This is a genomic window from Lysinibacillus sp. GW247-5R2A, from assembly GCF_059424475.1.
This window is the reverse complement of record NZ_JBWKZL010000001.1, coordinates 173015-230685: the sequence shown is the minus strand read 5'-3', so window position 1 is coordinate 230685 and position 57671 is coordinate 173015. Positions and strand designations below refer to the sequence as shown.

The following is a 57671-nucleotide window of genomic DNA, read 5'->3' as shown; positions in this document are numbered from 1 at the left end:
TTATTTTTTGGTGTCAGTTATTTAGTAGCCAAGCGTACAGATTTGGATTTTGCAACGGCATTGACATGCTGTGTACCTGGTGGCATGGCACAGGTTGTTGCTTTTGCTGAGGAGCAAGGCGATATGGATATGGTGGTCATTACGTTCTTTCAAATCCTCCGTGTTCTTTTAATCGTCGGCTTTGTACCGCTAATGTTGACAGATGTTGGTGGAAACAGCACTATGAACAACGGAATGTATACATGGGGCCTTGTCGGCATACTAATCGTTTGTGGCTTAGCAGGGTGGATTGCTCAAAAGCTTAAAATTCCAACAGGTTATATGCTTGGCCCCGTATTTTTATTGATGGGAATTAATATGGTGGGGATAGAAGTGCCTAGAATCCCCGTATCTCTTCTACATATTGCTCAATTGATGGTTGGAATCCATATCGGGTTATTGTTGAAAAAAGAAGATCTACATTTATCAAAGAGGCATATTTTTTATGCATTTGTATCAGCTGGCATTTATATAGGGGCAGCGTATGGCTTAACATTTTTAATGAAAAGTTTATACAGTCTCGACTTTAGGACAGGCTTTTTAAGTATTGTGCCTGGGGGACTTGATCAAATGGGGATTATTGCGGCTTCTGTACATGCCAATGTGACAATCGTCACAGCTTTTCAACTCTTCCGAATCCTAGTGATTTCAATTTTCCTTGTGCCTGTCGTCAAAATGTTTGTAAAAAAAGTGAAAACATGAGGGATAGTGATCAACTAATCCCTCATGTTTTTTTTGCTGGTCGTTTTAATATTTAAATTGATGGATTAAATCTTGCAATGTTTCGGCATTCGCTGTTAGCTGTGACGCTGCCTGATTAATATCATCCATTGATAGAAGATTTGTTTCAGCAATTTGTGTGACAATTTTTGATTGCTCACGTGCATCCATAGCAATTTCAGCCATAATTTGTGTTGAAGCATTCGCCTGTTCAATTCTTGCATACAGCTCTTCGGCAATGCCTGACACCTCTTGAATTTTGATTGTTACAAGAGACACCTTTGTAGTAATGTCTGCAAAAGCCCTGCTAGTTGTATAGACTACCTCTGCACTTGTAGTGGCCTCTTGCTTACTTTGCTGCATATACACCCGTGCTTCCTTAGACAATTGTTGCATCGTGTGAATCGTCTCTGTAATTTCAGCTGCGGAGGTTTTGGATTGTTCGGCAAGCTTCCGAACCTCTTCTGCAACAACTGCGAAGCCCTTGCCATGTTCACCTGCGCGAGCCGCCTCGATCGATGCATTGAGGGCTAATAAATTCGTTTGATCAGCGATGGCATGAATAACCTCCACAATCTCATCTATTTTATTAGCATGTGTATCCAGTGCTGCAATGGCCTCTGCACTTTCCTGAACGGCATTGGTCATAGCAAGCATTTGAAGTTGCATATTATGTGCGGCTTCTTCACCATCCTTAGCTGTATCGAATGCCTCCGACGCATAGGAAGATACCTCACTATTAGTTTCTGTAACTAGTTGAATTCCACCTGCAATATCTTCCATCGCTTCGGCATTCTCATGAGCACTATGCTTTTGAGTACTTGCACCACTTGCAAGCTCCTGCATATTGGCTGTTAATTGCTCCGTTGTTGTCGTGGTAGAACCTGCCGTTGCAGATAATTCCAGTGAGGATGCAGACACTTGATTGGCTGTTGCATCTACTTGTTGCATCATACTACGTAAAGTTGCCAGCATGGCATTAAACGACTCTGCCACATGACCGATTTCATCCTTTGATTGTACTAGTAGCTGCTGTGTCAAATCACCTTTACCAGCAGAGATCGTTTCTAGCTGGATGTTTAATTGCTTTAAAGGTCTGACAATGCCACGAATAAAGAGCATGCCTGCAATGACTGCAATAAGGGCTGAGATGACAGCGATAATCCCAGTCTTTAATAACATCTTTTGTGCGACTACATCAATATCAGCGGAAGGTACCCCAGCAAAGAACATACCAATCGTTTCGCCGTTGTTATTTTTTAGGGGCTCGTATTTTGTAAAATAGGGGTTGCCTAGCACTTCGGCAGTACCAGTGTACGTTTTCCCTTGCTGTAAAACAGTGTCAGCTACTTTTGGGTCGACCGTTGTTCCAATAGCACGTTGTCCATCTACGACAATATTTGTATTAATTCTCGTTTCTCCAGCGAAAATTGTAATGGCAGCCTGTGATAATTCTCCTAAAGTATCAATCAATGCCGTTTCATTGGCTATTTTTACATTGCCTTTATAAAGCTCGCCATTTTTTAATTGCCATTCACCAGGTAATGTTTGGTCGAGGTTAAGTATACTTAAATCTAAAATTTGATGGAGCCTTGTATTGTACTCATCTCGTAATGTTTTTTTCATTTCGGTTGTGTTCATAAGACCTATAGCAATAAGTACAAATCCAATAATAACCACAATTAATAAGCTCATTTTCTTTTGAATACTTAGCTTTTTCATGAAATGTCCCTCCACATTCTCCGTCAAAAACCCTATTACCAATCACCTAAATATTGATATAATTTGGGAAAAAATTTCTATTTATTATTAGTATATAACTAGCGTGCGAGTTTGTATATTTATAAAATAAAATGATTGTTCATTTATCCCCTTTTCAAATAATCTGAAAAATGGTATTATATGTTTAACTATATTGAACGGAGGTGAAAAAGAATGAATAAAAACGCTACGGACACATGTGTAAAAGTGGATACAGCTATGTATTTTGCACGTGTCATTACTTTCGATTTTGCGAACAACGGGATAGGTCTGTCCATTTTTAAGCAAAATCAAATAACAAACGTAGCGAATTAACCATTCTTTTTCACACATTTTAATGAGAAAAGGACTGCTTGTTAATGAGCAGTCTTTTTTGTGTTGTCAGGATGTTTTCGCGCGTTTCATTGGAGGAAAAAACGATGCAAATGAAAGCTGAGCAAATACAAAAAATTATGGGTGGCAATATATTATTTGAGAATTTACAACTGGAGGTAAATAGTGGGGAGCATGTTGCTATAGTTGGTGTAAATGGCAGTGGTAAAACAACTTTATTGCAGCTTCTATCGGGTGTAGATTTTCCCGATCGGGGACGTATCATAAAAAGTAAAGATGCAACAGTCGGATATTTACATCAAATACCAAATTATCCAGATCATTCAGTGAAGAAAGTGCTAGAAGAGGCATTTGCTGATATTTATGCATTAAGGGCTAGAATGACGATACTTGAGCAAGAGATGCAGTCAAACGTAACGGATAAAATTTTATGGCAATATGGGCAAGTACAGGAGCAATTCATGCTACAGGGGGGCTATGAGGTGGAAGCCCAATTGGCGATGATTGCAAATGGGCTAGGCATTATGGAAATGTTGGCACAGCCATTTAGTAGTTTAAGTGGTGGAGAGAAGACGAAAGTAATGCTTGGGCAAATTTTATTGAGCCAGCCAGCTATTTTATTGTTAGATGAACCAACGAACCATCTTGATATGCAGGCAATCGAATGGCTTGAAAATTACGTAAGTAGCTTTGAGGGTATTGTCATTGTCGTCTCTCATGACCGTCATTTTATGAATCAGATTGCACATAAAGTCATTGAAATTGAAGATGGAGAGGCCTTTACGTATACAGGTAATTACGATGCTTTTATAGCACAAAAAGAGGCAAAGATTGAACAACAATTTGCTGATTATGAAGAGCAGCAGAAGAAAATTAAGAAAATGCAAGAAACGATTAAACGATTAAAACAATGGGCTAATGAAGCAAATCCACCAAATGCTTCTATGCACAGACGTGCGAAAAGTATGGAAAAAGCATTAGCACGTATCGAACGGGTAAAGAAGCCTATATCAAAAAAGAAAATGAATCTCGCTTTAACGATGGCTGAACGCAGCGGCAAAGAGGTCGTGCAATTACAAGACATTTTCCACGGCTATGAGAAGCCTTTATTGATAGACAGTAACTTAGCTGTCTACTTTGGAGAAAGACTAGCGATTGTTGGGAACAACGGTAGTGGTAAATCAACATTATTAAAAATGATGTTAGGGGAAATCATTCCTAATCGCGGTGTTTGTCATGTAGGTAGTAATGTGAAAATTGGTTATCTATCACAGCAATTGGAACATAAAAATCCAGCTATCCGATTGATTGATGCGTTTCGTGAAAATGTAGCGGTGTCTGAGGCTGAAGCACGCCATATTCTCGCACGATTTTTGTTCTATGGCTATGATGTCTTTAAAAAAGTGAAGAATTTAAGCGGTGGAGAAAAAATGCGCCTTCGATTAGCTCAATTAATGCATGAGGATATTAATGTGCTCATTTTGGACGAACCCACGAACCATTTAGATATTGAGGCAAGAGAGGTATTGGAGGATACGCTAGAAACCTTTGAGGGAACCATTATTGGTGTGTCCCATGACCGCTACTTCTTACAAAAAATATTTACCAAAACAGCATGGTTAAAGGATCAAACTATTCATGTTTTTGAAGGAGACTATGAGTGGGCTAGACAAAAACTTGAGGAAATCTCGAAAAAAATAGTAGTTGAAAATGAAGCGGCACCTAAAATACAATCTGTCAAAAAAGAGCTATCGATTGAGCAACAAATTGAAAAACTAGAGGCAAAACTAGAGGAACCTTCACTTGCTAAAGAGCAACGGCAAAAGCTTAAACAGCAGATAGAGGAATTATATGAAAATTGGATGGAAGAGGGAACGGAACATGCTTAATTTAGAACGCATTATGCAGCTTGATATAGATTATGTAAATAGTTTTAGTGAAATGGAGGCATGTAAAGAAGGCATTTTATTCTATAATAAAGCAATTCCAACCTATTATGATGCTAATCATGCACATGTTTGGCGACAGATTGAAAAACCTGCTCAATTTTTAGAAGAGATAAAAACGTTCTACCAAACTAAGTCGCTTATCCCACGGCTGTATTTATATAATCTTGAGGATAATCAAGCGTGTATAGAGGCTTTAGAGATGCATGGCTTTCAATATGAGCAGTTTGTCAATGAAATTCAGTGCTGGAATGGTGAGTTTCGTCAACTCTCATCACATCCAGCGATCCAAATTGAACGGGTAACAGATGCAAATATGAACGAAGCCTTGGCAGTGGAAATGAGCATTTCTGCTTTTGGAGATCCTGAATTAATTAAAATGGCCTTTGAGCAAGCGTATTATTCGCCAAGCTTTACGTACTATTTATTAAAACTTGATGGGGTGCCATGCTGCTCTGCTAGTATATTTATGTCAGGAAATCAAGGAAGGATTGAGAGTGTAGCAACCATTGAAAGCCATCGAGGTCGTGGTTTAATCGGCTATATGTTGCAGCATATCCAGCAGCAGTCAGTAAATCAGAAGCTTGAGCAGCTTTGGATATGGCCAATTAACGATCAAGTTGCTAAAGTCTATGATAGAGCTAATTTTAAATCGGTTGGTTCCATTTCCTCCATTCATGCATTTACAGAAGGTAAAAGCATTCAAGATATACGACAAAATTCTTAATCTAACATTTATAAAAACCCGCCAAATTCCTGTGAAATTTAGAATTTGGCGGGTTTTTTAGTATTGTACTTGCCAATTATGATTACATGTTGCTTGGACCCTAGGCTGCTTTAACAGATAATCGGCAATTAGCTCGGTCATATCAATCTGAATTTCTTTCACAACAGGGCGATTTCTTAAAAAGTCAAAATTTCCTGCTCCAGTCGCACGATAGCTACTCATTACGACATCGAACTCTTCCTCCCTATTTATAGCTGCGCCATGATACAACAGTTTGGTAACACGTTCACCAATAGGCTTTGAAATATCTAAGATATACTCAATACCTTCCCACATATCATAATTATAAGGTTGCGCCTTTGGGAAAAGGAAGGAATCTGCTACATGTAATTGACCTGCTGTTACCGTAAAATAGCTAGCGGATTGTTCAAGGGCAAGTAAAATGTCCTGTCCTGAGAGTCGAAGTACTTTTAATGTATTAGCGTAAATATAGTTTGTCACAATGTCACGCATTGTAACGGCTTGTTTGAAGCCACCTGGTTCATCATGAAAAAGAGCTGTACAGGAAATAGATGCCCCCGACACAGCCATTTGAATGCGGTTAATAAATTCAATATAAGGATGTTCCTGAATGCGGGCAAGAAATGGATCTTCAATTTGTAAATCTCCTTGGATCATGCCAATTGTTTCATCTAACCATGCTTCGGTTTTTTCAAAGGTTGGTGAAATAATCTGACAAACAGCATCATGAGGTTGCGTATGCTCTGAACTATAAATGAGCGATGGAGTATGACAAATCGATTGGATTTTATGCTGATGATCCAAGTCAATTTCTAGCTCTATTTTAGCAATACAAATGCCCTTCGTACCAGGTTGAACGACTGATTTCCCCATAATGGTTGTGCTAATTTCACGATGCTGGTGGCCGGAAATAATAATGTCTACTTCTTCTATTTCAGCACACATACGGTATCCTTGATTTTCGCCATCCTCAGCTTCAAGTAGTTCTCCTGTTTCAAGATCTCTCTCAAATCCACCGTGATAACATAAAACTAAAACGTCAATTTGTTCATTAGCACGAATCCATTTTGCCCAGTAGCTAGCACTTGAAAAGGCATCTTCAAAATGAAGCCCTTCAATGTGAAGAGGTTCCTCCCACTTAGTGACAAAATGTGTTGTCACACCTAAAAAGGCTATTTTAATGCCATCTATTTCTTTCGTGATATACGGCTTTGTAAATGGTCTCCCATCCTTGGTCACGATATTGGCGCCTAGCCAAGGGGAATGTGATTGGTGAATCACCGATAGTAGCGTCTGAAGTCCATAATTAAATTCATGATTACCGAATACGATGGCATCATATTGAAGCTCATTGGCCACCTGAATCAAAGGATTCCGTTCCTGCGTTTGAAATTTTTGATGATAAAAGGTCATGGGACTACCCTGAATAAAGTCACCATTATCAATTAAGATGGTTGGCATTTCAAGCCTTTTTTCTTCAATAATTGTAGCAAGCTTGGCTAACCCAAGCGCTTCATTTCGATCATGTCGAAAGGTTGTGGGCATGATATAGCCATGAATATCACTAGTTGCAAGTATTTGTATCGTTTTCGTAGACATAATAGATCCTCCGATCATTAGTATATCCATAGTATATAAAGTAATTTCGTAAGAAGTTAGCTTATTTACACTATCAAAATATTATTTTACCAAGTAGATACATTAATTTACGCGCTATTAACACTAGGGAAATATTTACTGTATATACTGAAAAAGCATTTCAAAAAGGGAGGATAACATTTTGAAGAAACTATTATTTTTCACGTTAACATGCATGCTGGCTGTGTTCCTAATGGCATGTGGAAATGAAGCTTCGGACACATCAAAAGATAATAAAACGATAGATGTGGATGCAGAGGCAAGTGGCAATGAGTCTATAGATAAATTATCGATTGGCTTTGTACCTTCTCGTAATCCGGATGAAATTATTACGGCAACGGAACCTTTAAAAGGTTTGTTAAAGGATGAGCTTGCGAAACAAGGTTTTGATGTAGGTGAAATTGATATTACCGTTGGAACTAATTTTGAAGCAGTAGGGGAAGCTTTGTCTGCTGGTACTACAGATATTGGCTTAATTCCTGGAGGAACTTATGTGTTATATGATGATGGCGCAGAAGTGATTTTAACTGCAACGCGTGCTGGATTAAATAATGATTCTGATAACCCAGTGGAGTGGAATAACAATAAACCAACAGCACCAACGACAACACAGGCTACATCATATAGGGCTATTTTAGTGGCAGGTCCATCTGAAAAAGGTAAAGCATTAGCAGCGAAAGTAAATAATGGTGAGAAATTAACGTTTGAAGATTTAAATAATGTCACGTGGAATGTTATGTCCTCTTCTTCACCAGCAGGCTATATTTACCCTACATTATGGTTACATGAGAATTTCGATAAAACCATCCCTGATTTAGCAAAAGTTGTTCAAGCGGATTCTTATGGGAATGCCTTTGGACGTTTAGCTGCTGGACAAACAGATGTCTTAGTCACTTATGCAGATGCACGTCGTGATTATGAGGAAAGCTGGCAAGGAGATTTCGGACGTACTGCTTCCATTTGGGATGAGACGGATTTAATCGGGGTAATGCCTGCCATTTATAACGACACAATTAGTGTAAGTAAAAATTCCAAGGTCATGACTGACGACCTGAAGAAGGCAGTTCAGCAGGCCTTCATGAATATTGGTAACACAGAGCAAGGTAAGGAAGTAATTGCTATCTATAGTCATGAAGGCTATCAGGAGGCAAAAGACAGCGACTATGACAACGAGCGTAAGGCACAGGAATTAGTGCAAAACCTCGGTTCGAAATAAGGGAATGAAGAATCTGCGTGGCCTGCGGTTTACTCGCAGAAAGCAGATTCTTCTTTTATATTTTCTAGATAGGGAGCGGTTCAATGATTGAATTTAAAGAGGTAGAAAAACGTTATCCGAATGGCTTTCTTGCCCTAAATCACATTAATCTACAAATTGAGCAGGGCGAATTCGTGGCCATCATCGGTTTGTCGGGTGCTGGAAAATCAACATTATTACGCTGTATTAATAAAATGCACGACATTACTGAAGGTACATTGCGTGTCAATGAAGTCAATGTGCAGCAACTGAAAGGCAAGGGCATCCGTCGTTTACGTAGAAATATTGGCATGATTTTTCAATCTTTTAATCTTGTGGCACGTGTGTCGGTCTTGAAAAATGTGCTCGTATCCTTTGTGCCGAATATGCCAGTTTGGCGAAAAGTTTTAGGCATATTTACGCAAGAAGAAAAGCGACAAGCATTAATGGCACTCGATCAAGTCGGTATTTTGGATAAGGCGTATGTCCGTGTCGACCAATTATCGGGGGGGCAGCAACAGCGTGTGGCATTAGCTCGTACACTAGCACAAAATCCACAAATTATTTTGGCGGACGAGCCTGTTGCGTCACTTGACCCTGTAACAGCTAAACAAGTGATGGACGATTTTAAACGAATTAATCAACAGTTCAACATGACCATTATTATTAATATTCACCATGTCGACTTGGCATTAGCCTATGCGACACGCGTTATTGGTGTGCGCAGCGGCGAAATTGTCTTTGATGGGCAGGCAAGTGAAATAACGGAGGAAACGCTTGCCTTCATTTATAACACTACGAACCAAGGGAGAGGCGAAACAGAACATGCCATGGAAGATGCGATCACCGAAAAAAATAGTTTTGCCTAACGGAAAGGAAGTGCTGGAGAAACGCTCCATTTTGCCTGTGTTATGGCTATTAATGCTTGTACTATTTTTTCTTTCTATTCGTATTACGGGCTTTAGCTTAGAGGTGCTTGTCCATCGAATTCAAGAGTTCTTTGTCATCCTGCAGCAGATGATTCCACCTAATTGGGACTACGTATCAAAGCTATGGCAGCCGCTATTTGATACGATTAAAATGTCCTTATTTGGCTCTGTAGCAGGTGCTATAGTTGCGTTACCTTTTGCCATGCTTGCTGCCAATACTATTACGAAAAATAAAGGAATCGTCATGTTAGCTAAATTTATGTTAAGTCTACTACGGACGTTGCCGACCTTGATTGTTGCCTTAATTGCGACATTTATTTTTGGGCTCGGAACGATGGCTGGTACAGTGGCGATTTTTTTATTTACTATAGCGTATGTAGGGAAACTATTATATGAACAAATAGAAAATGCCAATATGGGTGCGTATGAGGCAATGCATTCTATCGGTCTCACGACAATTCAAGCATTTCGTTATGCGATTATGCCGCAAATTTTACCCAATTATCTCTCCACCTCGTTATTTTGCTTTGAGGGAAATGTTCGTTATGCGTCAATTTTAGGGTATGTAGGTGCAGGTGGAATTGGGTTGCTTCTGAATGAAAGTTTGGGGTGGCGAAGCTATGAGAATGTGGGGATGATCCTTCTCATGCTGGTTTGTACGGTTTTTCTAATTGAAACAACGAGCGAATATTTCCGCAAAAAATTCATGTAGAGGTGATGTAATGAATGCTATCGACAAGCAATTACAACTACAACCAAATCGACGCATGTCATACATCATGACAATGATCATACTTAGTTTATTATTTATTTGGTCTATAACCGCCATTCATTTCGAAAATGTTTCGGCAAGTGGTACGAAAATTGCTAAAAATATCTTTGTAGGCTTGCTGAATCCTGATTGGTCATTAATAATGAATGTGACAACTGAGGGTATACCGTATTTATTAATCGAAACAATGGCCATAGCGTTTTTAGGTACAATTGTAGGGGCATTGCTAGCAATCCCTTTAGCCTTTTTATCCGCTTCTACTATTGTGCCTAAGCCAATTGCATTTATTGTTCGCTTTCTATTAATTATGATTAGAACCATACCGGCCATCGTCTATGGACTAATGTTCATTCGCGTAACAGGTCCTGGACCATTTGCAGGTGTATTGACTATGTCTTTAACGTCTATCGGAATGCTGTCAAAGCTATATGTGGATGTTATTGAGGACTTAGATAAAAATATACTAGAGTCGATGGAGGCTATAGGTTGTACGTTAATGGAGAAAATTCGTTTTGGTATATGGCCACAGCTAACGGCGTTATTTACATCTATTGTCATTTATCGCTTTGATATGAATTTGCGAGATGCAACTGTACTCGGTTTAGTGGGAGCAGGAGGCATCGGTGCACCCCTTATTTTCGCTATGAATTCGTACAAATGGTCAGAGGTAGGTGCCATCTTATTAGGGCTAGTTGTTCTTATTTTACTAGTGGAGTATATTTCAAATCGTGCACGAACTAAACTGGTTAAAGGATAAAATTTTTAGAAGGTAATAGTTAGTAAAATTCCTGAATAGTATCGACTATTCAGGAATTTTGATTTATTCTTATAAAAGAGGAATTTTCATTGATTATAAGTTTTTTACTTGAAAAAATACCGTATTCGATTTATTGTCTTTAGAGATACTTGTTTATGGACTTGGAGGATATGGAATGCACGGAATTTATATACGCTATAATGTCTCAAAAGAAACTTCAGCAGCAAAATGGCCCCAAAAAATGGATGCATTTGCTTATGTTCAACGAGAAAAACCACAACAAGATAATGACAACTTGCTGTCACCAGAAGAGCTAAAAAACCATGCAATTCGTTATATTAAAAGCTTAAAAGACAATGCAAGTGAACATTTAGTAGAGCAACGCAACGGAGAAATAGAGCATTTTGATCGCCGCTATTTGGAATCCTTAAAATTAAAGGAAAGCATTGATTCACAGCTGATTAATCTAGAAGAAATCCGTTTATTGTTGCAACTAATGAATGTTTTAAATTTATCGCATGCCTTCGGAGAAAATGCTGGAAAGCTCCTACGTCAAATTACACCCTATGCAAAAGAGGTAGAGCATCCAACATTCCAAACTACTCGTGTTGAGCGCCATTTTTATTCAGAATTAATCGAACCAATAGAAGTTATTTACACACGCATTATGCGTCAGCACAACCCATCAACAACAGAAATGCAACATTCAGAGAAGCTCTGGACAACAGTCTGTGAGCAAGCGATAGAAAAGGTAGAAACCCGCATTGAACGCTTATCTTCTATCAAATTAAAACATGAAAACAATTTATTAGAGTTTAATCATTTAAAACAACAAAATATCGAGGCAAAGGAACGCCTAGATTTAGCCGTTCATGAATTGGATGAGATTTTAAATGTACTAGAATCTTAAAAAAGCATGTCTACCGATTGAAATTTCAGTCGGTGACATGCTTTTTATAGTATAGACAGATAATAATGAGGGCACTCTTTATTTTTTCTCAGGCTGATCGCGTTTAGATTGGCGCGAAATACGTAATAAATCCAGCCCAAGCAATACAATAATGATATAGAACAGTGGGCTAGTAAACGATAAACCAATTTGTGACTGACCACCCAGCAATGTTAGTACAATCCATAATCCAACTGTATACAGAGTCAAACCAACATAGGCCTTCTTAGACATTTTTTTAAATTGACCTTTATCTAAGGCTAGCTGTATGATCACTAGCACGACTAATATGAGAAGAATTATCTTTTTAGTCAAGATCGATGCAATTGTAGTGTCAGGGAAGAAATCATTTACAAATAATAATGTGAAAAATACTAGAATAAAGAAATTTAAGATCGTCGAGAGCTTCATGCTATATCTCCTTAGTTGCCAGAATCCATTCTATTGTAACATGGTTCTATTAGATGGGAATGAATTTATGTTATATTAGCGGGAAAATTATAAATTGAGTAAAAATATGAAAAGATAAACCTCGATAATTTCTTGAGTCTGCGTGTAAGGGCAAAATAATATAAAAGGCTAAATGAATCTGGACCTCTTGGTCAGGAAAGATGCTTCCTTGATACCTTCCTCAATCTAAACTTTTATGACTTTTATCCTCAATCACTATAAACATGTAAAAAATAGGAAAGTATAAAAAGTTTGAAAATTTTTGAAACTTTTCCTGAGTGACATCCGTATAGTAGGTAATATGATGAAAAGGGGTGAGCAACTTGACGCTATTTGGCTATTCACTCGAGCAAATCTTTTTGGTGGTTTTGATTTTTGCCGGTCTTGCCACAATACTAGTTATGTTTTTTGGTGATGCAGTCGAAGGTATTGGGGAAGGACTGCCCATTTTTAATCCGAGTGTCATTCTTTCTTTCATTACGTTGATGTCTGCAGCAGGATTTATTTTAGAAAAACTAGCCTGGTTCTCTAGCGTTTGGAACATTATTGCTGCATGTATCATCGGCGCTATTTTAAGTACATTATTTTATTTATTTGTTCTCGTTCCACTACGGTCAGCGGATGTTTCATTAGCTTATACGGAAGAATCACTAGGTGGGCAATTGGGCAAAGTCATTGTACCAATTCCTGTAGATGGCTTTGGAGAAGTTGTTATCGAAACAACAAGTGGTATGATTTCGAAACGGGCAACAGGTTACGATAATGAAGCCATTGACTATGATGAAACTGTCCTTATCGTGGACGTGAAGGAAGGTACACTTTTTGTTAGAGTATATGAGAAAAAATTTGTCTAAAGGGGAGATAAGTCTATGTCTATCGATATACTAATTGTTTTAGGAATTGTAGCATTTGTCTTAATTGCACTAGTAGGTTTATATGTAACAAAATATAAAACAGCAGGTCCGGATGAAGCACTGATTGTGACGGGTAGCTATCTCGGCTCTAAAAATGTACATAAAGACGAGTCGGGCAATCGCATTAAAATTATTCGCGGTGGCGGTACATTTGTATTCCCTATTTTCCAGCAAGCAAAGCCATTAAGCTTACTATCTAGCAAACTAGAAGTAACAACGCCTGAAGTGTATACGGAGCAAGGTGTTCCTGTCATGGCTGATGGTACAGCCATAATTAAAATTGGTGGTTCTATTTCAGAAGTTGCGACTGCAGCAGAGCAGTTTTTAGGAAAGCAAAAGGCAGAGCGTGAAGGGGAAGCACGTGAAGTGTTAGAAGGTCATTTACGTTCAATTTTAGGCTCCATGACGGTTGAGGAAATTTATAAAAACCGTGATAAATTCTCACAGGAGGTTCAACGTGTAGCTTCTCAGGATTTAGCTAAAATGGGTCTGATCATTGTTTCCTTTACGATCAAGGATGTACGTGATAAAAATGGCTATTTAGATTCACTCGGTAAACCGAGAATTGCGCAGGTAAAACGAGATGCTGATATTGCGACAGCGGATGCGGAAAAAGAAACACGTATTAAACGTGCAGAAGCATCGAAGGAAGCGCAAAAGGCAGAGCTAGAGCGTGCGACAGAAATTGCAGAAGCGGAAAAGGAAAATCAATTAAAGGTTGCTGAATTCCGCCGTGAGCAAGATATTGCCAAAGCGCGTGCTGACCAAGCCTATGAGCTCGAAACAGCTCGAGCTAAACAGGAAGTGACGGAGCAAGAAATGCAAATTCGCATTATTGAACGTCAAAAGCAAATTGAATTAGAAGAAAAAGAGATTTTACGTCGTGAGAAGCAATATGATTCTGAGGTAAAGAAAAAGGCTGACGCTGATCGTTATGCGGTGGAACAAAACGCTGCTGCCGAAAAAATGCGAGAGCTTGCACAAGCAGATGCAGAAAAATACCGTATTGAATCTTTAGCAAAAGCGGAAGCGGAAAAAATCAGATTAGATGGTCTTGCCAAAGCGGATGCAGAACGAGCACAAGGGGAGACAGAGGCAGATATTATTCGCCTTCGTGGTCTTGCGGAAGCTGAAGCTAAACGTAAAATTGCCGAAGCCTTTGAATATTATGGTCAAGCAGCTGTACTGGATATGGTTGTGCGCATGATGCCGGAATATGCAAAAGAGCTAGCGAGCCCACTTGGTAATATCGATAAGATTACAGTCGTTGATACTGGTGGTGGGGAAGGTAGTGGCGCGAATAAAGTAACGTCCTATGCTACTAATTTAATGTCTACGCTACAAGAGACATTGAAAGAAACTTCTGGTATTGATGTGAAGGAACTGATTGAAAGCTATGCTGGTAAGCATACATTGCGTCCGGAATTAGAGCAAATTGCTCTTGGGCTTGAAAAAAAACAAGCAGCGGTTGAAGCTGAGGAAACGAAAGAAACCGTGGAACAACCATAAGTAAAAGCGACCTGATGATTCATGCATCAGGTCGCTTTGTTATTTTTGTTGCTGCCACTCACTTAGAAGCATGCCATATACAACATGATCTACATAATGATCATACAGCCATTCTGCTGCTCGCAGGGTGCCCTCTTTTATGAAGCCGAGGCGCTCTGGAATAGCGCTGCTTTTTTCATTGCCAACAGCCACTCGAATTTCTACTTTGTGAAGGTGTAATGTTTCAAAGGCATATTGTAATAGAGCTTTTACAGTTTTGGTCATAATGCCATGCCCCTGTGCACCTTCACTAAGCCAGTAGCCAATCGTACCGATTTTATTAGTAGGATGAATAGTATTAAAACCAGCGATGCCGACAATTTCATTTTTAAAGAGAATGACAAGAGAAAGGCTATTATTAGCTTCATGCCCTTTGATACAGCCTTCAATATAGGCGATTGTATCTGCTACTTCCTTTGTATAATCCAACCATGGTAGCCATTCCTTTAAATGCTTTCTTGAAGCATCGGTACATGCAAAAACTGCCTCTGCATCCTCTAGGGTAATTGTACGTAAAGATAAATCATCGTTAATGTAAATATCCATCTCATCACCTCATTATTATTTTAGGGCATCGTGCATGAAGCCTTTCATCTCTCGGCTTAGCACTGTCAGCTCTTCGATAATTTCGCTAAAATCCTGTACGAGCTGTGCTTGCTCATTCGTTGCATCATTGATTTGACCCATATTTTGTTTTAAATTTTCAAGATTTCTATTAATATTTCGTAAGGAAGCTTCGATATTTTCGGTTGCGCTAGACGTCTCAAAGGACAATTTTCGAACCTCCTGTGCCACGATATTAAAGCCAGCACCATGTTGCCCAGCTCGAGCCGCCTCAATGGAAGCATTTAAACCGAGTAAATTGGTTTGGCGAGAAATACTTTTAATTAGATCCGTTACGTCATTTGTTTTTTCCGAATCCTCTAATGCATGCTGTGCTTGCTTATTAATTTCCTCACTCGTAGCCGCTAATTCCTCTGAATGTGAAGCGATTGTATGTACTTTATCTTGAAGATTGTTAACAATATTGTCCATTGTACTCATATAATCTTCGAGTTTTAGTTCATTATCAATAGGTAGTCCGAAAGCCAATGCTCCCACGACTTGACCGTTTTCACGAATGGGGAAAGAAAAAGCATTGATGGCTACGCCGTATACATCCTTAGGAATGACCACATCTGCATTTTGTCCAGTAAAGGCAATGTAAACATTTTGATCATTAGCATTTACTTTTTGTCCATCCTGGTAGCCTGAATCCACACGTTTACCTGCTAAATATTTGATAACTGTTTCACTTTCCTTTTCAATGACAGCAACAATAGCTTCTTGTTTTAATGCTAGATGAATATAAGGTGCTGAAAGGGCTAAAGCTTCAATAATTTTCATAAAATTTCCTCCAAGTCTAGGCAATGAAAAATGGTTGGCTCATCTGTTTTCAATATGACAATGGTGCTAGATGATTACTTTTAATGTAGCACAATATTTGCCAAGTCAAAATAGCAAATTCTATTTTTATTTTTGGTGAAACTAGAAAATGTCTCTTTTTTATTGTCAATGAAAATTAGTCATTTAGTGGAAAAAGGTAGGGAGAGTTTGTCCATTTTTTGACGAAGGGGTGTGTTTTTTATGGAATATTGTATTAGAATAATAGACGTGTAGTAATGAAGGAGAGATTTTTATGGAATATATACAAAAGGGGACGAAGTCGTTTCATAAAGCTAATTGGGCTTTGTTTTTAGCAGGCTTTATTACGTTTGCAAATTTATATAGTACGCAACCCTTATTGCCAACCCTCGCGGAAGTGTTTAAAGTATCACCAGCCGTTGCTAGTTTATCTCTTTCAGTAACGACCTTTGCTTTAGCGGTGAGTTTAGTCATTGTTGGTTCATTATCAGAGGCATGGGGAAGGAAATCGTTAATGACTATTTCGATTTTTGCTGCTTCTATCTTTACGCTTGCGCTAGCATTTTCTCCTAATTTTGAAACAATAATTGTGCTACGAGTACTGCAGGGTATTGTTTTTGCGGGATTACCTGCCATCGCTATGGCTTATTTGGGAGAGGAAATGGAGCCAGCAAGTTTAGGGGTTGCCATGGGTTTATATATTAGTGGAAATTCAGTAGGCGGTCTTAGTGGCCGAATAATTATCGGTACAATAACGGACCACTATAATTGGCATATCGGGATGTTTATACTAGGGGGAATTAGTTTACTTGTGAGTGTGTTGTTCGTCTGGATATTACCAGGCTCCAAACATTTCAGCCCCCGTCCCTTACAAATAACGGCATTATCCAAAACTCTTTTTCAGCATTTGAAGGACCCTTCGATGCTTTGTCTATATGGAATTAGCTTTGTTTTAATGGGGAGCTTTGTCACTCTTTATAACTATATAGGCTTTAAATTAATGGCACCCCCCTATCATCTAAGCGCCACAATTGTTGGCTGGATATTTGTTATATACTTAGTCGGCACATTCAGCTCAGCATGGTTTGGCAGTTTAGCTGACCGTTATGGGCGACAACGCATGCTATTACTAGCGATTGCCATCATGTTAGCAGGTGCCATCGTGACGCTACATAGTTTTCTAGCTTTAAAAATATTAGGGATCACCGTTTTTACCTTTGGCTTTTTTGCAGCCCATTCAATTGCTAGTGGCTGGGTAAGTAAACGGGCATCTCATGATAAAGCACAGGCGTCCTCCCTCTATTTGTTTTTTTATTACTTTGGCTCTAGTGTTGGAGGGACTGTAGGTGGGCTATTTTGGATGAAATACGGTTGGGTAGGTGTCATAGCAATGATTGCCGTATTTTTAATGATTGCTTGTGGCCTATCATTTTTATTAAAAACTATTATTACTAGACAAAGAATTACAACGACTTAATGATGTGAGGTGTTGTTTTGCTGGAATTAACGTTTTATTTTTTTATTATTTTAACCGCTGCCATTTTGCAAACAAGCACAGGATTCGGCTTCTCTATTATGGCTACACCATTTTTACTGTTGCTTTTCTCACCACCACAGGCGATGCAATTGAATATTATTTTATCCCTTGTTATTTCATTTTCGTTGCTATGGAAGGTTAAAAAAGATATTGAGTTCGCGTTGCTAAAAAAGATTATGATTGGGAGTATTGTAGGCGCACCTGTTGGTAGTCTTTTATTTGCCATCGTGGATGTCACTACATTCAAGCTGCTCATAGCAATTCTTTTAATTGGGTTAACAATTATGCTGATAAAGAACCTTTCCATTCAACAAACAAATAGGAGAGACTATGGTGTTGGCTTTATATCCGGGATGTTTACAACAAGTATTGGGATGGCTGGACCGCCACTGCTCCTCTATTTTGCAAGCACACATAAAAAGAAAGAAACGATTAGGGCAACGTCACTAGCTTATTATATTTTTATTTATTTGATTAGCTTACTATCACAATTAACAATCGAAGGTACAAGTAAAATCGTTTGGCTCTACAGTTTATATGCCTTGCCGATTGTTTTGATTGGTCTGATAGTAGGACAACTATTATTTCGCAAGCTCAATCAGAAGCTATTTTTAATATTTATTTATGTACTATTAGTTGCCTCTGGTATTATGCTATTTATACAATCCATTTGGGCGATGCTATAAACGATAAAAAGGATGGAAGAGACCTAGTCTCCCATCCTTTTTTTATTAACCCATAATATTGTAGCCAGCGTCGATGTAAATAGTTTCTCCAGTGACACCGCGTGATAGGTGAGAGAGCATAACAATTGTCATATCTGCTACTTCATCTTGTTGAACATTTCGTTTTAAAGGAGCTGTTTCCTCGATTTTGTGTAAAATTGTATTAAAGGAAGGGACACCCTTTGCAGCAAGCGTACGAATAGCACCAGCTGAAATTGCATTTACGCGAATATTGTCTTGACCAATATCAGCAGCAAGATAGCGCATAGAAGCTTCTAATGCAGCCTTTGCAACACCCATCACATTATAGCCATCAAGCACTCGTTCCGCCCCTAAGTAACTCATTGTAACGATAGAGCCACCCTCTGTCATATACGGATGAGCTGCCTTGGCTGTTGAGATTAGAGAGTAGGCACTTGTATCTTGTGCAAATGCATAGCCTTCACGTGTTGTTTCTAAGAAGCGGTTGTGTAAATCTTCAGCATGAGCAAATGCTACGGAGTGAACAATACCGTGAATAACGCCAACCTTTGAGCCAATTTCATCAAATGCTGCTTTTGTACTTTCATCACTATTAACGTCACATTGAACAACAAGGGAATCAGTTTGGCCAATATTATCTAATTGCTTTTGTAATTTTTTCAATGAGCGTTCTTGACGATAAGTGAAAATAACGTTTGCACCTACATCAAATAAACGTTTTGCAATGCCCCATGCGATACTACGATCATTCGCTACACCCATGACAACAATATTTTTATCTTTTAATTGTAATAAATTATCCATCATTATGAAGAACTCCTTTGTGAGATAATATCTGTTATTAGTACCAACTACTAAAATCTTATCATACAAAAAAAACGGTTGCAATAGAGTAGCTGATTATCGGGCAAAAAAAATTCATCTCTTCTATGTGAGAGACGAATAAAAAAGCGCGCTAAAGGGCTATATAATTTTCATACATATCTACTGCTTGATAAACAGCACTGTTGATAGTGATTCTAAAGCAATTTTGGCTGCGAATGGTTTGGGCAAGAATTTTGATGGCTCTTGTTTGGTCTTTATGGAAAGGAGTGTTGTCCGTTTGCAACCCATCATCTAAATATGCGAGAAAATAAGGTTTATCTTCCTGCGAATTTAATAAATCTGCCTCAGTACTATTTCCAACGGTCTTATAAACCCATAAATCAATGGCATTTCCTAATTGGAATGCAGCAAAATATTGTAAATCATCATTATTACACTGATTTATTTTTTGAATTATTTGAATTTTTTTGAGCTCTTCCAGCAAAAATGTATTGATAGAGTAGTAGATGGCCTTAGAGGGATTGAGTATCAGCTCATCAGTATGCTGAGATTTTAAAAATACCCAATTATTTAAAACTATGGCCCATGAATCGAGTGAATTTAAACATTTTGCATAAACCTCTGGGAAAATCATTTGCCATTTTGCCGCAAGATTTTTAAATTGATCAATATGGTCTTGATCGATATGAAATAAACTATGCTCTACTTGTAACTGCTCAAACATCATCATCATTCCTCCAATAGATTGGTCCGTATAGAAAAGAGCTATATGATGGATTATCATGTTGCAAAAGGTAGCAAAATATTTCATTCAAAAGAAAAGGCACCCATTGAAGGATGCCTTTTGGGTATACATACAAATTAAAGGACTATTCGAATTTTAATGAGTCACCATCAAAAGTTTCATCTGCTACTTTGATAGAGTCAGTTGGACACCCTTCAAATGCGTCTTGCATATCCTCTAATAGATCTTCTGGCACTTCAGCAGTTCCCATGTTATCATCTAAAATAACGAAGGCAATACCTTCATCATCATAATCATAAATGTCTGGCGCTGCGGCTCCACATGCGCCACAAGCGATGCATGTATCTTTATCAACTATTGTGTATTTAGCCATTTTTTTCTCTCCTTTAACGATGTTCCTACAAAGCTTCATACTCATTTTAAAGATGTTTATCTTACATTTCAACTTAAATACTATTAAATTGGAGGAATTTGCGTCAATGTTTTATCAAATTCTATTGCAAATCTTTCAAAAACTCAATACGGAACGGACGATTTCGGCTGCCTATCATGTCCTAAGAGGAAAGCGTTCAGGTCAGACCATTCAAGACATTGGCCTTTTTCAATTACATCAATATTTTGGCTTATTACCTAAACTACAGCGTACTACCTTTGATGAGGCTGTAACGTTATTTATGCAATATAGTTGGTTAAAAGTGCAGGATTCTGGTCATTTTTACATGGAAAAGCTAGGTGTACAGCGAGCACAACAAACGCCAACATTTTTCTTTGATGGATGGCATTATCGAGGAAATGAGCATGTATTTTTTGCACGTCTTTCATTAATTGTGCAAAGTTTGTCACATCAAACTGCAGTTGTTCGTTCTTTTTCGCCTATCAGTAGAGATCCTGCGATTCAAACTTGGGTGCGATCCTTTTTGCAGGGTCATCATTACCTACAAGGTCAGTTACAACAACAATTATTAGACGAATGTACCAGTGCGCTAAAGAATCTTCCAGTTTCAGATAGTAGCAAACAGCTTGTCCTTTACCGTTTAAGTGGATATCGCTTACCTGGATGGACATGGCAACAGCTTGCCGATAAACGGGAGGAAACTGTGCTTGATAGTCAATTAGCTTTTATTGAAACACTACATATATGGTTAAATGAAGTGCAACAAAGCAATGATTACCCATTGCTTAAACAAGTAGCACAAGGACTAAGAGTGAAAATATTGCTAACCGATTCTGCACAGCAAACAGCACAATTATATGAACAAGGATATTCAATTGAACAAATAGTGAAAATAAGAAAGCTGAAGCAAAGTACTATTGAGGACCATTTTGTGGAATTAGCGATGTATGAACCGAACTTTTCTATTGGTCCATTCGTCTCATATAAGGAAGCTGAAGAAGTTTGGCAGGCATCAAAGCATTTTCAAACGAAAAAATTGAAAATCTTACATGAGGCTTTACAGGAATTGAGTTATTTTCAATTAAGGCTTGTCCTTGCGAAGGGAGAAGTATAAATGGAACTGGAAGAACTATTGCATAAACATTTTGGTTACTCATCATTTCGACCAGGGCAAAGGGAAGTCATTGAAGCAATACTTCAAGAGAAAGATGTAATGGCCTTATTGCCTACAGGAATGGGAAAATCATTGTGCTATCAGCTCCCGGCCTACATTTTAGAAAAACCTGTGCTAATCGTTTCTCCATTGCTTTCTTTAATGCAAGATCAGGTAGAGGAATTGAAACGTTTTGGGGAAAAGAGAGTTGTCGCCTTAAATTCCTTTTTATCTCTCACTGAAAAACGGTATGTATTACATTATTTAGAACAATATCGTTTTATTTTTACCTCACCAGAGATGCTACTTCAACAGCAGGTGCAAGACAAATTAGCGCAAGTGAAATTAGGGTTAATCGTAGTGGACGAGGCTCATTGTATATCGCAATGGGGCTATGATTTTCGACCAGATTATTTACGGATAGGTGAGTGGCTATCAAGGCACAATCGACCTCCACTGCTCGCACTATCCGCGACTGCAACAAGCAAGGTCATGCAAGATATTCGGGAAACATTATCGTTAAAGGAACCATTTGAATTTATGTATAATGTGGATCGGCCAAATATTCATTTAGGACGCATTGTTCTAGAGGATAAGGCAGATAAAGCGAGCTGGCTTTTGCGACATGTCAAAGAAACTGCAGGCCCAGGAATACTGTATGTTTCCTCACGCAAACGAGCGCAACAGTATAGTGAGGCATTTTTACAAGCGGGTATTCGTACTGCAGCCTATCATGCAGGCTATGGGGCTGAGGATCGCCAATTTATTCAGCAGCAGTTTATTGATGGCGAATTGGACTGGATAGTGGCAACAAATGCTTTTGGTATGGGGATTAATAAACAAGATATTCGTCAGGTCATTCATGAATCAATGCCTGCTAATATTGCAAATTATATGCAGGAAATTGGTCGAGCTGGTCGAGATGGTGAGTCTGCGCTGGCCATTTTACTCTATAGTGAGGGTGATGAAGAGCTAGCGAAGTTCGTTGTTACGGGTGATCTCCCGAGTCCACAGCATGTTGATCGCTATGAGGAACTCATTTCCCAGCAGGTACTGCCAGCACAAATGGTGAAAAATGGGGAACTAGGTGAGACGGCATTTCGTGTGTTAGACTATTGGATGCAACAAGAAACGAAGGAGCAGGTAAAGGCTCGACTAAATCATTTAGCCCTAGAAAAATACCTTGCAGTCGATGAAATGCTGAAGATTATACAGACAAAAGACTGTATTCGTGAACATCTTGTCGGGTATTTTGGGCAAAAATTGCAAAAAAAACCGGAAAACTGTTGTGAAAACTGTGGAATCCATTATGATGAAATCAAGAAAGAGCGCTTAACAGCCGAGAAAAGGATAGAAATGATTTCGTGGGAACGTCGATTGCAGCAACTTTTACTGGGTAATTAGACTAAATCTGACGGTCATTTACTTTTTTCGTAAAATTCGTCATAATAGAATGACAGAAAGCGTAGTAAGGTTTGGGGGAAAGACGAATGAGTAAAGAAGATTATCGCGATAAAATAGAAGAACATCGTCAATCATTTGAAGATGAGCAAAACGAACAGCAAACATTGTCGAGAGTTTCTAGAATGAATAAAAATGGAGATAAAAACAAAAAGCCTAAAAATCCGAAACGAAGAACACCGTTAATGACTATCCTTTTTGTGATATTTATCCTTATCCCATTAACTATTCTTGTTTATTTTTGGAAGTTTTACGAACCAGGGAAATCAATAGAGCAAGCTGAGAAGGACTCAGCTGAACAGGTCGTAGAAATGGATTCTTCAGAGGCTTCCGCAACTGACAAAGACAAAAATAAAGACAAAGGCGATCAAGCTGATCAAAAATCAAACGAGCCATCTAAAGAAGATGCTGATAAAGTAACGGCAGATCAAAAAGCAGCTGAGGCAGCGAAAAAAGCTCAAGAGGCAAAAAATGCTGAAGAAGCAAAAAAAGCGGAAGAAGCACGTAAAGCTGAGGAAGCGAGAATAGCTCAGCAACAGGCAGCGAAAAAGGCTGAAGAGGCTAAAAAAGCAGAAGAAGCGAAACAAAATGCTAAAGCAAGTACACACACTGTCAAAGCAAATGAGAACTTATTCCGTATTGCATTAAATCATTATGGTGATGGTAGTGAAGCGACTTTAGCTAAAATTCGTGCTGCTAATGGTATGTCTTCAAATACCGTTATGGTTGGGCAAGTAATTAAACTTCCTTAAATAAAAACCATATAATGGTCATATAGTTTAGCAAGTATAAAATAAAGGACAAACGTTCACACCAAAACGTACGTCTGATTTAGCAAAAAGACGATTCTTCATAAGAAACGAATCGTCTTTTTGCTGTCGTAAGGAGAAGTGAGAGAATGCTTTATATAGGGCTATTGCTTATCATAGTGGTCATCTTTTTGCTTTATATGTGGAAGGTGGCGCATGAGAACAATGTTTTACATCACCAGCTACTTTTAAAGGGAGAGCCAGAAAAGGTACGTTTATTTTTTATTTCAGATGTTCATTTGCGTAAAATTAATAAAAGAATGATTGCACAGCTAACAGAACACTTTGATGCGGTCATTATTGGTGGAGATTTAGCAGATAATCGCACACCTATTTCACGTATTCATGATAATTTACAATTATTAACTTCCATTGGACCTACTTATTTTGTATGGGGAAATAATGATAGAGAAGTGGGAGAAGAACGGCTGAAGAGTATTTTGCGGAAATATCATATTCAAATTATTGTCAATGATGCGGTGCTGTTACCTACGAAAAACCGCTTCTGGCTTAGTGCAATTGAGGATACAACGATTAAAGAATATAGCTTTGAAAAAGCCTTTGAAAAAGTTGGAGAGCATGATCTAGTTGTTTTTATAGCGCATAATCCAGAGGTTTTTGCAAAAGTCCGCGCTAAGTACCGTGCTGATTTAATGATGGGTGGACATTTACATGGAGGGCAGATTCGATTTGGTCCATATGGTGTCCATCCTAATGGTTCTTATCGAGAGCGAGATGGTGTCATGACTTTAGTAAGCAATGGTTATGGTACTACATTATTACCAATGAGACTTGGTGCCAAACCACAATGTCATATAATCGACATTGATATTTCAAGTAAATAAACAAACAAAACTTGCTAGAAGGCGTATAATATAAAGGAATCGTCTATTTTCATAATGGATGTAAGCAAGGAACAGCAACTAAAGCTGTCCAAATTCGATTGGAGTGTCAAGAAATGCAGCAAGCAGATGCCATTATTGTTGGAGGAGGCCCATGTGGTTTAGCAGCAGCAATAGCTTTGCAAAATATTGGATTAAACCCCATTGTCATTGAAAAGGGTAATATCGTCAATGCGATTTATCATTATCCTACACATCAAACTTTTTTTAGTACAAGTGAACGATTAGGAATTGGTGATGTGCCATTTATTATTGAAGGACGTAAGCCCAAGCGGAATCAAGCGCTTGTCTATTATCGAGAAGTTGTTCGATTAAAAAATATTCAGGTTAACCGCTTTGAAAAGGTGCAAAGTGTCGTGAAAAATAATGGTATGTTTACTGTTACTTCAGACAAGGATAAATATGAAACACCTCATGTCATTATTGCAACAGGCTATTATGATCATCCTAATTTTTTAAATATCACTGGTGAACAATTGCCTAAAGTTTTCCATTACTTTAAAGAAGGGCATGAATTTTTTGATACGGATGTTCTTGTTATAGGAGGCAAAAATTCAGCTGTAGATGCAGCGTTGGAATTAAATAAAGCAGGTGCTCGCGTAACGGTTGCCTATCGAGGAAGTGAATACTCTCCAAGTATTAAGCCATGGGTATTACCTGAATTTGAAGGGGTAGTCAAAACGGGAGAAGTTGACATGCATTTTAATACGAATGTGTTAGAGATTCGTGAGCATGAAGTGGTTTTAGAAATAGATGGCCAAGAAAAGGTGTTGCACAATGATTTTGTCTTTGCTATGACTGGCTATCACCCTGATCATTCCTTTATTAAAGCCATGGGTGTCGATATTGACGAAGAAACGGGCCGCCCTTATTTTACACCGGAAACGATGGAAACAAATGTGGAAGGCTTGTTTATCGCAGGCGTAATTGCTGCGGGGAATAATGCCAACGAAATTTTTATTGAAAACGGGCGTTTCCATGGAGATTGTATCGCTCAAACTATTGCTCAAAGAAAAGGATAATGGTGAGGCTGTATAGGCGTGTAGCTTATACAGCCTTTTTAGCAAGGAGGAATATGATTGATTGGTTTGTACTGGCTCTTCAGTTATTTAATAGGAAACTTCATGACAGCATTTTTCGTTGGAAAGATATATGGTGTCAATTTGCAGGAAGAACGCAGTAAAAATTTAGGTGCGCGTAATGCAGGAAGCGTCCTTGGTAAGAGGGCCTTTCTTCTGACATTTCTAGGAGATGCCTTAAAGGGTGTGCTAGTGGTAGGCATAGGCCGTTTATGGTATTTAGAAGAATGGGTGATTGTTAGTGGTGCAGCCTGTGTGATTGCAGGTCATTTATATCCTTTCTGGCTAAACTATAAGGGAGGAAAAGGAGTTGCAACTTTTATTGGAGTTGGTCTTGCATTATCACCAGGCTTGTTTTTATGGATGATTGCAGGTACTGCGGCTGTAGTGATGTTGACAAGGAGCTTAACATTAGGCATGGTTGGAGGTTTTATCTTTTATGTTGGCGCCATCATTCAGGCTGGCCAATTAAAGCCCTACGCACTTTTGATGATTGCGATCGTGTGTATGCTCATAAGACATATGTCTAATATTAAGGAGTCATGGAAAAGAGGGAAGTAAAGAGATGTATTGGTGTAAAATAGCTCAAACAAATGAAGAGTATGAGGCGATTGCGCGATTGAATTATGAGACATTTGTGGAGGAAATACCACAGCATGAGCCCAATATGCAAAGACTAAAAGTTGACCGATTCCATGAGCAAAATACATATATAGTGGTGTATAAAAAAACAGAATTAATAGGAATGGTAGCATTTAGAGATCAAAGACCCTTTTCAATTGATGAAAAAATTGGGAAGGTGGAGCAATTTTTACCGCAAGAGGTTTGTGACAAGATTTGTGAAATACGCTTACTTGCTGTGAAAAAAAATTATCGAACTGGGCGAGTCCTATTGAAGCTCACTCAAGCTTTAAACACATTTGCCTATGAAAAGGGCTATACGGCAGCCGTAATTTCGGGAACAACGCGTGAAGAAAAGCTCTATAAGCAAATGGGTTTTCAACAGTTTGCTCCAGCTGTTGGCGCAACGGATGCCCAGTTTTTACCTATGGTGCTTACTAGAGATGTATTTGAACAGGACCTCCAACGTAGGCTTGCAAAAGATAACTATACTTTTTATCCTGGACCCGTTAAGCAATTAGAGACGATTGGATATACCAATTTATCGCATCGTTCGCTAAGTTTTAAGGCAATCTATGAACGAGTACAGCAAAAGTTACTACATTTAGCGAATACCAAGCATGTTGGAATAATCGTTGGAACTGGAACATTGGCCAATGAGGTGATGCTTGCTCAATTACAGGCACAGCAATTAGGGAAAGGTCTTATTCTAACAAATGGGGAATTTGGTGAACGGTTGAGAAAACAAGCAGTCCGTTGGTCATTAGATTTTGATGTCGTTGAACAAGAATGGGGAACATTATTTGATTGCGAGAAAATAGCGTTATTATTAGCAACTGGGGCATTTGAGTGGATGTTGGTCGTGCATGGGGAAACCTCGACGGGGACTTGTAATAATTTAGATGGTCTTAGTCAATTGGCAAAGTGTTATAATGTGAAGCTATGTGTAGATAGCATCAGTACGTTCGGTGCTATGCCATTTTCGTTACAGGACTGTTATTTGGCTACTGCAGTGAGTGGGAAAGCAATTGGGGCAGTAAGTGGGCTCGCATTTGTATTTTCACAATACTTAGCGCAATCCGCCACTACATTGCCTGCATACTTGGATTTAGCAAAGTACCAGCAAGGTGCCATACCTTTTACGCTTCCAGCCGTGTTGCTTGGTAATTTAGATGAGTCTTTACAAGCCTATCCTGTCCGCTATGAGCGGCTACAGCAACGTTTTGAGGCACTGCTGCAGCTACCCTATATGCACTTTCAATTACCAACAAATCGGTACCCAATGCTTATAACCATTCAACTGCCAAAGACACTTTCAAACCTACACATCGATTTAGCCCTTAATGGACTATTAGTTCATGGTGATAGCCCATATTTACGTCAAAGAGGATTTCTTCAGTTTGCGGTCATTCAGCCAGATTTCGAAGATGCTTTTGTGCGTCTTAATGAAATGCTGCACTACTATGAACAAATAAGCGAGGCATAAGCAAGTGCTCAATATGAATACATTGACTTTACAGGAAAAAATCCTTTAAATTTAAAGGCTCTCCAGTTGTGTTAAGTCCAATTAATAATTTTAATCGTGCCTTTTGACCATTTATTCCTGTGGCAAATATCGCACCTAAGTCTTCCAGCATTTTACCACCACCAATATATCCATAGACACCTTCTGCAATTCCATTAAAGCAGCGGGAAACGAGCACCACAGGAATATTTCGTTGGATCAGACTCTCGATGCCTTTAACAACAGAAGGTGGGACATTCCCTTGACCTAATCCTTCAAGCACAACACCCTCATATTTACATGCGAGCACAACATCTAGTAGATCTTCTTCCATACCAGCATAAACTTTTAGCATGGCTACGCGTTTAGATAAATTATTAATTTCTACGTATTGACGACGAATTGGTGCATGGTGGAACAAAATACGTGATTTTGTAATTAGCCCAATTGGTCCATATTGTGGAGATTGGAAGGTATTGACCGAACTTGTGCTCGTTTTCGTTGTATTGACGGCAAGGTGTACCTCATCGTTCATCACAACAAGAACGCCTTTGTCGCGTGCTTCATCATCGACCGCTACCCGAATTGCCTCCATTAAATTATAAATACCATCTGCTCCAAGCTCATTGGATGAGCGCATCGCCCCTGTCAATACAATGGGGATGGCTAAATTTGTAGTCAGTTCTAAGAAATAGGCAGTTTCTTCTAATGTATCTGTACCATGTGTAATGACAACGCCATCGATTTGCTTTGCTGTAGTTTGCTCCATAATCAAGTTGCGTAATTGAAGCATTTCTTTTGGCGTGATATGTGGAGAAGGTAGGTTAAAAGCTTCTATTTCAATAATGGTCGCTAATGAATTAAGTTTATTGCTCTCTTTCATAAGCGGATTTTCTTTATTGGGCATAACTGCTCCTTCAGCACTCATCGCCATGGAGATTGTGCCGCCAGTATGAATTAATAAAATTGTTTTTTTCATAAAAAATAAAATCTCCTTTTAAAAAGTTTTTTTGTCATTACATGGTATAATAATAGCAGTCTATTGTTGAAAGGAGCCGGCATCATGATCATTTTATTATCTGCTGCCATTGCTCCCGGTCTAGCGCTTTTTAGTTATTTCTATTTGCGCAATCAAATGGCTACGGAGCCAAGAAAAACTTTATTACAAACATTTTTATACGGTGCATTTTTAACGTTCCCGATTCTGTTTTTACAATATGTACTAACAGAGGAAGGGGTTTTTCGATATTTTTACCTTCAAGACGTACTTTTCTCTAGTGTTGTTGAAGAATTTTTTAAATGGTTTGTGCTATTAATTGCCATCTACAATCATGTTGAATTTGATGATCCATATGACGGTATATTGTATGGGGCAAGTATATCACTTGGTTTTGCCACAATCGAGAACGTACTTTATTTATTATCCTTTGGCTTGGATACAGCATTTATGCGCGCCTTATTGCCTGTATCAAGTCATGCATTATTTGGCGTAGTCATGGGCTACTATTATGGACGTGCTAAGTTTTCAAAGCTTGCCAAGACGAAAGAAATGATTGCTATGGCGCTTTGTGCACCAGTGGTACTTCACATTCTATACAATACAATATTATCATTTAAAGGTCACTGGATTTATTTAATGATTCCTTTTATGCTATTTTTATGGTGGTTTGGCCTACGAAAGGTGAAACTAGCGCATTATCATCTAGTACAACATTTGCATATGCATAAAAAAATTTAAAGCGTAGAAATCGTCAAGATTTCTACGCTTTATTCTTTTTTATCATGTATAAATTGCCTCTTTTGTTTCAAGCTATAAAAAAAAGGAGTGATAAAAGTGCGTTTAGTAAGCATACTTTTTGCTTTGATATTAGGAATTAGTATAATTGCGATTCCTCAAAATGAAGTGATTGCCTTTAGTGACCAGCAAATTACTCGTGGTGCCTATGGAGATGATGTCATTGAATTGCAAGCAAGGCTACAATACTTAGGTTTTTATAAGAGTAAAATTGATGGGAAATTTGGCTATAACACATACTGGGCATTACGTAATTTCCAAGAGAAATATGGTTTACCAGTAGATGGTGTCGCTGGAGCGAAGACCAAAAAAACTATAGCTGGCTATTCTGATTACGATGAAAAATGGGTAAAAGCGCAATTAAATGCCGGTAATCAATTTACCTATTATGGTGGTGTTCCTCTTGATCAGCAAGTGAAAAAAGGGACTAGTACAGGTAGTGGTGCCGGTAGTGGTGGAGGAAATAGTAGTGGTACTACGAATAACAATGGAACACAAACTCAAGTTCCACCTAAATATACAGAGCGTGATTTACAGTTAATGGCGAATGCTGTGTATGGAGAAGCAAGGGGAGAGCCATATGAGGGACAAGTAGCCGTAGCGGCAGTTATTTTAAACCGTTTAGAAAGTCCCGATTTCCCGAATACGATTTCAGGTATTATATTTCAACCTTTAGCGTTTACAGCTGTAGCTGATGGACAAATTTGGTTAGAGCCTAATGATAGAGCAAAAGAAGCTGTTATTGATGCAATGAATGGCTGGGATCCATCTGAAAATGCTTTGTATTATTTCAATCCGAAAACGGCAACAAGTAAATGGATTTGGTCTCGTCCACAAATTAAACAAATTGGAGAGCATATTTTCTGTTCATAGAAAGGAGGAACATAGATGAAAACTTGGCTCGTGGTCTTAACGATAGCTGTTATCGGGTTAGGGGCATATAGTATAGATTTACATGGTGATAAAGAAGATTTACAACGTACTGTTCTAGCGCAGTATACCGATAAGCTAACAGATGCATCTGAAAAACTATCTCATCTACAGCGATCAGTTTCACAATCCCTACTGTTTCAAGATGAGCAAGCCATTCACAGTGAATTAGATTCCGTTTGGCGTTTAAGCTCAGAAGTCCGTTCTTCCATTGCTAATATTCCGATAGGGCAAGAATTATCTAATGAATGGATGAATTATTTAGGGCGACTTGGCGATGAAGCGAAGAGAACTGCAAAAACAGGTGATTATGATGCTTGGCGTGAAAAAATGCCACAGGTCTCTACGAATTTACAAGCTCTATCTGATGATTGGACAGCTGCAACCGTTGATTTTTATAAACATAATGGAAAAATGGATGTTTGGCTGCAGCAAGTCGATAATAAAAATCCAAACACGAACTTTGATAAAGTGAAAGACACGTTAAAAGGTTATGGAGAAAAAGATTTCCCGCTGACATTATCTGAATCAGATTGGCAGAAAAAAATTGCTTTAAAAGCTTTACAGGATGCTGAAATTACAGAAAAAGAAGCGTTGGAAAAAGTGAAGCATTTATTCCCAGTAATTAAAGATGCAACATTTACTGTCACAAAAAGTAGTGACACCGCACCATATCCTTTCTATCATATACAATTCCATCAAGGGATTCGTTTAGGGTATGTGGATTTAACGGTAAAAGGAGGACATTTACTATCCTATTTAGTAGAACGCCCTGTTGACGAAGCGAAGCAGTCACAAGAGGAAATTCTCAAAAAAGCCGAAGATTATTTAAAGAAATTAGGCATGAATGATTTAGCCTATGTGGAATCGCGTGAAAACCATCAGGCATGGCATGTAACGTTTGCCCGTGTACATCCAGGGGATAACGCATTAATTTATGCGGATGGTGTTCAACTTAAATTAGCAAAAGATACAGGTGAGCTATTAGGGGCAAACGCGATGGAATACATTCAAGAAGAAAATATTAAAAAGCAAACAGCAAAACCAATTGATTGGAAAACGTTCTTCCAGGATGATATTCAAGTGCAAGAAGTAAAAAATATTTATACAGATAATGGAGAATTTGAACAACGTCTATGCTATGAGGTCATTGCCTTGCGTGATGGTAAAACACAAGAAACATTTAGAATCGTCATTGATGCAGAAAATCATAATGTTTTAAAAGTGGAATATTTAACTTAATAATAAGAAAATACTACCAATTTTTATAGCCAAAATTTATATCTCATGAGATAATTAAACCATATTTATTGTACGGGGAGATGCTCATGGAGATTAAAATTGGCACACAATTACAACTTGAACCGACTTATACAGAGCGTGTGGAGAAATTCCGCTGTAAAGTTGTAGAGCAACAAGATCATATTCTTTATATTGATTATCCAATTAATATGGCGACAAAGAAAACAGCATTTTTGATAGATGGCTCTGAATTTAGAGCAACCTTTCGCACTGAGGACAAACAATCATTTGCCTTTAATACGGAGGTAATAGGCCGTAAAGCGGGCCATATACCTATGATTATGTTGCATTGTCCAAAGCCAGAGGAATTTATTAAAATTCAACGACGAGAATATGTACGAGTTGAAACACCCGTGGATGTGGCCGTTCAGTTCAAGGATCACAAATATCAATTAGTTGCTGCGGATATTAGTGCAGGAGGCTTGGCCCTCGTTTTGAAAGGTGAAGTGGCTTTCAATGATGAGGATGAGGTGAAATTAACGGTTGCCTTACCATTTGCCAATGGGGATGTGAAATACGTGATAACAGAGGCAACTGTCGTGCGTATTTTTGAAAAAGATTCTAAACGAATTGCAACAATCCAGCTAACGGATTCAGATGATGTTGACCAACAGCATATCGTGCGCTTTTGCTTTGAGCGTCAATTAGGCAATCGTCGTAAAGAATTGAATCCCTTTAATGCTTAATATTTTGCATAGTAATTTTTTAAAAGCCCTCTCCTAGCAGAGGGCTTTTTATAGGTTATATGATACAATATGAGGTGACAGAAAGTAGGGAAAAATATGAAGAAAAACATTCAAATTGCGATAGACGGGCCTGCTGGTGCCGGTAAAAGTACTATTGCAAAAATTGTTGCTGAGTCACTTGATTTTACTTACATCGATACAGGTGCAATGTATCGAGCAGTTACGTATAAAGCGATGCAACAAAACATACATTTAGATGATGAAGCAAAATTAGCTGAAATGTTAGCAGCAAGTACCATTGATTTAAAGCCATCTCCACAGGGCCAGCTTGTCTTTTTAGATGGTCACAATGTATCTGCTGATATTCGATCAAATGAAGTCACTTCATCAGTTTCTCAAGTAGCTGCTCATGCAAAGGTTCGTGAGTTATTAGTAGCTCAACAACAAAAGCTGGCAGCAAATGGTGGCGTCGTTATGGATGGCCGCGATATTGCTACACATGTATTGAAAGATGCAGAGCTAAAGATTTTTATGTCTGCAACGGTAGAAGAACGCGCAAGAAGACGATTGATAGATAATCAAAAAAGAGGAATCGACTCTTCACTTGAAAAACTTCAGGAAGAAATTGCATTACGTGATAAAAAAGATAGTGAGCGTGAAGCATCACCACTTATCCAAGCAGAAGATGCCGTATTTTTAGATACGACAGCGTTGTCTATCGAAGATGCAGCACAAGCTATTTTAAAATTAGCAGAAGAAAAAATGCTATAAATCCTAAAATTTCAGACATTTTTCAAATTTAAAGGATTTATTTTTGTCTTTGTCTTCAATATCGAATAAAATAGTAAGGGAAGATGCGAAGGAGGGTTACATATGTCTGAAGAAATGAACTATGCAGAACAAACGTTTAACGAGGGTGATATCGTCAAAGGTATTGCAGAGCAAGTTGATGAAAAGGCAGTATCTGTATCAATTCCAGGTGCACCATTTGATGGTATTGTCCCAATCAGTGAATTATCAAGCTTGCACATTGAGAAAGCTTCTGATGTCATCTCTGTTGGGGATGAGTTAGATTTGATGATTACAAAGGTTGAGGAAGAAAATTTTGTCCTATCAAAACGTAAAGTGGATGCTTTAAAAGCATGGGATACACTTGAGCAACAATTTACCGCAGGAGAAATTTTCGAAGCGGAAGTGAAGGATATTGTTAAAGGTGGTCTTGTCGTAGATTTAGGTGTACGTGGCTTTGTACCAGCATCGCTTGTAGAAGACTACTTTGTTGATGATTTTGAAGGCTATAAAGGCAAAACATTAAGCTTTAAAATTGTTGAGCTTGATAAAGAAAAGAATCGCCTAATTTTATCTCATCGCGCAGTAGTGGAATCAGAAAAAGCTTCACAAAAGCAAAATGTTATTAATCAAATTAAGGCTGGCGATGTTTTAGATGGTAAAGTACAGCGTTTAGCATCGTTTGGAGCATTTATTGACCTTGGTGGTATCGATGGGCTTGTCCACATTTCACAAGTGTCTCATGAGCATGTAAGCGATGTGAGTGAGGTTTTATCAGAAGGACAAGGTGTAACTGTAAAAGTTCTATCTGTTGATCCAGCAAATGAACGCATTTCATTATCAATCAAAGAAACGATCCCTGGACCTTGGTCTAATATCGAAGAACGTGCAGCTAAAGGTGCTATTTTAGACGGGAAAGTGAAACGTCTTACTTCTTTCGGCGCATTTGTGGAAGTTTTCCCAGGTGTTGAAGGATTAGTGCACATTTCGCAAATCGCTCACAAACATATCAATACACCACATGAAGCATTAAAAGAAGGACAAGAAGTGCAAGTGAAAGTCCTTGATGTCAATGCTGAAGACGGTCGATTAGCGCTAAGCATTAAAGAATTACTGGAAAATCCTGATGCAGAAGAAGTGATCGACTACGAATTACCTGAAGAAAACACAGGCTTCTCATTCGGAGACGTAATTGGCGATCAATTAAAAAACTTTAAATAAGAAGAACGCGAGGATACAAGATTGTATCCTCGTTTTTTTGTTGGAGTGTTGAGATAGGATTTGCAAAGTGATAGATGAAATGGGTGAAGACTTATAAAGTGCGGATAGGATTCAAAAAGTGGTGGATAGACAAAGCAAAGTGACGGATAGAACTCAAAAAGTGGCGGATAGAACGCGCAAAGTGACGGATAGAACTCAAAAAGTGACGGATAGAACGCGCAAAGTGACGGGTAGAACTCAAAAAGTGACGGATAGAACGCGCAAAGTGACGGATAGAATCCCAAAAGTGACGGATAGAACCCGCAAAGTGATGGATACAACTCGCAAAGTAACGGGAAGGAAGTTATAAATGGTAGATACATCTTACAAGGTGATGGTGAGGTAGCGAAGCGGGATAAACCTCCAATAGTGAGGGATAGAAGCATCGAAGAAGGAGCAGATACAAAAAGTGACGGATAAAGCATGCAAAGTGACGGATAGAATCCCGAAAGTGACGGATACAACTCCAAAAGTGACGGATACAGCCCGCAATATAACGAAAAAGCCTGCCAATTGATAGAATTTAAAACCTTCCACTCACGCACTCAAAACACATCATAAAATCGCGAAAATAAATCGTTTGGATTGGTAAAGCCATACATAGCGTTCTACTTTATGGATATGATATGATATAATGGCATTTTTCGTGTATAATAGCGAAAGACAAGAAGTTGGAAGGATGAAGTACAGATGACGAAACCAGTAGTAGCCATCGTAGGTCGTCCGAACGTAGGTAAGTCGACGATTTTTAACCGTATCGTTGGAGAGCGTGTGTCTATTGTGGAAGATATCCCAGGCGTAACACGTGATCGTATTTATAGTTCGGCAGAGTGGTTAACACACGATTTTAATATTATTGATACAGGTGGGATTGAAATTGGGGACGAGCCGTTTTTAGAGCAAATTCGTCAACAAGCTGAAATCGCCATTGATGAAGCAGACGTTATTATTTTTATGACTAATGGTCGTGAAGGGGTAACAGCAGCCGATGAGCAAGTAGCTAAAATTTTATACAAAACTAAGAAACCCGTTGTACTAGCAGTCAATAAAATCGATAATCCTGATATGCGTGAAATGATTTATGATTTTTATGCATTGGGCTTCGGTGAGCCTTGGCCAATTTCTGGCTCTCACGGGTTAGGTTTAGGGGATTTATTAGACGAATGTGCGAAACATTTCCCGCAAGAAGATGAAGAGCAGTACGGAGATGATGTAATTAAATTCTCATTAATCGGTCGTCCGAATGTGGGGAAATCATCTTTAGTGAATGCTTTCTTAGGTCAAGATCGAGTAATTGTTAGTGATATTGCGGGTACGACACGTGATGCAATTGACACACCTTATGCGTATGATGATCAGGAATATGTCATTATTGATACTGCCGGTATGCGTAAAAAAGGGAAAATCTATGAGACGACCGAGAAATATTCTGTTTTGCGTGCGTTACGTGCGATTGAACGTTCAGACGTTGTGTTAGTGGTTATGAATGCGGAAGAAGGTATTCAGGAGCAAGATAAGAAAATTGCTGGGTATGCACATGAAGCCGGAAAAGCAGTTGTGATTGTTGTCAATAAATGGGATGCTATCGAGAAAGACGAAAAAACGATGAATGTTTTTACGCAGCAAATTCGTGAGCATTTCCTATTTTTAGACTATGCACCGATAATTTTCGTTTCGGCTAATACGAAACAGCGTGTTCATCAAATTTTACCGATTATCCAACGTGTTAGTGAGAATCATGCGATGCGTATTCAATCTTCTATTTTAAATGAAGTCATAGAAGATTCTGTAGCACGTAATCCTGCGCCAACCGATAAAGGTCGCCGTTTACGTATTTACTACGCTACACAGGTTGCAATTAAACCACCAACGTTTGTGGTATTTGTTAATGAACCTGAGCTTATGCACTTCTCTTATGAACGTTTCTTAGAAAATCGTATTCGTGAAACATTCGACTTTGAAGGAACGCCGATTCGTTTAATTACACGTGCTCGTGCTTAAAGTTATCGTCATACACATACAATACGCCAACCCGACACAATTGTTGGGTGGCGTCTTTTTACAAGAAAATAAAGTAGTGTAGACAACCCACAATAAGGGAGGATTTTTTTTATGGAAAAAGTTTGTGTGTTAGGGGCAGGCTCTTGGGGGTCTGCGCTGGCAATGGTACTGGCGGAAAATGGCCATGATACGCTTGTATGGACACATCGAGCTGAACAGGCAGAAGAAATCAACCGTATGCATACCAATAAAAAATATTTACCTGAAACGGTCTTGCCAACAAATTTACATGCTACGAGTGATATTGCAAAGGCAGCAACACATGCTGAAACAATCGTTGTAGCTGTGCCGACAAAAGCAATTCGTGAGGTTTGTGAAAAATTGACGGCTGAATTAACTAAAAAAGTTTTATTTGTACATGTTTCAAAAGGAATTGAGCCTGACTCTTTAAAGCGAATTTCTGAAATATTAGCAGAGAGCTTACCTGCTGAAAAAGTGGATGAAATTGTAGTGCTTTCAGGGCCTAGTCATGCTGAGGAAGTAGTCCTTCATCATCCTACAACCGTTACAGCTGCATGTGCGGACATAGATGCTGCTGAAAAAGTACAGGATTTATTTATGAATCAATTTTTCCGTGTTTATACAAATGACGATGTGATTGGTGTAGAAATTGGTGGGGCATTGAAAAATGTTATCGCTTTAGCTGCAGGCATTACCGATGGCTTGAATTATGGGGATAACGCGAAAGCCGCATTAATTACACGAGGACTTGCGGAGATTACTCGTTTAGGGGTAAAAATGGGTGGTAATCCATTTACGTTCTCAGGGCTTACAGGCATGGGTGATTTGATTGTGACGTGTACAAGCGTTCACTCAAGAAACTGGCGAGCAGGTAATATGTTAGGACAGGGCATGAAGTTACAAGAGGTTCTCGATCAAATGGGGATGGTTGTAGAGGGTGTACGTACGACAAAGGCTGCCTATCAATTAGCAGAAAAGTATGGTGTGGCAATGCCTATTTCTACAGAGCTTTATAGTGTACTCTTTAATGAGGTAGAGCCGAAAGTGGCAGTAGACGCACTTATGATGCGCATGAAGAAACGTGAAATTGACGAGATGAAGCATTAATATTATTTTTATGATTAAATTTGTCATGAAACGGACATAAATAAGGTGTCTCGGTGAATCTACTGAGACACCTTATTATGTGCTAGTAAATGAATAGTTAAAGCATTTTAAAAGGTTGTCCATTTCTTGATAGTTATGGGACAACTATTTCTTTTTAACAAAGGCACATAGTATAATATACTTTGATTGTGTCTTGACATAGAAAGAAAGGTGGTTATTTGAAATGGGCCCGTTAGCTCATATGCCTGCTTTGGATGTAATGTGGGTATCGTTTTATTGTATAGGCTTTATGATAATATCAGTCGGCTTAATTTATTTAGCTCGTAACAAGATTTCGAATGTATTTTTACGAACAATCGTAAATTTATGTGCATACATACTGTTTGGACTTGGCACATTTTTAATGGTACTTATTGTTGCCACATGGCCAGCATAATAAATAACGAGGTGTTAGTAACATGAAAAAACTAAGTACTTTTCTGGTGGTAATTGCAACCGCCATATTGTTAGTCGGGTGTGCGTACCCAGAAGACGAGAAAAGGGCGAAGGTTACGCCTGATGTGGACCAACTAGCAGCTGTACAGCGTGCTGTTAATGAATACCGTGAAGCAACTGGTGGGCTAGTACCCATTAAAAATAGCGAATTAGATACAGATTTATATATCAAGTATTTAATTGATTTTGAAAAGCTTATGCCGAAGTATTTGTCGACGATCCCTGGAAATGCCTATGAAAAAGGCGGTATATATCAGTATATTATTTGGGATCCTGAGCATGAAGCGACCGTTAAACTAGTAGATTTAAATGCTGCAGAGCGCATTCGCGAAATAGGAATTCGGAAACTATCTACACAATATTTACCAATAACAGGTTCATCATCTGATAATGTATACCAAATTAATTATAAGGATTTGGGCTATAAAACTGAGGTTACTGTGAAAAGTCCCTATTCAGGCGTCGAATTACCGCTCTTTATGACTGGTGACGGTGAATTGCATGTAGATTATTCCATTGATTTAGGACAACTTCTAAAAGAAGACAAGCCGGATGTCAAACCGGGGGATGATATTCGCCAATTACTTGTCGATAAATTTCCTGTAGTTCCTGCCTACTCTGTTCCGTATACAGTGGACGAGAAGGGTGAGCCAGTTTATGATATGGTCACGTATAAGGCAGATGTCAAGAAGGCTCAAGAACGACAAAAACAAGAGGCAGAAGCCGCCAAGAAAAAAGAAGAATAATCAACAAGCTCCTTACATTTGTAAGGGGCTTTTTCATATTTGTCTACAAGCTCGCATATAGTGAAAAAGCGTAGATAAAGGAGGCAGAAACCTTGAGTGAAGCAGTATTTAGAGAAATTGCAGAGCGAACAAATGGCGATGTTTATATTGGTGTTGTCGGTCCAGTACGTGTAGGTAAATCAACATTTGTAAAAAAGGTAATGGAATCCGTCGTGTTACCAAACATTGTGGATGAAACAGAAAGAATGCGAGCACAGGATGAGTTGCCACAAAGTTCTCCGGGGCCAGTCATTATGACTGCTGAGCCGAAGTTTGTGCCTGCCCAAGCAACCCGTATTGTGGTCGGTGACGATGAAATGCCATTTCAAATTCGATTAGCAGATTGTGTAGGTTACATTATCGAAGGAACAAAAGGCTATGAAGATGAAAATGGTCCAAAATTTGTTCATACTCCTTGGCATACAGAGCCTATTCCGTTCCAAGAAGCAGCGAAAATAGGTACGGATAAAGTAATTCGCGATCATGCGAATATTGGAATTGTAGTGACAACTGATGGAACGGTTAACGGTATTAGTCGTCGAGCTGCTGAGAGGGCAGAAGAAGAGATTGTTGAGCAACTAAAGGAAATTGGCAAGCCTTTTGTCATTCTACTTAATTGCCAAATGCCAGCTAGAGAAGAAACTGTTCAACTGCGCAATGAGTTGTTTGAACGTTATAATGTTCCCGTTATCGCCATTGCAATTGATCAAATGAGAGAAACTGATATTCAGTATATTTTACAAGAGGCGTTATTTGAATTCCCAATCCGTACGATAGAGGTGGAGAAGCCAGATTGGTTAGATGTGTTAGATGCCTCACATCCATTAAATGTTGCATTGATTGATTCGATGGAAGAAGTACTTTCTTCTGTTATGAAAATTAGAGATGTGCAACAAGCATCCGATGCTTTTAAAGCTATTGATTTTATTGATCAAAGTGAAGTAGTCCATGTAGATGCTGGTATTGGCACAGCTGTAATTCGTGTGTCCTTACAGGGTGAACTATATAAATCGGTTTGTAATGAGTGGTTAGAAGAACCGATCGAGACGAAAAAAGATTGGCTACTGTTTATTAAAGAAGCAGCAGAGGCAAAAGAAGCTCAAAAACGCTTTAAAAGTGCCATTCATGATGCGGATACGACAGGCTATGGTGTTACATTACCAATGATGCAGGAATTTGAGCCAACAGCCCCAGAATTAATTAAGCAAAATAATTTCTTTGGTGTACGAATGAAAGCGAAGGCGCCATCTTATCATATTATTCGTGTCGATATGGATTCAGAATTTGCCCCGTTAATCGGCTCTGAGTTCCATAGTCAGCAACTTTTAAAAGATTTGAACCATGCTTATTTACATGATCGTGATGCTCTATGGAATACCCAACTTTTTGGAACACCATTACATGAAGTATTGAAAGAAGGTATTCGATATAAAATGGATGCAGTTCCAAATACAGCCAAAAAACGGATGCGTCAAACGATCGAACGTATGGTAAACGAAGGTGATCGAGGGTTAGTAACATTTATTTTATAGTGATAAAAAATAAAAATAAGTGTAAAAAATAGGAAAAAGGCTTTTCGTTTTTATGCGAAAAGTCCTTTTTTTTGATTTTTTGGGTGAAAAACTGATTTTTTGGTTATAATCATGAATGAATACAGTTGCGTAGCGGTTTTCTATGTGTTACTCTTTTTACAGAATTGGTTCATGACCCTTTGAGAGGAGGTGAATGGTGTGAATAAAACAGAATTAGTAAACTCTGTTGCTGAAGCTGCAGGTCTTTCTAAAAAAGACGCTTCTAAAGCAGTTGAAGCTGTATTTGATACAATTCAAGATGCTCTTGCAAAGGGTGACAAAGTACAATTAATTGGTTTTGGTAACTTCGAAGTACGTGAACGTGCGGCTCGTAAAGGTCGTAACCCACAAACTGGTAAAGAAATCGAAATCGCTGCTAGCAAGGTACCTGCTTTCAAACCAGGTAAAGCGCTTAAAGACGCAGTAAAATAATACTCGTCTAGTAGTTACATAGAGCAGTCTTCATGTGAACAACATGAAGACTGCTCTTTTTAACTTCAAGTTGACTATACATAATGATAATAAAAGCTAGATTTGCTAACTTGCAGCAATTTTTTTGTGAAACAAGTAAGTCATTTTGCGCTTACCTTTTGGATGTGCTACGATGCATAGGGAAATGTGTAATGTTTTGATACGCAGGAGGTTTTTTCGAATGTCGAATATAGATTTATTGAAAATAGAAGAAGCAGTAAAAATGATTTTAGAGGCGGTAGGTGAAGACGTAAATCGAGAAGGTTTATTAGATACACCAAAACGTGTCGCAAAAATGTATGCTGAGATGTTTAGTGGCTTACATGAAGATGCCAAAGACTATTTTAGAACAGTGTTCCACGAGGATCATGAAGAATTGGTTCTTGTTAAAGATATTCCTTTTTATTCGATGTGTGAGCATCATCTAGTTCCGTTCTATGGAAAAGCACATGTCGCTTACATACCAAATGACGGCATTGTTGCAGGACTAAGCAAATTAGGGCGTGCAGTAGAAACAATTGCTCGTCGACCACAGTTGCAAGAACGTATTACATCTTCAGTCGCTGATACCATTATGGAAATGCTCGCACCAAAAGGAGTTTATGTGGTGATTGAGGCTGAGCATATGTGTATGACTATGCGAGGGCTGAAAAAACCAGGCTCTAAGACAGTAACATCTGTAGCTCGTGGTGTTTATGAGCAAGATGAAGTGAAGCGTAGAGAAGTTCTATCATTTATTCAAATGTCTTAAATTGCTTGTCTAATTATGTTATGATGAACTAAGAATTTGTCGGATTTAAGGAGTGTACAAGAATGTCACAAGATTATATTGTTATTCAAGCTGAAGAAGATGGTGTACATGTCATTGGTTTAACGCGTGGAACAGATACAAAGTTCCATCATTCTGAAAAATTAGATGCCGGCGAAGTTATGATTGCTCAATTTACAGAACACACTTCTGCGATGAAGATTCGAGGGAAAGCACAGATTCATACAGCACATGGTGTGATTCATAGCGAAGCAAAAAAATAATAAATAGACAAGATATGGTTTCATCATAGTTTTTATCCCGTGCCATTTAGGCACATATAAAAGAGTGAGATGTGAAAAACTAATTATATGGGCAGTAGCATTCCCTTTACATGGGAAAGCTCTACTGCCTATCCTCTTGAAGAAAGCAAAATTTTTTTATTCCGCATCGTTGCGTATGCTATAATGACTCAGTAAGCAAACGTTAAGCCTTCAATAGGATTAACGTATTTGAAAGTGAAATGGAGTAAGGTCTATGAATGCAACATACATTCAAAATTCAATTGCCCAGTTAAAAACAGAGATTTTCATGGATGTTCGTCATAGAACTTTGCAAAAATACACAGGAATGCCTGTGTTAGATGAAAATCAATTGTTTTATTTGTTAGTCCCGTTTTTGAATGGTGAAGAGTGGCAACAAGAGCAACAAGAGGCTGCCATTACTGTAGGCATTGTGTATGCGGCATTGGCGGCACATGATCACATAAAAGAATTAGATGCTACTTCTAAAGAACAGCAGCTTACAGTATTAGCTGGGGATTTTTATAGTGGTCGTTATTACGAAATATTAGCGATGTCTGGAAATGTCGCATTGATACGAAATTTGTCACAAGGAATTGTGGCACGATGTGAAAACCAGATAAAGGTGTACGAGACCGAACAAAGAACAATCGAGCAATGGTATGCTTCGATGTGCAATATTGAATCAGGATTAATTGCTCAGTTTTTCGAGCTTTATTCCTTTAGTGAATATATACCGTTGATGGAAAAAAGTTTATTGATCTTACGTTTAGAAAAAGAAATGGCAGCTTATCAACGTGGACAAACGTCCTTAATAGGTAAGGCACTTGAAGAAAGTGTTCAACGTCATGGTACTACTTTTAATAGCGTCATCAAGGAAAAAATAGTGCATTTAAAAATAGAGCTGTCGAAGATGGTGGAGAGTGCATCATTTTTACAAAGTGATGTGAAACGAGCTTTACATGCACATGTAGAGGCTTCTATTGCTTCTACTAACGGATAAGAGAGGTTTTTCAAAATGGCTAAAACGAAAGCAGAGCATGTTCATGAAGTATTTGAGAGTATCTCGGATAATTATGACAAAATGAACGGTGTTATTAGTTTCCAAATGCATATTGGTTGGCGTAACGATACGATGAAACACATGGCTGTCAAACCTGGATCAAAGGCATTGGATGTTTGCTGTGGTACAGCAGATTGGACGATTGCATTGGCTGAGGCAGTTGGAGAAAGTGGAGAAGTAAAAGGACTCGACTTTAGTCAAAACATGCTTAAAGTTGGCGAACAAAAAGTACAATCATATCCACAAATTGAACTGATTCATGGAAATGCTATGGAATTACCTTTCCCAGATGATACGTTTGATTATGTGACAATTGGCTTTGGTCTACGCAATGTACCAGATTATTTGCAAGTCTTAAAGGAAATGCACCGTGTCGTTAAACCAGGTGGAATGGTTGTTTGTTTAGAAACATCTCAATCTGAAATTCCTGGTTACCGTCAATTATTCCGTTTTTATTTTAAATTTATAATGCCGATATTTGGTAAAATATTTGCGAAAAGTTACAAGGAGTATTCTTGGCTTCAAGAATCTGCGAATGATTTCCCAGGTATGAAAAAGTTAGCGGCATTGTTTGAGCAGGCAGGATTAGAAAAAGTATCGTACAAAGCATACAGTGGCGGGGCTGCGGCAATGCATATAGGCTTTAAAAAGATACGTTAATGGGGGAAGGTTTTCACACGTGGAAAAGATGAAGTTAAAACTACTCTATTCCGATTTGAAATCAGATATCGATATCATTGAACGAGAGTTAGAAAATGCGGTGGACTCATCTTCATATTTGATCAACGATGCTTCTCTCCATTTATTACAAGCTGGTGGCAAACGTATACGACCAATTTTTGTATTACTAGGTGCAAAATTTGGTGAATATGACATTGAGAAGATGAAGGATGTTGCAGTTCCTTTAGAGCTCATTCATATGGCATCACTTGTCCATGATGATGTTATTGATGATTCCAATATGCGAAGAGGACGCCCAACTGTCAAAGCGCAATGGAATAACCGAGTAGCAATGTACACGGGCGATTTTATTTTTGCACGTGCTCTCGAATATATTACAAAAATAGAAGACCCACTAGTTCATCAAATTTTAGCACGTACCATGGTTGAGATTTGTAACGGTGAAGTTATTCAAATTGAAGATAAATTTAGACTTGATCAAGGTTTAAAGGATTATTTTAGAAGAATCAAACGCAAAACAGCTCTACTCATTTCCTCTAGTTGTGAGCTAGGGGCTGTTGCGGCAGGCGTTGATGCTAAAACTGTACGTCATTTAAAACGCTTCGGCTACTTTGTGGGCATGAGCTTCCAAATTATCGACGATGTGTTAGATATTATGGCAACAGATAAGGAGCTAGGAAAGCCAGCAGGTAGTGATTTATTACAAGGCAATATTACCTTACCGATTCTCTTGTTAAAGGATGACCCGGAGATGCAACCATTCTTGGTAAAAGTATTTGCCGGTACATTAACAGAAGCCGAACGTCAAAATATGTTGCAGTATGTGCGTAAATCTCATGCAATTGAGCAAGCTAATCGTATGAGTGATAAATATTTGAAAAAGGCTTTACAAGAAATAGATGCTTTGCCAAAACATCCCGTAAAGAAAAAGCTACGTGATGTCGCATTGTTTATGGGTAAGCGCAAATTCTAGCTTTTTGTTGTACAAAGCCTCATTTTTTGTTAATATTTATCGGTAGGTGTAAAACCTGTTAGAAGAATTTAAGGAGTGTTTTAAACATGGCAATTGAACAAACTTTTTTAATGGTTAAGCCAGATGGCGTTGAGCGTCAAGTAGTTGGAGACATCGTTGATCGTTTTGAGCGTCGCGGTTTTGTAATGAAAGGTGCTAAATTAATGGTAATTTCAAAAGATTTAGCAGAAAAGCACTATGCTGAGCATGCTGAGCGTCCATTCTTTGGTGAACTAGTTGATTTCATCACTTCTGGTCCTGTATTCGCTATGGTATGGGAAGGCGAAAACGTAATTAAACTTGCACGTACAATGATGGGTGCAACAAAGCCTGAGGAATCTAACCCAGGTACAATCCGTGGTGACTACGCAACAACTGTTTCTCACAACATCATCCACGGTTCAGACTCTCTTGCTTCTGCAGAGCGCGAAATCGCTTTATTCTTCGGTGAAGATTTAGTTTAATTTGCGAATAGATTAGGCAATCTCAATATAATTGAGATTGCTTTTTTTTTTGCTTAAAAATGGAGATGGCTAGTAGGATATCAGTTGTTTAGATGGGCCAGTCAACTTAGTGAATCATCTATTTCTATAACCATATGGAATTGTTAAAAACTTCTTGTTCATGTACAATAAATGCTATAATATTCTGATAATTAAGTGAGGAATATATTAATAGTCTTGTCAATAAACTGTGAAGGATGACGAGGAAAAGGGGCAATGGAGATGAGAGAAGTGGTGATTGTTGCGGCTGTGCGAACGGCTGTGGGGCGAAGTAAGGGAGTATTAAGTCATGTTCGAGCGGATGATATGGCAGCCGATGTGTTGCAGGAGGCTGTACAGCGGGCAGGCATAAATAAGGAACAAGTGGATGATGTCATTCTAGGCTGTGTGACGCAGACTGCAGAGCAGGGAGGAAATATGGCGCGGACAGCCCTGTTAATGGCTGGATTTCCTGATAGTGTGCCAGGTGTGACCATTGACCGTCAATGTGGGTCAAGCCAGCAAGCCGTGCATTTCGCTGCACAAGCTATATTAGCGGGGGATATGGATATAGTAATTGCTGGCGGTGTGGAAAGTATGTCTAGAGTGCCTATGGGAGCTAACATGAAAAATGCTCATTTAGGTAATCGCTTACAGGGAAATTATAATATTATACATCAAGGACTATCAGCAGAGAAAATAGCCGAAAAATGGTCCTTATCAAAAGAGCAGCTTAATAGTTATGCCTACGAGAGTCATCAACGAGCACTAGCTGCCATTGAAGCAGGGTCTTTCAAAGACGAAATTCTACCTATTGAAGTCATTCAAGAAGATGGCACTGTCGCAACAATTGTTAAGGATGAGGGACCTCGTGCTGAAACTACGGTTGACATTTTAAATGGTTTAAAAACTGTTTTTCAAGAGGATGGCGTCATTACGGCGGGTAATGCTAGTCAGATGAGTGATGGGGCATCAGCAGTAGTGGTAATGGCATTGGATAAGGCACAGGAACTTGGGATTCAGCCACTCGCTAAAATTATCACAAGAGTTGTTGTAGGTTCTGACCCGACATTGATGTTAACGGGACCAATCGAAGCAACTCGAAGGGCGTTAGAGCGATCTGGCTTGAACATAGAGGATATTGATACGTATGAGGTCAATGAAGCCTTTGCACCTGTGCCTCTTGTGTGGTTGCAGGAAATTGGTGGGGACCCAAAGAAGCTCAATCCAGATGGCGGAGCAATTGCACTAGGACACCCATTAGGTGCTACCGGAACAAAATTGTTAACGACTTTGCTCTATCGCATGGAACGAGAAAATTACCGGTACGGCTTACTAGCTATTTGTGAAGGTATGGGGATGGCTAATGCTACGATTATTGAAAAAATGTAAAGGGGGGATGTGCAATGAGGAAGCATGAAGTAGTTGCAGTTGTAACAGGTGGGGCATCTGGTTTAGGAGAGGCGACTGTTCGTCACATCGTTGAACAAGGTGGCAAATCCATCATCTTTGATGTGAATGATGAAAGAGGACAAGCTCTAGTAGAGGAATTAGGGGAAAGTGCAATTTATGTACGAGTAGATGTAACAAAGGAGGAAGATATAGCAACAGGTCTTGAGCAAGCCATAGCAGCATTTGGCCCTATAAATGTAGCGGTGAACTGTGCAGGAATTGCAGATGCGAGCAAAGTAATTTCCAAGCGGGGAATTCATACGCTTAGTTTATTTGAAAAAATAATAACGGTTAATTTAATCGGTACATTCAATGTCATCCGTCTAGTAGCTGAGAAAATGCAGTGTAATGAGCCAAACGAGGATGGGCAGCGCGGCGTTATTATTAATACGGCGTCCGTAGCAGCATTTGACGGACAAATTGGACAGGCTGCCTATAGTGCGTCAAAGGGTGGCGTAGCAGCCATGACATTGCCAATTGCACGCGAGCTTGCGGAGTTTGGTGTGCGTGTGATGACTATTGCACCTGGTTTAGTTGAAACGCCTATGTTTGCATCTTTACCTGAGCCTGCAAGGGCGGCTCTTGCACAAATGACACCATTCCCTAAACGACTCGGCAAGCCATCCGAATATGCACTTCTGGTAGAAAGCATTATCCAAAATGGTTTGTTAAATGGTGAGGTCATTCGTTTGGATGGAGCCATTCGGATGCAGCCTAAGTAAATCTTTTTAATTGTAGCAGCAGTCAGCCTCGGTGTTTCGAAAATTTGTCAGCGAAGGGGAGCGGTAACATGCATATGATGGATACGCCTTTAATATTAACAAGTTTTTTGAATCGAGCAGAACGATTTTTTCAGTCAAAGAAAATATATTCCCGAACAAGCGCTACAACTATTCATGAATTTACGTATAAAGAATATGTCAAACGAACACGTCAATTAGCGGATGCCCTTACAAAATTAGGTATGCACCAGGGCACGAAGGTTGGGACATTTGCTTGGAATCATCATCGTCATTTGGAAGCCTATTTTGCTGTACCATGTGCAGGAGCAGTCCTGCATATGATCAATATACGACTAGCACCAGAGCATATTGTCTATGTTATCAATCATGCGGAGGATGAAATATTATTAATTGACGACAATTTAGTACCCCTTATCGCACCATTTGTTTCACAGTTAAAAACGGTTAAGCACATTATTATTATGGGAGATGCTGTGGCACTAGAATCAATACCCATTCCAAATGCTTTGTCCTATGAAGCACTAATTGCAGATGCCAATGAGCATTTCACATTTCCAGATGATTTAGATGAAAATACACCTGCTGGCATGTGTTATACGAGTGCAACGACTGGTATGCCGAAGGGCGTAGTTTATACACATCGCAGTATCGTCCTTCACAGTTTAACTGCTGGGCTTGCAGATAGTATTGCCATTTGTGAGTCAGATGTTGTACTACCTGTTGTACCTATGTTTCATGCCAATGCGTGGGGCTTCCCCTTTGCTAGTGTAGCCTTTGGTGCTACTCAGGTATTACCAGGGCCTATGTTTACGCCTCAGCTTTTACTTGAGCTTTTTGACGTGTATAAAGTAACCTTGACGGCAGGTGTACCTACTATTTGGCTCGGTGTTTTACAGGAGCAACGTCAACACCCTCGTGACCTATCGTCAATGCGATTAATTGTTTGTGGCGGATCTGCCTCACCTATTGGTCTTGTAAGAGGCTTCGAGGAGGAGCTGAAGATTCCTTATATGACTGGGTATGGGATGACGGAGACCTCTCCACTTGTAAGCTTATCAACGTATTTAACCCATATGCAGGACTACACGGCTGATGAAAAAATGCATGTTCGCATTACCCAAGGGATGACCATGCCCCTTCTTGAAACTCGTGTTGTGAATGAAAATGGCGAGGTCCCATGGGATGGCGAAACAATGGGAGAGCTAACGATACGGGGTCCATGGATCGCAAATGAGTACTATCAAGATGAGCGTACAGATGAAGCCTTTAAGGATGGTTGGCTTTATACAGGGGATATTGCGGTAATGACGCCAGACGGCTATATAAAAATTACCGATCGTACAAAAGATTTAATTAAGAGCGGTGGTGAATGGATTTCGTCAGTTGAGTTAGAAAATGCTTTAATGTCTCATCCAAAAGTCTTTGAAGCTGCTGTGATTGCTATCCCACATGAAAAATGGCTAGAACGTCCTTTGGCATGTGTAGTGCCAAAGCCAGAGTATAAGGATTCCATTTCTAAAGAGGAGCTCATCGAAAATTTACAAGCACAATTCCATAAAACATGGATTCCGGATGATATTGTTTTCATTCAGGAAGTACCAAAAACATCTGTAGGCAAATTTTTGAAGGCGAAATTACGAGAAGATTTAAAAGATTATCGTGTACAAGTTTAGTCAATTAGCTAGAATGAAGGTAGTGAAAAGCTACCTTCATTTTTTAATTGAAATAAATTCCTGAAAAGTGAAACTATTTTTTCCATTTTGCCGTATAATTTGAATAACGAAAGGAAGTGGACGTATTGTCAATTGCGATTGTAGCGATTATTGGTGGGGTTATTATTTCTTTAGCTGGGATTTTCACAGATTCTCGTACGAGACAGCAAAAAATTAAATTAAAGGCTATCGAAAAAGAAGTGGAATTAGAAAAACTTCGATTAGAAACCTATACGATTGAAACGGAAAAAATGCGCCTTGAATTAGAACAGTCTAAGGTGCTACTATTAGAGGAAAAACAAAACTCAAGCAAGTAGATGGGTATACATGAGAAAGACTATTTCAGGATTGTCTCTTTTCCGCTATAATGAAACTACGACGCTAGAGGGGAAGATGACCATATGTCTGATTATGTACAGTTTATAGAAGGTATCAAGCGCAAAACAGGAATAGATTTAGCGTTATATAAAGAAGCGCAAATGAAAAGACGATTAACCTCACTTTATGAAAAAAAAGGTTATCGAAATTTTGTTGACTTTCTAAAGGCACTTGAACAAGATCGTGATTTAATGAATGAGTTTTTAGATCGTATGACGATTAATGTTTCTGAATTTTATCGTAATGGCAAGCGTTGGGACGTATTGCAAAAGAAAATATTACCTAAGCTATTACAAACAAATAAGCGTTTAAAAATTTGGAGTGCTGCTTGTTCAACAGGAGAGGAGCCGTATTCATTAGTAATGGTCTTATCTCAATTAGTGCCTTTATCTCAAATTCAAATTATTGCTACTGATTTAGATGAAAATGTCATTCAAAAAGCGAAATTAGGTGTCTATCCAGAACGCTCATTAGCAGAAGTGCCAAATGACATTAAAGCTAAATATTTTGAACAAGAGGGGTCCTTCTACCGTGTGAAGGATGAAATTAAGCGTTGTGTGACCTTTAAAAAACAAAATTTGCTTAATGATACCTATGATAGCAATTATGATTTAATAGTTTGCCGCAATGTAATGATCTATTTCACGGAAGATGCCAAAGATCAAATTTATAACGATTTTAGTAAAGCCTTACGCAAGGATGGCATACTATTTGTAGGATCGACAGAGCAAATTTTTAATCCATCTCGTTACGAATTTGAAGTAGAGGATACATTCTTCTATCGAAAAAATAGTTAATAATATGAATGAAAAGCTTTGTACAAATGACTGGTTTCATCATGTACATATAGTAACTAAAGCATTAACATAGATAATTCGTACGCTTTTCGCTTATCCTAAGCAAAGGCGTATTTTTTATAAATTTTAGCACTTCACTTCAGTAGTGTAGTAAGGTTTTATGCAAGTCGTTCAGAATATTCGCATTTAGATTATGTAAATAGAATGAACTTAAAAGACATTTGCAAAAGGACTGTTTTTTTAAAGAATATATGTTATAGTGAAAAATACATACTTTAGCGAGTTGAAGGGAGAAAGCGTTTATGCGTTACTTAACAGCGGGTGAGTCACACGGCCCCCAACTAACAACTATTATTGAAGGTTTACCGTCACTCTTACCCATTACAGCAGAAAAAATTAATCACGATTTAAAACGACGTCAAGGAGGTCATGGACGTGGTCGACGCATGCAAATCGAAACAGATACAGTAGAGATTGTCTCAGGGGTTCGTCATGGACAAACACTTGGATCACCTGTCGCACTAGTTGTAACCAATGATGATTGGAAGCATTGGACAAAAATTATGGGTGCTGAGCCATTAGCAGAAGATGTGAATCCTGAGGATATCAAACGTCAAATTTCACGACCTCGTCCAGGCCATGCGGATTTAGTTGGTGGCATGAAATACGGACACCGTGATTTGCGAAATGTATTAGAGCGTTCTTCAGCTCGTGAAACAACTGTACGTGTAGCGGTCGGCTCCGTGGCGAAGGCTTTATTAAATGAATTAGGTATTTCCATTGTTGCACATGTTACGGAGATTGTTGGAATTAAGGCTGATACATCTTTAGTGGAAGGGAAAACAGTCGATGAAATTCGTGCCATCGTAGAAACGGATCCTTGCTATTGTGTAGATCCTGTCGCTTCTGCCAAAATGGTAGAAGCGATTGACGAAGCCAAAAAAGCTGGCGATTCTATCGGCGGTGTTGTTGAAGTCATTGTGGAAGGTATGCCAGCAGGTATCGGGTCTTATGTACACTATGATCGTAAGCTCGATGCTAAGCTGGCAGCGGCAATGCTATCTATCAATGCATTTAAAGGTGTTGAGTTTGGACTTGGTTTCGAGATGGCACGTCGTAAAGGCTCAGAAGTTCATGATGAAATTATTTGGACTGAAGAAGAAGGCTATACACGTGCGACTAATCGACTTGGTGGCTTAGAGGGTGGTATGTCTACTGGTATGCCTATTGTTGTACGCGGTGTAATGAAGCCAATCCCTACATTATATAAACCATTACAAAGTGTGGATATCGAAACAAAAGAGCCATTTAAAGCAAGCGTTGAACGTTCTGACAGCTGTGCGGTACCAGCAGCATCAGTAGTAGCTGAGCATGTTATTGCCTGGGAAATAGCGAATGTTATTTTGGAGCAATTCCATAGTGATCAATTACCACAACTAAAAGCTCAAATTGATGAACATCGTCAATATACGAAGGGGTTCTAATTTATGCGTGTTCCAGTTGCAACAAAATCACATCATTATGAGGTTGTACTTGGCCATCGATTTCTAACTAAAGCTATTCAAACATTTGCGGATCAGCTAAAAAAAGCAGATAAACTGTTTGTCTTTACAGATGCTCATGTATGGGAGGCACAGGGAGACTATTTCCAGGCAAATTTCCCATATGATTTTGAAGTGTTTATTTTGCCTGGTGGTGAAGCATGCAAAACCTTCGAGCAATATAATGCAGCTCAAACTTTTTTACTAGAGCAAAAATGCTCGCGGAAATCATTTATTTTTGCTTTTGGTGGCGGGGCTGTTGGAGATTTAACGGGGTTTGTTGCAGCAACCTATATGCGTGGAGTTCCATTTATTCAAATTCCAACGACTATTTTGGCGCATGATTCAGCAGTAGGTGGGAAGACCGCTATTAATCATCCATTAGGAAAGAATATGATTGGTGCATTTTATCAGCCAGAAGGCGTTATTTACGATACAGTTTTCTCTGAAACCCTACCTGTACGCGAGATCCGTTCAGGAACAGCTGAGTTAATCAAACATGCGATGATTTCTGATCCAGCATGGTTAGAGGAATTAATGGCAGCAGATTCTGTTATACATTTTAATCAGCAGGAATTAGTAAGTCAGTTAAAAAAAGGGATTGAGGTTAAGGCAAAAATTGTAGCCGAGGATGAAACAGAGCAATCTGTTCGAAAGTTTTTAAACCTGGGCCATACATATGGACATGCGATCGAAGCGGCTGCAGGCTACGGCAAAGTAGCTCATGGTGAGGCAGTCATGATTGGCCTTGTGTATTGCTTATTATTGAGTGAACGTTATGGGGAGCTTAATCGTTCGTTTACTAAAGGGTTTTTACAATTTGCAGTTAAAAACGGCTATCCTTTTGAGGCTGTTAAAAACTATACATTTGAACAATTAACAAGCTATTTAATGAAAGATAAAAAAGCGGAATATGGCATTTTACAATTTGTTTTATTAGAAAAAATTGGTAAACCGTTTGTGCGGGCAATTGATTTAGAAGAATGCCAAGAAGTAGATGCCGAATATAGACAGTTATTAGCGGAGGTGCTTGTATGATTCGTGGACTTAGAGGGGCAATTACAATTGAATCTGACAAGCCGGAGCTTGTATGGGATGAGACAGCAAGATTGGTGCGTGAGGTTGTGGCAGCAAATAAAGTAGAAATAGATGATATTGCTTCTATTTTAATTTCTACTACGCCGGATATTACCTCAGCATTTCCTGCTCGTGCAGTACGCTTGATGGAAGGATGGCAATATGTTCCAGTGATGTGTACACATGAAATGGATGTGCCGAATGCTCTACCATTATGTATTCGAGTATTAATTCATGCAAATGTAGAGGTAGCACAAAAAGACGTGAAGCACTTGTATCTCAATGATGCAGTGAAATTAAGACCAGATTTAGCACAAGCTAAATAAGTAGAGGAGATGTTTTAGATGAAGTGGAAACAACAATTGGACGGTATGCAAGCGTATAAACCAGGAAAACCAATTGAAGAAGTGCAACGTGAATATGGCTTAAAAGAAGTGATTAAATTGGCATCAAATGAAAATCCATTTGGATGCTCACCTAAGGTGACAGCATATTTACAAAATAATGCAGTGAATCATGCCCTTTATCCAGATGGCTATGCACAAAATTTACGCACAGCTGTTGCAAATCATCTAGGCGTTCAAGAGACACAGCTTCTGTTTGGTAACGGCTCTGACGATATCATTGCTATTATTACTCGTGCATTGTTGTATCCAGGGGTAAATACCATCATGGCTGACCTATCATTCTCCCAATACTGGCATAATGCTGAAATAGAAGGTGCTGAAATACGTAAAATTGCTTGTGTAGACGGTGCACATGATCTAGATGCAATGGCAGCTGCAATTGATGATCGAACAGCTGTCGTATGGGTATGTAGTCCGAATAATCCTACTGGTGTTGTAATTCCAGATACGGCTTTACGTGCCTTCCTTGCCAAGGTACCAAATGATGTACTTGTGGTATTAGATGAAGCGTACATTGAATACGTGACACATCCTGAACATAAGGATACGCTACCAATCATCGATCAATATCCAAATGTTCTTTTATTACGTACATTCTCTAAAGCATATGGTTTGGCATCGTTCCGAGTTGGCTATGCGATTGGGCAGCCAACTGTCATTGAAAAGCTTGATCCGGTCAGAGGTCCGTTTAATAATACGAGCTTAAGCCAAGCTGTAGCAGCTATTGCACTAAGCGATCAGGAATATATAGAAGCATGTCGTGAAGCAAATGAAACTGGTAAAAAGCAATATGTTGAATTCTGTGAAAAGCATCATTTAAAATACTTCCCATCTGATACGAACTTTATTTTCTTTGATACAAAGGCTGATAGTGATGTCATTTTCCAAGAGCTTATGAAAAAGGGCTTTATTGTGCGCAGTGGTAATGCTTTAGGATTACCAGGATTTATCCGTGTTACAATCGGTACTGAAGCCCAAAATGCAGCATTGCTAGTTCAACTTGACAATGTATTAAAAGAGCAAGGAGTATTTGCATGACACGCAATGTGCTCGTTATTGGGCTAGGATTGATCGGTGGTTCCATCGCCCTTGCCTTACAGAAGGCACCAGACACAAAGATTATTGGCTATGACATGGATGCTCAAACGCGTGAGCATGCACAAGCATTAAATATTGTACATGACACTGTGACGGATCCACAGGCAATTGCAGGTGATGTCGACATCATTATTTTCGGTACACCAGTTAATGCAACGCTTGAATGGATGGAGCAATTAAAATCATGGCCATTAAAAAATAAAGTCATCGTAACAGATACAGGAAGTACAAAAAAATTAATTATGCAAAAAGCTGGTGAACTACGTGAACTTGGCATTACGTTTATTGGTGGACATCCAATGGCGGGTTCACATAAAAGTGGCGTATTAGCCGCAAAGGCGCATCTTTTTGAAAATGCATACTATATGCTTACACCGCTTGCTGGTGAAGAAATTGTTCATATGGCACAGTTGGAAAGCATCTTAAAATTCACACATGCAAAAGTGGTGAGTGTTTCTGCAAATGAGCATGACCATATGACAGCTGTGGTGAGTCATTTCCCACATGTCATTGCAGCCTCACTTGTGCATCAATTAGGAGGGGAGAATGGGGAATACCCTATGACTCGCTCCCTTGCCGCGGGTGGTTTCCGTGATGTCACGCGTATAGCTTCTTCCAACCCGGTTTTATGGCGCGATATCACTTTACAAAATCGTGATGAGCTACTGACTCAGCTAGAAGGCTGGGAAAAAGAAATGGGCCGAATTAAGGAATTACTGACGAACGGAACTTCTCGGGATATTGAAGACTATTTTTCTATTGCCAAAGAACTGAGGGATGAATTACCAATTAGCGCAGGAGCTATGTATACAGCGTTTGACTTATACGTAGATGTTCCAGACTATCCAGGTGTCATTTCGGAGGTAACAGGTTTGCTGGCTGATGAGGCAATAAGTATTACAAATTTAAGAATTGTCGAGTCAAGAGAGGATGTTTTCGGTATTTTGGTCATTAGTTTCCAAAGCGAAAATGACCGTGAACGTGCCGCAGCATGTATTCAGAAACGTGCCAATTTTGAAACGTATATTTCATAGAAAAAGAAAGCGTCGGCTTTACGGCGCTTTCTGTCTTCATATTGGAGGGAAAAAATAATGAGTGAAAAAGTTTTACAATACAATAAGCCATCTTTACAGGGATCACTAACTGTTCCAGGCGATAAATCGGTCTCTCACCGTTCTGTGATGTTTGGTTCCATTGCTACTGGGACAACAACAGTAGAAGGCTTTTTACTTGGGGAAGATTGTTTAAGTACCATTGATTGCTTCCAGAAGCTTGGTGTGCATATTGAGGTGGAAGGAACGAATGTAACGATAGAAAGTCCAGGGATGAATAGCTGGCAGGAGCCTACAGAGGTGTTGTATACAGGTAACTCTGGTACAACTACGCGTTTAATGCTTGGAATTTTAGCAGGCTCTACAGTTCATTCAGTCATGACAGGGGATGCATCAATTGGCAAGCGACCAATGCGACGCGTCATTGATCCACTGCGTCAAATGGGAGCCCATATTACGGGACGTGCAGACGGTCAGTATACTCCATTAGCCATTCAAGGTACAAAACTACAGGCCATTGATTACAAAATGCCAGTAGCAAGTGCTCAAGTTAAATCTGCTATATTACTCGCAGGCTTGCGTGCTGAGGGTACAACGATTGTTAGAGAAACAGAAGTGTCAAGAGATCATAGTGAACGAATGCTGCGTCAATTTGGTGCGGATGTCGAAGTGAAGGATGGAGTCGTTTCATTAGAGGGTGGACAAACATTAAGTGGGACCCATGTTTCTGTACCAGGGGACATCTCATCAGCAGCCTTTTTCTTAGTGGCAGGGGCAATTTGCAATACTAGTCAATTAACACTTGAAAATGTTGGTGTTAATCCAACGCGTGATGGAATTATCGAGGTTCTTTCAAAAATGGGCGCAACGATGACAGTGATCCCAAATGATGATCGTCAAGCTGAACCGACAGCGACCATTGAAATTCAAACATCTACTTTATCTGGTACAACAATCGAGGGAGAGTTGATTCCTCGTTTAATTGATGAAATACCAATCCTTGCTTTACTTGCTACACAGGCACACGGTCAAACGATTATTAAAGATGCCGAAGAGTTAAAAGTAAAGGAAACAGATCGCATTACAGCAGTTGTAACTGAATTAAAAAAACTGGGTGCTAACATCGAAGCAACAAATGATGGTATGATTATTGAAGGGCCAACACCATTGAAGGGTGCAAGCCTCAAAACATATGGCGATCATCGAATTGGCATGATGGGTGCTGTGGCTGCTTTAATTACCGAAGGCTCAGTTACTTTAGATGATGCACAGTGTATTGCTGTATCGTATCCTTCCTTCTTTGAACATATTGAGGCAGTAAGGTAGCAATTGAAGATTGACTCTCCAAGTTTTTGGGGAGTTTTTTCTTGTTTCGGTGGTAAATGTTTTGTAGCATAAAGGTATCAAAGAAAGAATAGGTGAATGACTGTGAACAATGCGATGACTGAAATGATGCAAGCACTTGAACAGGGAGACTTAGCATTAATAGATCAGCTACTTGAAACATTTTTAGTGAAGGAGCTACCCGAGGAAATTTACGCACTTGCAGAAATTTTTATGCAATATGGGTACATGAAAGAAGCTGACCGCGTTCTGGAGCATTTACAATTTTTATTCCCAGAAGAGGCACAGTTAAAAATAGATCGTGCAAATGTTTTAATGGAGCTTGGTGATGAAGATGAAGCATTAAATTTATTGCTTGAAATTGAAGAAGCCTCACCAGAATATCCTCAAGCATTATTAGTTTTAGCTGATTATTATCAGATGCAGGGGTTATTTGAAGTAGCTGAAATACGTATAAATGAAGCACTAGCAATTTTACCAGACGAGCCATTACTGCATTTTGCCAAAGCCGAGCTGTTATTTGAAACAGGTCGTTTTTTAGAAGCTGCAAGATTGTATGAAGAATTATATGAACAACAAGCTGAATTTGCTGGTATTCATCTTGTGGAGCGTTTGGCGGAGGTTTATCGCGCCGGGGCTGCCTACGAAACGGCATTGGATTACTATTTAAAGGCCCTTGACGATGAGGTA

The 57671-nt window shown here is 39.0% G+C and carries 60 protein-coding genes (2 of these 60 running past the window's edge); 51 read left to right on the top strand and 9 right to left on the bottom strand.

Annotated features, from left to right (window positions below; all coding sequences use genetic code 11):
* Positions 1-741, top strand: partial view of an AbrB family transcriptional regulator gene (locus tag AC07YC_RS01085; protein ID WP_494918137.1) — the 3' portion only. 267 nt of this gene lie to the left of the window's left edge; 741 of the gene's 1008 nt are visible here — the last part of the coding sequence; its start codon lies beyond the left edge, outside the window; the stop codon is at positions 739-741.
* A 45-nt stretch (positions 742-786) separates the two neighbouring features.
* On the opposite strand, the gene AC07YC_RS01080 is transcribed toward AC07YC_RS01085, so the two are convergent.
* Positions 787-2481: a methyl-accepting chemotaxis protein gene (locus AC07YC_RS01080; RefSeq protein ID WP_494918136.1), complete on the bottom strand. Its 1695-nt coding sequence runs from the start codon at positions 2479-2481 to the stop codon at positions 787-789.
* Positions 2482-2694: 213 nt separating this feature from the next.
* On the opposite strand from AC07YC_RS01080, the gene AC07YC_RS01075 reads away from it, so the two are divergent.
* From AC07YC_RS01075 to AC07YC_RS01065, 3 genes are all read left to right on the top strand, one after another.
* On the top strand, positions 2695-2835 hold the full coding sequence (locus AC07YC_RS01075; protein ID WP_175423000.1) for an RAxF-45 family protein: 141 nt from the start codon (positions 2695-2697) through the stop codon (positions 2833-2835).
* A gap of 104 nt (positions 2836-2939) precedes the next feature.
* Entirely contained in the window at positions 2940-4742 is a 1803-nt protein-coding gene (abc-f, locus tag AC07YC_RS01070; protein ID WP_494918135.1) for a ribosomal protection-like ABC-F family protein, read from the top strand.
* Entirely contained in the window at positions 4735-5526 is a 792-nt protein-coding gene (locus tag AC07YC_RS01065; protein WP_494918134.1) for a GNAT family N-acetyltransferase, read from the top strand. The genes abc-f and AC07YC_RS01065 overlap by 8 nt, the downstream gene beginning before the upstream one ends.
* Before the next feature lie 57 nt (positions 5527-5583).
* Here the strand turns inward: AC07YC_RS01065 and AC07YC_RS01060 are convergent, their stop codons facing one another.
* On the bottom strand, positions 5584-7176 hold the full coding sequence (locus AC07YC_RS01060; protein ID WP_494918133.1) for a bifunctional metallophosphatase/5'-nucleotidase: 1593 nt from the start codon (positions 7174-7176) through the stop codon (positions 5584-5586).
* Positions 7177-7327: 151 nt separating this feature from the next.
* Here AC07YC_RS01060 and AC07YC_RS01055 point away from each other — a divergent pair, with 151 nt between their 5' ends.
* From AC07YC_RS01055 to AC07YC_RS01035, 5 genes are all read left to right on the top strand, one after another.
* The gene (locus AC07YC_RS01055; protein WP_494918132.1) at positions 7328-8401 is read left to right on the top strand and encodes a phosphate/phosphite/phosphonate ABC transporter substrate-binding protein; all 1074 of its coding nucleotides are present in this window, start codon (positions 7328-7330) and stop codon (positions 8399-8401) included.
* Positions 8402-8484: 83 nt separating this feature from the next.
* Positions 8485-9288, top strand: a complete 804-nt coding sequence (gene phnC, locus AC07YC_RS01050) for a phosphonate ABC transporter ATP-binding protein (RefSeq protein ID WP_494918131.1) — start codon at positions 8485-8487, stop codon at positions 9286-9288.
* Positions 9245-10060 carry a phosphonate ABC transporter, permease protein PhnE gene (phnE, locus tag AC07YC_RS01045; protein WP_494918130.1) on the top strand — a complete coding sequence of 272 codons (816 nt, stop codon included), beginning with the start codon at positions 9245-9247 and terminating at the stop codon, positions 10058-10060. Before phnC ends, phnE (AC07YC_RS01045) begins: the two co-directional genes overlap by 44 nt.
* Before the next feature lie 10 nt (positions 10061-10070).
* Positions 10071-10877 (top strand): phosphonate ABC transporter, permease protein PhnE, encoded by an 807-nt coding sequence (gene phnE / locus AC07YC_RS01040; RefSeq protein ID WP_336634111.1) that lies wholly within the window; start codon positions 10071-10073, stop codon positions 10875-10877.
* Between the two features lie 175 nt (positions 10878-11052).
* The gene (locus AC07YC_RS01035) at positions 11053-11787 is read left to right on the top strand and encodes a hypothetical protein (protein WP_402790424.1); all 735 of its coding nucleotides are present in this window, start codon (positions 11053-11055) and stop codon (positions 11785-11787) included.
* A 78-nt stretch (positions 11788-11865) separates the two neighbouring features.
* Here AC07YC_RS01035 and AC07YC_RS01030 read toward each other — a convergent pair whose 3' ends face one another.
* A complete protein-coding gene (locus AC07YC_RS01030; RefSeq protein WP_301254784.1) occupies positions 11866-12237 on the bottom strand; it encodes a hypothetical protein in 372 nt (123 codons plus the stop codon).
* 362 nt (positions 12238-12599) lie between these two features.
* Here AC07YC_RS01030 and AC07YC_RS01025 point away from each other — a divergent pair, with 362 nt between their 5' ends.
* Both AC07YC_RS01025 and floT read left to right on the top strand, forming a co-directional pair.
* Positions 12600-13130, top strand: a complete 531-nt coding sequence (locus AC07YC_RS01025; RefSeq protein ID WP_336634109.1) for an NfeD family membrane protein — start codon at positions 12600-12602, stop codon at positions 13128-13130.
* Between the two features lie 15 nt (positions 13131-13145).
* Complete coding sequence (gene floT / locus AC07YC_RS01020) at positions 13146-14699, top strand: flotillin lipid rafts scaffold protein FloT (protein ID WP_494918129.1); 1554 nt, start codon at positions 13146-13148, stop codon at positions 14697-14699.
* 39 nt (positions 14700-14738) lie between these two features.
* On the opposite strand, the gene AC07YC_RS01015 is transcribed toward floT, so the two are convergent.
* Together AC07YC_RS01015 and AC07YC_RS01010 are read right to left on the bottom strand one after the other, a co-directional pair.
* The gene (locus tag AC07YC_RS01015) at positions 14739-15284 is read right to left on the bottom strand and encodes a GNAT family N-acetyltransferase (protein ID WP_336634105.1); all 546 of its coding nucleotides are present in this window, start codon (positions 15282-15284) and stop codon (positions 14739-14741) included.
* Between the two features lie 15 nt (positions 15285-15299).
* Entirely contained in the window at positions 15300-16124 is an 825-nt protein-coding gene (locus AC07YC_RS01010) for a methyl-accepting chemotaxis protein (RefSeq protein ID WP_025117432.1), read from the bottom strand.
* A gap of 292 nt (positions 16125-16416) precedes the next feature.
* On the opposite strand from AC07YC_RS01010, the gene AC07YC_RS01005 reads away from it, so the two are divergent.
* Positions 16417-17619, top strand: a complete 1203-nt coding sequence (locus AC07YC_RS01005) for an MFS transporter (protein WP_494918128.1) — start codon at positions 16417-16419, stop codon at positions 17617-17619.
* A gap of 20 nt (positions 17620-17639) precedes the next feature.
* Complete coding sequence (locus AC07YC_RS01000; RefSeq protein WP_336634435.1) at positions 17640-18365, top strand: sulfite exporter TauE/SafE family protein; 726 nt, start codon at positions 17640-17642, stop codon at positions 18363-18365.
* 45 nt (positions 18366-18410) lie between these two features.
* Here AC07YC_RS01000 and fabI read toward each other — a convergent pair whose 3' ends face one another.
* The 3 genes from fabI to AC07YC_RS00985 form a co-directional block, all read right to left on the bottom strand.
* Complete coding sequence (gene fabI / locus AC07YC_RS00995) at positions 18411-19193, bottom strand: enoyl-ACP reductase FabI (protein ID WP_080709378.1); 783 nt, start codon at positions 19191-19193, stop codon at positions 18411-18413.
* 148 nt (positions 19194-19341) lie between these two features.
* Positions 19342-19938: a hypothetical protein gene (locus AC07YC_RS00990; RefSeq protein WP_494918127.1), complete on the bottom strand. Its 597-nt coding sequence runs from the start codon at positions 19936-19938 to the stop codon at positions 19342-19344.
* 142 nt (positions 19939-20080) lie between these two features.
* Entirely contained in the window at positions 20081-20329 is a 249-nt protein-coding gene (locus AC07YC_RS00985; protein ID WP_004232564.1) for a ferredoxin, read from the bottom strand.
* 106 nt (positions 20330-20435) lie between these two features.
* Here AC07YC_RS00985 and AC07YC_RS00980 point away from each other — a divergent pair, with 106 nt between their 5' ends.
* The 7 genes from AC07YC_RS00980 (at position 20436) to AC07YC_RS00950 (ending at position 27861) form a co-directional block, all read left to right on the top strand.
* On the top strand, positions 20436-21464 hold the full coding sequence (locus tag AC07YC_RS00980) for a YpbB family protein (protein ID WP_494918126.1): 1029 nt from the start codon (positions 20436-20438) through the stop codon (positions 21462-21464).
* Positions 21465-22907, top strand: coding sequence for a RecQ family ATP-dependent DNA helicase (locus AC07YC_RS00975; RefSeq protein WP_494918125.1), 1443 nt, complete (start codon positions 21465-21467; stop codon positions 22905-22907).
* An 86-nt stretch (positions 22908-22993) separates the two neighbouring features.
* Positions 22994-23716 carry a LysM peptidoglycan-binding domain-containing protein gene (locus AC07YC_RS00970; protein ID WP_336634099.1) on the top strand — a complete coding sequence of 241 codons (723 nt, stop codon included), beginning with the start codon at positions 22994-22996 and terminating at the stop codon, positions 23714-23716.
* Between the two features lie 146 nt (positions 23717-23862).
* Positions 23863-24618, top strand: a complete 756-nt coding sequence (locus AC07YC_RS00965; protein WP_494918124.1) for a metallophosphoesterase — start codon at positions 23863-23865, stop codon at positions 24616-24618.
* 113 nt (positions 24619-24731) lie between these two features.
* The gene (locus AC07YC_RS00960) at positions 24732-25697 is read left to right on the top strand and encodes a YpdA family putative bacillithiol disulfide reductase (RefSeq protein WP_036124550.1); all 966 of its coding nucleotides are present in this window, start codon (positions 24732-24734) and stop codon (positions 25695-25697) included.
* A gap of 57 nt (positions 25698-25754) precedes the next feature.
* Positions 25755-26315, top strand: coding sequence for a glycerol-3-phosphate acyltransferase (locus AC07YC_RS00955; protein WP_494918123.1), 561 nt, complete (start codon positions 25755-25757; stop codon positions 26313-26315).
* 4 nt (positions 26316-26319) lie between these two features.
* The gene (locus tag AC07YC_RS00950) at positions 26320-27861 is read left to right on the top strand and encodes an aminotransferase class V-fold PLP-dependent enzyme (RefSeq protein ID WP_494918122.1); all 1542 of its coding nucleotides are present in this window, start codon (positions 26320-26322) and stop codon (positions 27859-27861) included.
* Positions 27862-27889: 28 nt separating this feature from the next.
* Here AC07YC_RS00950 and AC07YC_RS00945 read toward each other — a convergent pair whose 3' ends face one another.
* Positions 27890-28858, bottom strand: coding sequence for an asparaginase (locus AC07YC_RS00945; RefSeq protein ID WP_036124554.1), 969 nt, complete (start codon positions 28856-28858; stop codon positions 27890-27892).
* An 84-nt stretch (positions 28859-28942) separates the two neighbouring features.
* Here AC07YC_RS00945 and prsW point away from each other — a divergent pair, with 84 nt between their 5' ends.
* The 31 genes from prsW to AC07YC_RS00790 all read left to right on the top strand — a co-directional run.
* Entirely contained in the window at positions 28943-29617 is a 675-nt protein-coding gene (gene prsW / locus AC07YC_RS00940) for a glutamic-type intramembrane protease PrsW (protein ID WP_025117419.1), read from the top strand.
* A 96-nt stretch (positions 29618-29713) separates the two neighbouring features.
* Entirely contained in the window at positions 29714-30547 is an 834-nt protein-coding gene (gene sleB / locus AC07YC_RS00935) for a spore cortex-lytic enzyme (protein ID WP_494918121.1), read from the top strand.
* Between the two features lie 15 nt (positions 30548-30562).
* Positions 30563-31846, top strand: a complete 1284-nt coding sequence (locus AC07YC_RS00930) for a PepSY1/2 domain-containing protein (protein ID WP_336634093.1) — start codon at positions 30563-30565, stop codon at positions 31844-31846.
* 86 nt (positions 31847-31932) lie between these two features.
* A complete protein-coding gene (locus AC07YC_RS00925; RefSeq protein WP_336634092.1) occupies positions 31933-32592 on the top strand; it encodes a flagellar brake protein in 660 nt (219 codons plus the stop codon).
* A gap of 96 nt (positions 32593-32688) precedes the next feature.
* The gene (cmk, locus tag AC07YC_RS00920; protein WP_336634091.1) at positions 32689-33363 is read left to right on the top strand and encodes a (d)CMP kinase; all 675 of its coding nucleotides are present in this window, start codon (positions 32689-32691) and stop codon (positions 33361-33363) included.
* Between the two features lie 102 nt (positions 33364-33465).
* Complete coding sequence (gene rpsA, locus AC07YC_RS00915) at positions 33466-34602, top strand: 30S ribosomal protein S1 (protein WP_336634090.1); 1137 nt, start codon at positions 33466-33468, stop codon at positions 34600-34602.
* Positions 34603-34741: 139 nt separating this feature from the next.
* On the top strand, positions 34742-34951 hold the full coding sequence (locus tag AC07YC_RS00910; protein WP_494918120.1) for a hypothetical protein: 210 nt from the start codon (positions 34742-34744) through the stop codon (positions 34949-34951).
* A 380-nt stretch (positions 34952-35331) separates the two neighbouring features.
* On the top strand, positions 35332-36642 hold the full coding sequence (gene der, locus AC07YC_RS00905) for a ribosome biogenesis GTPase Der (protein ID WP_494918118.1): 1311 nt from the start codon (positions 35332-35334) through the stop codon (positions 36640-36642).
* A gap of 111 nt (positions 36643-36753) precedes the next feature.
* Positions 36754-37770: an NAD(P)H-dependent glycerol-3-phosphate dehydrogenase gene (locus AC07YC_RS00900; protein ID WP_036124568.1), complete on the top strand. Its 1017-nt coding sequence runs from the start codon at positions 36754-36756 to the stop codon at positions 37768-37770.
* Between the two features lie 223 nt (positions 37771-37993).
* Positions 37994-38206, top strand: coding sequence for a DUF2768 domain-containing protein (locus AC07YC_RS00895; protein ID WP_008180416.1), 213 nt, complete (start codon positions 37994-37996; stop codon positions 38204-38206).
* A gap of 22 nt (positions 38207-38228) precedes the next feature.
* On the top strand, positions 38229-39011 hold the full coding sequence (locus tag AC07YC_RS00890) for a YphF family lipoprotein (protein ID WP_336634085.1): 783 nt from the start codon (positions 38229-38231) through the stop codon (positions 39009-39011).
* Positions 39012-39103: 92 nt separating this feature from the next.
* Positions 39104-40582 (top strand): stage IV sporulation protein A, encoded by a 1479-nt coding sequence (spoIVA, locus tag AC07YC_RS00885; RefSeq protein ID WP_008180413.1) that lies wholly within the window; start codon positions 39104-39106, stop codon positions 40580-40582.
* A 198-nt stretch (positions 40583-40780) separates the two neighbouring features.
* Positions 40781-41053, top strand: a complete 273-nt coding sequence (locus AC07YC_RS00880; RefSeq protein WP_004232618.1) for an HU family DNA-binding protein — start codon at positions 40781-40783, stop codon at positions 41051-41053.
* 220 nt (positions 41054-41273) lie between these two features.
* Positions 41274-41843, top strand: a complete 570-nt coding sequence (folE, locus tag AC07YC_RS00875) for a GTP cyclohydrolase I FolE (protein WP_008180410.1) — start codon at positions 41274-41276, stop codon at positions 41841-41843.
* A gap of 62 nt (positions 41844-41905) precedes the next feature.
* Entirely contained in the window at positions 41906-42124 is a 219-nt protein-coding gene (mtrB, locus tag AC07YC_RS00870) for a trp RNA-binding attenuation protein MtrB (RefSeq protein WP_008180408.1), read from the top strand.
* 253 nt (positions 42125-42377) lie between these two features.
* A complete protein-coding gene (locus tag AC07YC_RS00865) occupies positions 42378-43145 on the top strand; it encodes a heptaprenyl diphosphate synthase component 1 (protein ID WP_336634084.1) in 768 nt (255 codons plus the stop codon).
* 15 nt (positions 43146-43160) lie between these two features.
* Positions 43161-43865, top strand: coding sequence for a demethylmenaquinone methyltransferase (locus AC07YC_RS00860; protein ID WP_402790583.1), 705 nt, complete (start codon positions 43161-43163; stop codon positions 43863-43865).
* 19 nt (positions 43866-43884) lie between these two features.
* Positions 43885-44859 (top strand): heptaprenyl diphosphate synthase component II, encoded by a 975-nt coding sequence (hepT, locus tag AC07YC_RS00855; protein ID WP_036124578.1) that lies wholly within the window; start codon positions 43885-43887, stop codon positions 44857-44859.
* An 86-nt stretch (positions 44860-44945) separates the two neighbouring features.
* Positions 44946-45362, top strand: coding sequence for a nucleoside-diphosphate kinase (gene ndk, locus AC07YC_RS00850; RefSeq protein WP_008180402.1), 417 nt, complete (start codon positions 44946-44948; stop codon positions 45360-45362).
* Positions 45363-45623: 261 nt separating this feature from the next.
* On the top strand, positions 45624-46772 hold the full coding sequence (locus AC07YC_RS00845; protein ID WP_494918116.1) for a thiolase family protein: 1149 nt from the start codon (positions 45624-45626) through the stop codon (positions 46770-46772).
* A 14-nt stretch (positions 46773-46786) separates the two neighbouring features.
* Entirely contained in the window at positions 46787-47554 is a 768-nt protein-coding gene (locus AC07YC_RS00840) for a 3-hydroxyacyl-CoA dehydrogenase (protein WP_494918115.1), read from the top strand.
* Positions 47555-47622: 68 nt separating this feature from the next.
* Positions 47623-49248, top strand: a complete 1626-nt coding sequence (locus tag AC07YC_RS00835; protein WP_336634079.1) for a long-chain fatty acid--CoA ligase — start codon at positions 47623-47625, stop codon at positions 49246-49248.
* A 125-nt stretch (positions 49249-49373) separates the two neighbouring features.
* On the top strand, positions 49374-49604 hold the full coding sequence (locus AC07YC_RS00830) for a hypothetical protein (protein WP_008180398.1): 231 nt from the start codon (positions 49374-49376) through the stop codon (positions 49602-49604).
* A gap of 84 nt (positions 49605-49688) precedes the next feature.
* A complete protein-coding gene (locus AC07YC_RS00825; RefSeq protein WP_494918114.1) occupies positions 49689-50462 on the top strand; it encodes a CheR family methyltransferase in 774 nt (257 codons plus the stop codon).
* Positions 50463-50764: 302 nt separating this feature from the next.
* Positions 50765-51946 carry a chorismate synthase gene (gene aroC / locus AC07YC_RS00820; RefSeq protein ID WP_494918113.1) on the top strand — a complete coding sequence of 394 codons (1182 nt, stop codon included), beginning with the start codon at positions 50765-50767 and terminating at the stop codon, positions 51944-51946.
* Between the two features lie 3 nt (positions 51947-51949).
* Positions 51950-53041 (top strand): 3-dehydroquinate synthase, encoded by a 1092-nt coding sequence (aroB, locus tag AC07YC_RS00815; protein ID WP_494918111.1) that lies wholly within the window; start codon positions 51950-51952, stop codon positions 53039-53041.
* Positions 53038-53406: a chorismate mutase gene (gene aroH, locus AC07YC_RS00810; protein WP_336634075.1), complete on the top strand. Its 369-nt coding sequence runs from the start codon at positions 53038-53040 to the stop codon at positions 53404-53406. The genes aroB and aroH overlap by 4 nt, the downstream gene beginning before the upstream one ends.
* Before the next feature lie 18 nt (positions 53407-53424).
* Complete coding sequence (gene hisC, locus AC07YC_RS00805) at positions 53425-54525, top strand: histidinol-phosphate transaminase (RefSeq protein WP_494918110.1); 1101 nt, start codon at positions 53425-53427, stop codon at positions 54523-54525.
* Positions 54522-55619, top strand: coding sequence for a prephenate dehydrogenase (locus AC07YC_RS00800; protein WP_336634073.1), 1098 nt, complete (start codon positions 54522-54524; stop codon positions 55617-55619). The genes hisC and AC07YC_RS00800 overlap by 4 nt, the downstream gene beginning before the upstream one ends.
* A gap of 57 nt (positions 55620-55676) precedes the next feature.
* Positions 55677-56963 carry a 3-phosphoshikimate 1-carboxyvinyltransferase gene (gene aroA, locus AC07YC_RS00795; protein ID WP_494918109.1) on the top strand — a complete coding sequence of 429 codons (1287 nt, stop codon included), beginning with the start codon at positions 55677-55679 and terminating at the stop codon, positions 56961-56963.
* Between the two features lie 96 nt (positions 56964-57059).
* Positions 57060-57671, top strand: the beginning of a protein-coding gene (locus tag AC07YC_RS00790) for a tetratricopeptide repeat protein (RefSeq protein WP_089986588.1). The gene runs 657 nt beyond the window's last position; only the first 612 of its 1269 coding nucleotides appear in the window; its start codon is at positions 57060-57062; its stop codon lies off the right edge, out of view.

Coding starts and splice junctions, on each gene's coding strand:
- AC07YC_RS00930 (WP_336634093.1), top strand. CDS start 30,563: ATGAAAACTTGGCTCGTGGTCTTAACGATAGCTGTTATCGGGTTAGGG.
- AC07YC_RS00825 (WP_494918114.1), top strand. CDS start 49,689: ATGTCTGATTATGTACAGTTTATAGAAGGTATCAAGCGCAAAACAGGA.
- AC07YC_RS00900 (WP_036124568.1), top strand. CDS start 36,754: ATGGAAAAAGTTTGTGTGTTAGGGGCAGGCTCTTGGGGGTCTGCGCTG.
- fabI (WP_080709378.1), bottom strand. CDS start 19,193: ATGATGGATAATTTATTACAATTAAAAGATAAAAATATTGTTGTCATG.
- AC07YC_RS01015 (WP_336634105.1), bottom strand. CDS start 15,284: ATGGATATTTACATTAACGATGATTTATCTTTACGTACAATTACCCTA.
- aroA (WP_494918109.1), top strand. CDS start 55,677: ATGAGTGAAAAAGTTTTACAATACAATAAGCCATCTTTACAGGGATCA.
- phnC (WP_494918131.1), top strand. CDS start 8,485: ATGATTGAATTTAAAGAGGTAGAAAAACGTTATCCGAATGGCTTTCTT.
- aroH (WP_336634075.1), top strand. CDS start 53,038: ATGATTCGTGGACTTAGAGGGGCAATTACAATTGAATCTGACAAGCCG.
- AC07YC_RS00960 (WP_036124550.1), top strand. CDS start 24,732: ATGCAGCAAGCAGATGCCATTATTGTTGGAGGAGGCCCATGTGGTTTA.
- AC07YC_RS00925 (WP_336634092.1), top strand. CDS start 31,933: ATGGAGATTAAAATTGGCACACAATTACAACTTGAACCGACTTATACA.
- AC07YC_RS01060 (WP_494918133.1), bottom strand. CDS start 7,176: ATGGATATACTAATGATCGGAGGATCTATTATGTCTACGAAAACGATA.
- AC07YC_RS00990 (WP_494918127.1), bottom strand. CDS start 19,938: ATGATGTTTGAGCAGTTACAAGTAGAGCATAGTTTATTTCATATCGAT.
- aroB (WP_494918111.1), top strand. CDS start 51,950: ATGCGTGTTCCAGTTGCAACAAAATCACATCATTATGAGGTTGTACTT.
- AC07YC_RS00865 (WP_336634084.1), top strand. CDS start 42,378: ATGAATGCAACATACATTCAAAATTCAATTGCCCAGTTAAAAACAGAG.
- AC07YC_RS00980 (WP_494918126.1), top strand. CDS start 20,436: ATGTTTTATCAAATTCTATTGCAAATCTTTCAAAAACTCAATACGGAA.
- rpsA (WP_336634090.1), top strand. CDS start 33,466: ATGTCTGAAGAAATGAACTATGCAGAACAAACGTTTAACGAGGGTGAT.
- phnE (WP_494918130.1), top strand. CDS start 9,245: ATGCCATGGAAGATGCGATCACCGAAAAAAATAGTTTTGCCTAACGGA.
- AC07YC_RS00975 (WP_494918125.1), top strand. CDS start 21,465: ATGGAACTGGAAGAACTATTGCATAAACATTTTGGTTACTCATCATTT.
- AC07YC_RS00950 (WP_494918122.1), top strand. CDS start 26,320: ATGTATTGGTGTAAAATAGCTCAAACAAATGAAGAGTATGAGGCGATT.
- AC07YC_RS00845 (WP_494918116.1), top strand. CDS start 45,624: ATGAGAGAAGTGGTGATTGTTGCGGCTGTGCGAACGGCTGTGGGGCGA.
- abc-f (WP_494918135.1), top strand. CDS start 2,940: ATGCAAATGAAAGCTGAGCAAATACAAAAAATTATGGGTGGCAATATA.
- AC07YC_RS00970 (WP_336634099.1), top strand. CDS start 22,994: ATGAGTAAAGAAGATTATCGCGATAAAATAGAAGAACATCGTCAATCA.
- AC07YC_RS00965 (WP_494918124.1), top strand. CDS start 23,863: ATGCTTTATATAGGGCTATTGCTTATCATAGTGGTCATCTTTTTGCTT.
- cmk (WP_336634091.1), top strand. CDS start 32,689: ATGAAGAAAAACATTCAAATTGCGATAGACGGGCCTGCTGGTGCCGGT.
- AC07YC_RS01065 (WP_494918134.1), top strand. CDS start 4,735: ATGCTTAATTTAGAACGCATTATGCAGCTTGATATAGATTATGTAAAT.
- ndk (WP_008180402.1), top strand. CDS start 44,946: ATGGCAATTGAACAAACTTTTTTAATGGTTAAGCCAGATGGCGTTGAG.
- mtrB (WP_008180408.1), top strand. CDS start 41,906: ATGTCACAAGATTATATTGTTATTCAAGCTGAAGAAGATGGTGTACAT.
- aroC (WP_494918113.1), top strand. CDS start 50,765: ATGCGTTACTTAACAGCGGGTGAGTCACACGGCCCCCAACTAACAACT.
- AC07YC_RS00835 (WP_336634079.1), top strand. CDS start 47,623: ATGCATATGATGGATACGCCTTTAATATTAACAAGTTTTTTGAATCGA.
- phnE (WP_336634111.1), top strand. CDS start 10,071: ATGAATGCTATCGACAAGCAATTACAACTACAACCAAATCGACGCATG.
- hisC (WP_494918110.1), top strand. CDS start 53,425: ATGAAGTGGAAACAACAATTGGACGGTATGCAAGCGTATAAACCAGGA.
- AC07YC_RS00840 (WP_494918115.1), top strand. CDS start 46,787: ATGAGGAAGCATGAAGTAGTTGCAGTTGTAACAGGTGGGGCATCTGGT.
- AC07YC_RS01005 (WP_494918128.1), top strand. CDS start 16,417: ATGGAATATATACAAAAGGGGACGAAGTCGTTTCATAAAGCTAATTGG.
- prsW (WP_025117419.1), top strand. CDS start 28,943: ATGATCATTTTATTATCTGCTGCCATTGCTCCCGGTCTAGCGCTTTTT.
- AC07YC_RS00800 (WP_336634073.1), top strand. CDS start 54,522: ATGACACGCAATGTGCTCGTTATTGGGCTAGGATTGATCGGTGGTTCC.
- folE (WP_008180410.1), top strand. CDS start 41,274: ATGTCGAATATAGATTTATTGAAAATAGAAGAAGCAGTAAAAATGATT.
- AC07YC_RS00945 (WP_036124554.1), bottom strand. CDS start 28,858: ATGAAAAAAACAATTTTATTAATTCATACTGGCGGCACAATCTCCATG.
- AC07YC_RS00985 (WP_004232564.1), bottom strand. CDS start 20,329: ATGGCTAAATACACAATAGTTGATAAAGATACATGCATCGCTTGTGGC.
- AC07YC_RS01035 (WP_402790424.1), top strand. CDS start 11,053: ATGCACGGAATTTATATACGCTATAATGTCTCAAAAGAAACTTCAGCA.
- AC07YC_RS01010 (WP_025117432.1), bottom strand. CDS start 16,124: ATGAAAATTATTGAAGCTTTAGCCCTTTCAGCACCTTATATTCATCTA.
- AC07YC_RS01030 (WP_301254784.1), bottom strand. CDS start 12,237: ATGAAGCTCTCGACGATCTTAAATTTCTTTATTCTAGTATTTTTCACA.
- AC07YC_RS00860 (WP_402790583.1), top strand. CDS start 43,161: ATGGCTAAAACGAAAGCAGAGCATGTTCATGAAGTATTTGAGAGTATC.
- AC07YC_RS00895 (WP_008180416.1), top strand. CDS start 37,994: ATGGGCCCGTTAGCTCATATGCCTGCTTTGGATGTAATGTGGGTATCG.
- der (WP_494918118.1), top strand. CDS start 35,332: ATGACGAAACCAGTAGTAGCCATCGTAGGTCGTCCGAACGTAGGTAAG.
- AC07YC_RS01075 (WP_175423000.1), top strand. CDS start 2,695: ATGAATAAAAACGCTACGGACACATGTGTAAAAGTGGATACAGCTATG.
- floT (WP_494918129.1), top strand. CDS start 13,146: ATGTCTATCGATATACTAATTGTTTTAGGAATTGTAGCATTTGTCTTA.
- AC07YC_RS01080 (WP_494918136.1), bottom strand. CDS start 2,481: ATGAAAAAGCTAAGTATTCAAAAGAAAATGAGCTTATTAATTGTGGTT.
- AC07YC_RS00890 (WP_336634085.1), top strand. CDS start 38,229: ATGAAAAAACTAAGTACTTTTCTGGTGGTAATTGCAACCGCCATATTG.